Annotated in this window: 56 protein-coding genes (2 of these 56 cut by a window edge); 19 read left to right on the top strand and 37 right to left on the bottom strand. The window is 59.7% G+C overall.

Going from position 1 to position 55769, the window contains the following annotated elements; genetic code table 11:
* The 7 genes from J0G10_RS14225 to J0G10_RS14195 form a co-directional block, all read left to right on the top strand.
* On the top strand, positions 1-1842 hold the 3' portion of the coding sequence (locus tag J0G10_RS14225) for a TonB-dependent receptor plug domain-containing protein (RefSeq protein WP_220558735.1). The gene continues 96 nt to the left of window position 1, outside the view; the window shows 1842 of its 1938 coding nt (coding positions 97-1938); its start codon lies off the left edge, out of view; its stop codon occupies positions 1840-1842.
* Entirely contained in the window at positions 1842-2201 is a 360-nt protein-coding gene (locus J0G10_RS14220; RefSeq protein WP_095049896.1) for a (2Fe-2S) ferredoxin domain-containing protein, read from the top strand. The genes J0G10_RS14225 and J0G10_RS14220 overlap by 1 nt, the downstream gene beginning before the upstream one ends.
* Positions 2198-3118 carry an ABC transporter substrate-binding protein gene (locus J0G10_RS14215; RefSeq protein ID WP_220558734.1) on the top strand — a complete coding sequence of 307 codons (921 nt, stop codon included), beginning with the start codon at positions 2198-2200 and terminating at the stop codon, positions 3116-3118. The genes J0G10_RS14220 and J0G10_RS14215 overlap by 4 nt, the downstream gene beginning before the upstream one ends.
* Positions 3119-3168: 50 nt before the next feature.
* Positions 3169-3372, top strand: a complete 204-nt coding sequence (locus tag J0G10_RS14210) for a PLD nuclease N-terminal domain-containing protein (RefSeq protein WP_095049894.1) — start codon at positions 3169-3171, stop codon at positions 3370-3372.
* A gap of 170 nt (positions 3373-3542) precedes the next feature.
* Positions 3543-3863: an isochorismate lyase gene (locus J0G10_RS14205; protein WP_220558859.1), complete on the top strand. Its 321-nt coding sequence runs from the start codon at positions 3543-3545 to the stop codon at positions 3861-3863.
* Between the two features lie 130 nt (positions 3864-3993).
* Positions 3994-4476: a GNAT family N-acetyltransferase gene (locus J0G10_RS14200; protein ID WP_220558733.1), complete on the top strand. Its 483-nt coding sequence runs from the start codon at positions 3994-3996 to the stop codon at positions 4474-4476.
* Between the two features lie 167 nt (positions 4477-4643).
* Positions 4644-6185, top strand: a complete 1542-nt coding sequence (locus tag J0G10_RS14195) for a class I SAM-dependent methyltransferase (RefSeq protein WP_095126431.1) — start codon at positions 4644-4646, stop codon at positions 6183-6185.
* Between the two features lie 34 nt (positions 6186-6219).
* Here J0G10_RS14195 and J0G10_RS14190 read toward each other — a convergent pair whose 3' ends face one another.
* Positions 6220-6699 carry an anti-virulence regulator CigR family protein gene (locus tag J0G10_RS14190; protein WP_220558858.1) on the bottom strand — a complete coding sequence of 160 codons (480 nt, stop codon included), beginning with the start codon at positions 6697-6699 and terminating at the stop codon, positions 6220-6222.
* 125 nt (positions 6700-6824) lie between these two features.
* Here J0G10_RS14190 and J0G10_RS14185 point away from each other — a divergent pair, with 125 nt between their 5' ends.
* The 3 genes from J0G10_RS14185 to J0G10_RS14175 all read left to right on the top strand — a co-directional run bounded on the left by J0G10_RS14185 (position 6825) and on the right by J0G10_RS14175 (position 8498).
* Entirely contained in the window at positions 6825-7286 is a 462-nt protein-coding gene (locus tag J0G10_RS14185; protein ID WP_034155445.1) for a VOC family protein, read from the top strand.
* Positions 7287-7352: 66 nt separating this feature from the next.
* Entirely contained in the window at positions 7353-8261 is a 909-nt protein-coding gene (locus J0G10_RS14180) for an alpha/beta fold hydrolase (RefSeq protein WP_220558732.1), read from the top strand.
* A 78-nt stretch (positions 8262-8339) separates the two neighbouring features.
* On the top strand, positions 8340-8498 hold the full coding sequence (locus J0G10_RS14175; protein ID WP_095049889.1) for a DUF2986 domain-containing protein: 159 nt from the start codon (positions 8340-8342) through the stop codon (positions 8496-8498).
* A gap of 713 nt (positions 8499-9211) precedes the next feature.
* On the opposite strand, the gene J0G10_RS14170 is transcribed toward J0G10_RS14175, so the two are convergent.
* From J0G10_RS14170 to J0G10_RS14140, 7 genes are all read right to left on the bottom strand, one after another.
* Positions 9212-9928: a class I SAM-dependent methyltransferase gene (locus J0G10_RS14170; protein ID WP_220558731.1), complete on the bottom strand. Its 717-nt coding sequence runs from the start codon at positions 9926-9928 to the stop codon at positions 9212-9214.
* Positions 9929-10045: 117 nt separating this feature from the next.
* Complete coding sequence (locus J0G10_RS14165; RefSeq protein ID WP_095049887.1) at positions 10046-10480, bottom strand: SRPBCC family protein; 435 nt, start codon at positions 10478-10480, stop codon at positions 10046-10048.
* A 65-nt stretch (positions 10481-10545) separates the two neighbouring features.
* On the bottom strand, positions 10546-10932 hold the full coding sequence (locus J0G10_RS14160) for a nuclear transport factor 2 family protein (protein WP_095049886.1): 387 nt from the start codon (positions 10930-10932) through the stop codon (positions 10546-10548).
* Between the two features lie 81 nt (positions 10933-11013).
* Positions 11014-11757 (bottom strand): SDR family oxidoreductase, encoded by a 744-nt coding sequence (locus J0G10_RS14155; RefSeq protein WP_220558730.1) that lies wholly within the window; start codon positions 11755-11757, stop codon positions 11014-11016.
* A 57-nt stretch (positions 11758-11814) separates the two neighbouring features.
* Positions 11815-12918, bottom strand: coding sequence for an alkene reductase (locus J0G10_RS14150; RefSeq protein ID WP_220558729.1), 1104 nt, complete (start codon positions 12916-12918; stop codon positions 11815-11817).
* Between the two features lie 122 nt (positions 12919-13040).
* Entirely contained in the window at positions 13041-14297 is a 1257-nt protein-coding gene (locus tag J0G10_RS14145) for a cation:dicarboxylate symporter family transporter (protein WP_095049883.1), read from the bottom strand.
* Positions 14298-14409: 112 nt separating this feature from the next.
* A complete protein-coding gene (locus J0G10_RS14140; RefSeq protein WP_026000724.1) occupies positions 14410-14835 on the bottom strand; it encodes a VOC family protein in 426 nt (141 codons plus the stop codon).
* Between the two features lie 157 nt (positions 14836-14992).
* Between J0G10_RS14140 and J0G10_RS14135 the strand changes: the two genes are divergently transcribed.
* The 4 genes from J0G10_RS14135 to J0G10_RS14120 all read left to right on the top strand — a co-directional run bounded on the left by J0G10_RS14135 (position 14993) and on the right by J0G10_RS14120 (position 19450).
* Positions 14993-15871: a LysR family transcriptional regulator gene (locus J0G10_RS14135; protein ID WP_220558728.1), complete on the top strand. Its 879-nt coding sequence runs from the start codon at positions 14993-14995 to the stop codon at positions 15869-15871.
* A 136-nt stretch (positions 15872-16007) separates the two neighbouring features.
* The gene (locus J0G10_RS14130; protein ID WP_095049881.1) at positions 16008-16238 is read left to right on the top strand and encodes a hypothetical protein; all 231 of its coding nucleotides are present in this window, start codon (positions 16008-16010) and stop codon (positions 16236-16238) included.
* Positions 16239-16406: 168 nt separating this feature from the next.
* Positions 16407-18791: a DUF3772 domain-containing protein gene (locus tag J0G10_RS14125; RefSeq protein WP_095049880.1), complete on the top strand. Its 2385-nt coding sequence runs from the start codon at positions 16407-16409 to the stop codon at positions 18789-18791.
* Positions 18792-18988: 197 nt separating this feature from the next.
* Entirely contained in the window at positions 18989-19450 is a 462-nt protein-coding gene (locus J0G10_RS14120; protein WP_095049879.1) for a DUF3574 domain-containing protein, read from the top strand.
* An 88-nt stretch (positions 19451-19538) separates the two neighbouring features.
* Here the strand turns inward: J0G10_RS14120 and J0G10_RS14115 are convergent, their stop codons facing one another.
* From J0G10_RS14115 to J0G10_RS14020, 20 genes are all read right to left on the bottom strand, one after another.
* Positions 19539-21053: an APC family permease gene (locus J0G10_RS14115; RefSeq protein ID WP_245398047.1), complete on the bottom strand. Its 1515-nt coding sequence runs from the start codon at positions 21051-21053 to the stop codon at positions 19539-19541.
* Complete coding sequence (locus J0G10_RS14110; RefSeq protein WP_095126439.1) at positions 21043-23430, bottom strand: TonB-dependent receptor plug domain-containing protein; 2388 nt, start codon at positions 23428-23430, stop codon at positions 21043-21045. Before J0G10_RS14110 ends, J0G10_RS14115 begins: the two co-directional genes overlap by 11 nt.
* Before the next feature lie 431 nt (positions 23431-23861).
* On the bottom strand, positions 23862-24527 hold the full coding sequence (locus J0G10_RS14105; RefSeq protein ID WP_095126440.1) for a sulfite oxidase-like oxidoreductase: 666 nt from the start codon (positions 24525-24527) through the stop codon (positions 23862-23864).
* A 148-nt stretch (positions 24528-24675) separates the two neighbouring features.
* Positions 24676-25731 (bottom strand): substrate-binding domain-containing protein, encoded by a 1056-nt coding sequence (locus J0G10_RS14100; protein WP_095049875.1) that lies wholly within the window; start codon positions 25729-25731, stop codon positions 24676-24678.
* Positions 25732-25754: 23 nt separating this feature from the next.
* The gene (locus tag J0G10_RS14095; RefSeq protein WP_095049874.1) at positions 25755-26780 is read right to left on the bottom strand and encodes an ABC transporter permease; all 1026 of its coding nucleotides are present in this window, start codon (positions 26778-26780) and stop codon (positions 25755-25757) included.
* Complete coding sequence (locus J0G10_RS14090) at positions 26773-28329, bottom strand: sugar ABC transporter ATP-binding protein (protein WP_220558727.1); 1557 nt, start codon at positions 28327-28329, stop codon at positions 26773-26775. Before J0G10_RS14090 ends, J0G10_RS14095 begins: the two co-directional genes overlap by 8 nt.
* An 8-nt stretch (positions 28330-28337) precedes the next feature.
* Complete coding sequence (locus J0G10_RS14085; protein ID WP_007950374.1) at positions 28338-29009, bottom strand: methionine ABC transporter permease; 672 nt, start codon at positions 29007-29009, stop codon at positions 28338-28340.
* Positions 29006-29806, bottom strand: a complete 801-nt coding sequence (locus J0G10_RS14080) for a methionine ABC transporter ATP-binding protein (protein ID WP_095049872.1) — start codon at positions 29804-29806, stop codon at positions 29006-29008. Before J0G10_RS14080 ends, J0G10_RS14085 begins: the two co-directional genes overlap by 4 nt.
* A complete protein-coding gene (locus tag J0G10_RS14075; RefSeq protein ID WP_095049871.1) occupies positions 29803-30612 on the bottom strand; it encodes a MetQ/NlpA family ABC transporter substrate-binding protein in 810 nt (269 codons plus the stop codon). The genes J0G10_RS14080 and J0G10_RS14075 overlap by 4 nt, the downstream gene beginning before the upstream one ends.
* A gap of 27 nt (positions 30613-30639) precedes the next feature.
* Positions 30640-31686: an isopenicillin N synthase family dioxygenase gene (locus J0G10_RS14070; protein ID WP_220558726.1), complete on the bottom strand. Its 1047-nt coding sequence runs from the start codon at positions 31684-31686 to the stop codon at positions 30640-30642.
* Between the two features lie 504 nt (positions 31687-32190).
* On the bottom strand, positions 32191-33108 hold the full coding sequence (gene catA / locus J0G10_RS14065; RefSeq protein WP_095049869.1) for a catechol 1,2-dioxygenase: 918 nt from the start codon (positions 33106-33108) through the stop codon (positions 32191-32193).
* Positions 33109-33289: 181 nt separating this feature from the next.
* Complete coding sequence (gene catC, locus J0G10_RS14060; protein ID WP_095049868.1) at positions 33290-33580, bottom strand: muconolactone Delta-isomerase; 291 nt, start codon at positions 33578-33580, stop codon at positions 33290-33292.
* Between the two features lie 15 nt (positions 33581-33595).
* Positions 33596-34717 (bottom strand): muconate cycloisomerase family protein, encoded by a 1122-nt coding sequence (locus J0G10_RS14055; RefSeq protein WP_220558725.1) that lies wholly within the window; start codon positions 34715-34717, stop codon positions 33596-33598.
* 22 nt (positions 34718-34739) lie between these two features.
* Positions 34740-35501, bottom strand: coding sequence for a 1,6-dihydroxycyclohexa-2,4-diene-1-carboxylate dehydrogenase (locus J0G10_RS14050; protein ID WP_220558724.1), 762 nt, complete (start codon positions 35499-35501; stop codon positions 34740-34742).
* A 21-nt stretch (positions 35502-35522) separates the two neighbouring features.
* Positions 35523-36536, bottom strand: coding sequence for a benzoate 1,2-dioxygenase electron transfer component BenC (gene benC / locus J0G10_RS14045; RefSeq protein ID WP_220558723.1), 1014 nt, complete (start codon positions 36534-36536; stop codon positions 35523-35525).
* Positions 36537-36556: 20 nt separating this feature from the next.
* Positions 36557-37045: a benzoate 1,2-dioxygenase small subunit gene (benB, locus tag J0G10_RS14040; RefSeq protein WP_095049864.1), complete on the bottom strand. Its 489-nt coding sequence runs from the start codon at positions 37043-37045 to the stop codon at positions 36557-36559.
* A complete protein-coding gene (benA, locus tag J0G10_RS14035) occupies positions 37045-38400 on the bottom strand; it encodes a benzoate 1,2-dioxygenase large subunit (RefSeq protein WP_220558722.1) in 1356 nt (451 codons plus the stop codon). The genes benB and benA overlap by 1 nt, the downstream gene beginning before the upstream one ends.
* Before the next feature lie 142 nt (positions 38401-38542).
* The gene (locus J0G10_RS14030) at positions 38543-39499 is read right to left on the bottom strand and encodes an AraC family transcriptional regulator (protein ID WP_095049863.1); all 957 of its coding nucleotides are present in this window, start codon (positions 39497-39499) and stop codon (positions 38543-38545) included.
* Between the two features lie 881 nt (positions 39500-40380).
* Positions 40381-41304 (bottom strand): bifunctional helix-turn-helix transcriptional regulator/GNAT family N-acetyltransferase, encoded by a 924-nt coding sequence (locus J0G10_RS14025; RefSeq protein ID WP_220558721.1) that lies wholly within the window; start codon positions 41302-41304, stop codon positions 40381-40383.
* A gap of 67 nt (positions 41305-41371) precedes the next feature.
* Positions 41372-41647 carry a hypothetical protein gene (locus tag J0G10_RS14020; protein WP_095049861.1) on the bottom strand — a complete coding sequence of 92 codons (276 nt, stop codon included), beginning with the start codon at positions 41645-41647 and terminating at the stop codon, positions 41372-41374.
* Between the two features lie 137 nt (positions 41648-41784).
* On the opposite strand from J0G10_RS14020, the gene J0G10_RS14015 reads away from it, so the two are divergent.
* Positions 41785-42621, top strand: a complete 837-nt coding sequence (locus J0G10_RS14015; protein ID WP_220558720.1) for an AraC family transcriptional regulator — start codon at positions 41785-41787, stop codon at positions 42619-42621.
* 55 nt (positions 42622-42676) lie between these two features.
* Complete coding sequence (locus J0G10_RS14010) at positions 42677-43273, top strand: LysE family translocator (RefSeq protein WP_220558719.1); 597 nt, start codon at positions 42677-42679, stop codon at positions 43271-43273.
* 48 nt (positions 43274-43321) lie between these two features.
* Here J0G10_RS14010 and J0G10_RS14005 read toward each other — a convergent pair whose 3' ends face one another.
* Positions 43322-44239 carry a LysR family transcriptional regulator gene (locus J0G10_RS14005; protein ID WP_095049858.1) on the bottom strand — a complete coding sequence of 306 codons (918 nt, stop codon included), beginning with the start codon at positions 44237-44239 and terminating at the stop codon, positions 43322-43324.
* A 103-nt stretch (positions 44240-44342) separates the two neighbouring features.
* Here J0G10_RS14005 and J0G10_RS14000 point away from each other — a divergent pair, with 103 nt between their 5' ends.
* The 3 genes from J0G10_RS14000 (at position 44343) to J0G10_RS13990 (ending at position 48838) form a co-directional block, all read left to right on the top strand.
* On the top strand, positions 44343-46085 hold the full coding sequence (locus J0G10_RS14000) for an amidohydrolase (RefSeq protein ID WP_220558718.1): 1743 nt from the start codon (positions 44343-44345) through the stop codon (positions 46083-46085).
* A 145-nt stretch (positions 46086-46230) separates the two neighbouring features.
* The gene (locus tag J0G10_RS13995; RefSeq protein ID WP_220558717.1) at positions 46231-46968 is read left to right on the top strand and encodes a TorF family putative porin; all 738 of its coding nucleotides are present in this window, start codon (positions 46231-46233) and stop codon (positions 46966-46968) included.
* A 211-nt stretch (positions 46969-47179) separates the two neighbouring features.
* Positions 47180-48838, top strand: a complete 1659-nt coding sequence (locus J0G10_RS13990) for a phosphoethanolamine transferase (protein ID WP_220558716.1) — start codon at positions 47180-47182, stop codon at positions 48836-48838.
* Positions 48839-48959: 121 nt separating this feature from the next.
* Here the strand turns inward: J0G10_RS13990 and J0G10_RS13985 are convergent, their stop codons facing one another.
* The 8 genes from J0G10_RS13985 to J0G10_RS13950 all read right to left on the bottom strand — a co-directional run.
* A complete protein-coding gene (locus J0G10_RS13985) occupies positions 48960-49238 on the bottom strand; it encodes a DUF971 domain-containing protein (RefSeq protein ID WP_095049854.1) in 279 nt (92 codons plus the stop codon).
* Positions 49235-50197 (bottom strand): HEAT repeat domain-containing protein, encoded by a 963-nt coding sequence (locus J0G10_RS13980; RefSeq protein ID WP_095049853.1) that lies wholly within the window; start codon positions 50195-50197, stop codon positions 49235-49237. The genes J0G10_RS13985 and J0G10_RS13980 overlap by 4 nt, the downstream gene beginning before the upstream one ends.
* Positions 50194-51042: an ABC transporter ATP-binding protein gene (locus J0G10_RS13975; RefSeq protein ID WP_220558715.1), complete on the bottom strand. Its 849-nt coding sequence runs from the start codon at positions 51040-51042 to the stop codon at positions 50194-50196. The genes J0G10_RS13980 and J0G10_RS13975 overlap by 4 nt, the downstream gene beginning before the upstream one ends.
* Positions 51042-51821, bottom strand: a complete 780-nt coding sequence (locus J0G10_RS13970; RefSeq protein WP_220558714.1) for an ABC transporter permease — start codon at positions 51819-51821, stop codon at positions 51042-51044. The genes J0G10_RS13975 and J0G10_RS13970 overlap by 1 nt, the downstream gene beginning before the upstream one ends.
* A gap of 265 nt (positions 51822-52086) precedes the next feature.
* Positions 52087-53511 carry an ABC transporter substrate-binding protein gene (locus tag J0G10_RS13965; protein ID WP_220558713.1) on the bottom strand — a complete coding sequence of 475 codons (1425 nt, stop codon included), beginning with the start codon at positions 53509-53511 and terminating at the stop codon, positions 52087-52089.
* A 211-nt stretch (positions 53512-53722) separates the two neighbouring features.
* Positions 53723-53968, bottom strand: coding sequence for a 4Fe-4S dicluster domain-containing protein (locus J0G10_RS13960; RefSeq protein WP_007959413.1), 246 nt, complete (start codon positions 53966-53968; stop codon positions 53723-53725).
* 26 nt (positions 53969-53994) lie between these two features.
* Positions 53995-55725: a fumarate reductase/succinate dehydrogenase flavoprotein subunit gene (locus J0G10_RS13955; protein WP_220558712.1), complete on the bottom strand. Its 1731-nt coding sequence runs from the start codon at positions 55723-55725 to the stop codon at positions 53995-53997.
* Positions 55722-55769: the 3' portion of a GntR family transcriptional regulator gene (locus J0G10_RS13950; RefSeq protein ID WP_016774450.1), read on the bottom strand. 705 nt of this gene lie beyond the right edge of the window; 48 of the gene's 753 nt are visible here — the last part of the coding sequence; its start codon lies beyond the right edge, outside the window — the gene reads right to left on this strand; its stop codon occupies positions 55722-55724. Before J0G10_RS13950 ends, J0G10_RS13955 begins: the two co-directional genes overlap by 4 nt.

Genomic DNA, 55769 nt, shown 5'->3' with positions numbered 1-55769 from the left:
CAACAAATCGTTTCCGCACCGTCGGTGGAGTCCACCACCGTCGCCGACATGGCCAGATTCGGCAGCAAGGTCGAAATCGTCAGCCGCGAACAGATCGAACGCGCCGGCCCCAGCGCCGATGTCAGCCGCGTGATGCAGATGTTCATTCCAGGCTTGTATGTTGCGCCGAAAAACGGCCCTTTCGACTACGGCACCTATTCGCTGCTCGGCGGGCGCAACGACGACACGCTGATCCTGCTCGACGGCGTGCGCCTGAACAATCGCCTGTACGGCGGCCTCTATCTGGACACCCTGCCGGCCAACGCCATCGAACGCATCGAAGTGCTCAAGGGTGGGCAGAGCCTGTTGTTCGGCACCCAGGCCGTGTCCGGTGTGATCAACATCGTCACCCGCAGCCCGCAATCGCGCAAAGCCGCCGGCGAAGTGAATCTAGGCGTCGACAGCTTTGGCGGCACCACCGAAGACGCCCGCGTCGAGAATATCTTCACTAACGGCTTCGGCGACCTCGGTTTGTTGGCGTACGTCAGTCACAACGTCTCCGACGGTTACCAGCCCTATCGCAACCGCGACATGAAAAACGATTCCGGCAAGGATCGCGCCTACGAAGTCACCACGTTCGGCGGCAAGGCGATTCAGTCGTTCGACGACGATTCGCGGCTGGAGCTGTTTTACCAATACGCCGACGCCAACCTCGATTTCGCCCGCCCGGTCGACAACCACAAGACCACTAACGACCGCGTGCAGCAGATCGCCACGGCGACCTTCGAGCAGGCCGTCAATGAGCGCCTGAGCTACTTCGTCAAAGGCCATATCAACGACTGGGACACGCGTTATACCCGCGTCAACAACCGGGAGGGCGGCGGCACCAAAGTCATTAACCACAACGACTATTGGGGCTTCACCGACTGGGGTGTGCAGGCCGAAGGCAAGGCTGAATTGCCCGGCGATCATGTACTGGTGTTTGGCACCGACAATCAATGGTTCAAGGGCCAGGATGATGTGTTGATCATCGATAACGACAAGGCCGAAGCCCACGCTTTCTACACGCAACTGCGTCCGCAGATCGACGCCCTGCCCGACTGGCACCCGAGCATAGGCGTTCGCCACGAAGCCATGAGCGGCGGCGACAGTGCCACGGTCGGCATGCTCACTTCGCTGTATGACCTCAACGACAACTGGTCGGTGCGCGGTCAGTACGGCAGCGCCTACAAACTGCCGAACGCCGAGCAGCTGTTCGTCAATGAACCGGGCGACGAGATCGGCAATCGCAACCTGAAGCCGGAAAAAAGCCGCAATGCGGAGCTGGGTGTCGACTACAAAGGCTTTCTGCTCGACCGCGAATTCAGCGCCAGCGTGACCCTGTTCAAACGCAAGATCGACGACTTGATCACCCTCGACGACATTCAATGGGTCAACGGTGAAGGCCAGGTGCGTATGCGTGGTTTCGAGGCCGACGCCAAACTCGCGCTCAACGATCAGTGGAGCCTGCAAGCGGACATGACCCGCGACCTCACCGAATCGCGCAGCGGTGTGACCCTCAACGATATCCCGAGCTTCTTCGCCCGCTCGCGCGTGGGCTATGAATCGGAAAGCCGCCTGTGGGGTGCCGGCGGTGCGATCCGCTACATTCGTGACATCAAAAGCTCGAAGCAGGTCGAGTACGGCAATTATTCAGTGGTCGACGCCGACGCCTATCGCTACCTCGACAACGCCCACCAACACCGCGTAAGCCTGCTGGTGGAGAACCTGTTCGACCGTGATTACGTCACCAGCCGTTCGAGCAACATCGATAACCTCGGCCGGCCGTTCACCTCCGAAGTGCGCTACACGTACCGCTTCTGATGAGTGACATCAAAACCGTCGACGGCGTCGACACGCACCCGGACTGGTCGCAGGTGCCCGAGCATGCGCGCCATGTATTCGTCTGCACCGGCCCGCGTTGCACCCAGCGCGGCGCGTTGCAGTTATGGAAAACCTTGCGCCGGCACTTACTGGCGCACGATCGCATCGAGACGCCGGGCGGCGTCTTGCTGACCCGTACGCACTGTCAGTTCCCGTGCAATCTGGGGCCGATTGTGACGGTGTACCCGGAACGCTGCTGGTATGGCGTGCGCAGCCATGAAGATGTGCAGCGACTGGTCGAGGGGCATCTGGTGGGCGGTGAAGTGGTTGCGGATTTGCTGATCAAGGCGCAGACATGAGATCGATTCTGTACGTACTTGGCGCCCTGCTCTGCTCAATGCCTGTACTCGCCGACAGTTACCGCAATTGCGGCGAAGAATGGAGCACCGATCAATCTTCGCGCATCGTCGCGCTCAATCAGCATGCGGCCGATCTCGTCCTCGCACTGGGTGCCGGGCCAGCGCTGGTCGGCGTGGCGTATCTGGATGACACCGGTGCCGGTCAGCGCCAAGCCGAGTATTTCGGCGTACCGGTAATCGCGCGGCAGTACCCGGCCAGCGAAGTGCTTTACGCTGCGAAGCCGGATCTGGTGATCGGCGGTTTTGCCACGGCGTTCGGCGACGGGGTGACCTCGCGCTCGGGGCTTGCGCGCAATGGCGTGGGTACGTATCTGCTGGAATCCGCCTGCAATGGGCACTCGCTGGATTATTTCGCGCATGTGCGCAATGACTTGCTGACCTTGGGCAAGCTGCTGCACCAGCAGCAAAAAGCCCAAGCATTGATCGACTCCATGGAAAAGGACATTGCCAGCGCCCGAGCCTTGGCCGGTGCAGGTAAACCGTTGTCCGTGTTCTATCTCGACAGCGAAGTCAAAGGTCTCGACAGCGAAGGTCGGCGTGGCTTTGTCACTCCGCTGCTGGCGGCTGCCGGAGCACGCAATGTGTTCGCCGACATCAACCTCTATCGAGTCACCGTCAACAGCGAAACCCTGCTGGCCAGCGACCCGGACGTGATCCTGCTGGCCGACGCCGAATGGTCGCCCGCCCGCCGAAAACGCTACCTGTTGGCCCACGACCCGGTCCTCTCGCAACTGCGCGCGGTGCGCGAGAACCGCATCATCGAGATCCCTTTCACCCACCTGCTGCCAACCTACAACAGCGGCCGCGTCGCCTTGCAACTGGCCCGCCTGCTCAATGCACTGAAGAAAAATAAATGAACCCGTCGCACCGCACGCCACCTAACGAACAGACCATCAGGAGGTAGCCAATGCAAATCGAAACCGTGTGGATCGTACTGGCGGCAGTTCTTCTGCTAATCGAGCTCTGGGCCATCAATCGGGTGCGCAAGAGCGAGGGGAAAGCGAGCAACAAAGGTGTATGGATTGTGCTGATCGTGTTTGTGCCGCTGTTCGGCTTGATTGCCTGGGCGTTGGCGGGGCCCAAGCATGTCAGTCATAACTCAGCATCGTAGTCAGGCCGCTAGAACCTCATCTATGCTGCACACCGCAATACGGCCGGCCAGGCGACAACAGGGAGGTTGCATTGGCGAAGCGTATCTTAGTGATGGATGCCGGTATCGTCGGCACCTCTTTCGCGTGTCACCTGCCCGGCAAAGATTCCCCCGAAGAGAGAACGACGTACATGGAAGTGATCAACACATTACAACCCGCCGATTGTGCGGACATGCAAGACATCCGGAGTGAAATCGATCGTCTCGATCAGGCGGTTATCAAACTGCTGGGCAAACGTTTCCAGTACGTCATTGCCGCGTCGAAGTTCAAAACCTCATCGACGTCGGTTCGAGCACCTGAGCGTTACCAGGCCATGTTGGCCACCCGCCGCGAATGGGCCTGCGCCGAAGGTTTGAACGCAGACGCGATCGAGAAAATGTACAGCGACCTGATCAATCACTTCATCGCAGAAGAGATGAAGCACTGGGCGGCGCAGCAACCGGAACGTTGACGCCTTTGCCGGAGTTTTTCACTGGCTCACGAACATGCGGCGCGTGCTGTCGACCACCGCCCGCGTGTGTCCGATGATTTCTTTTTCAACCACAACGCCAGATCCCTCACGAAATCAAGGAGCGCTATTCATGGAAGAAGTCATTACCTACCGCACCGCCACCGCTGCAGATGCTCTGGCGATGTGCGAACTGGGCCAATTGCTCAACTCGGTACACCACGCCGCTCGCCCTGACATCTACGCCGCCGCCACCGAAGATTTTGCCCGCGATTTGCCGCACTGGGCGGGGGTATTCGAAAAGCCTGGCCAGATCGTCTTCATCGCCAGCGCAGGTGAACGGCCCGTGGCGTTCATCACGGCCATCCTGTCCGCCAGTTCCGGCCCGCTGATGCAGCCGCAGAATGTGGTGCGCATCGGCTCGGTGTGTGTCGCCGAGCCGTTCTGGGGTAAAGGCATTGGCCGCGCACTGATTCAACAGGTGAAAGACTGGGCTATCGAGCAAGATGCTCAGGACTTGCGCCTGACGGTCTGGCCGTTCAACGAGCGCGCGGTGCGCATGTATGCCGAGTTCGGCTTCGAGACCCGCGCCCTGGAGATGGGCGTTCGATTGTGAGGAGCGGCCAACTCCGATCATGAATAAACCCGGCAAAATATCAGCACGAACCCTATCGGATGGTTCGATCCTGCCGACAACATGCTGATGACCTGCGCAAGACTGAACGACGCACGTCCATCCTTTTACAAGAGCCACTTTCCATTACGATTCAAGAGGCTGCACCCATGAGCAATGCCTGGAACGAAGGTTATTTCACCGACGAAGGCTACACCTACAGCTATAGCCGGGAAATCAATCCGGTATTCCAGCGTTACTGCCTGTTGTTGCGCGGCTTTGCCGGTCTGGACAATCCCGACGGTTATCACTGTGAACTCGGCTTTGGCCAGGGTGTGTCGATCAATATCCACGCCACGGCCAACCCTGGTGGCTTCGTCGGGACGGACTTCCACCCCGGTCAGGCGGCCCATGCCATTGAGCTGGCGGAACTCAGCAACAACGGCGCAAAACTCTACGACGACAGCTTCGAGCAACTGCTGGCGCGCCATGATTTGCCGCAGTTCGACAGCATCAGCCTGCATGGCATCTGGACCTGGGTCAGCCGTGACAACCAGAAACTGATCGTCGAATTCGCCCGACGCCACCTCAAACCGGGTGGTCATCTCTACGTCAGCTACAACGCATTCCCGGGCTGGTCGCCTGCTGCGCCGTTGCGCCAATTGTTCAGCCTGCACGACCGCTTCGCCAATCACTCGACGCGGGCGGATCAGCGCATCGACGCCGCGTTGCAGTTTTCCGAAGCGCTGCTGGCGGCCAACCCCAAGTACGCCATTGCCGCGCCGAGTCTGGGTGCCCGGCTGCAGACCATCAAAGGTCAGGACCGCCAATACGTCGCCCACGAATATTTCAATCGCGACTGGAACTGCATGTATTTCGCCGACATGGTGGATGCACTGGCCCCGGCCAAGCTCGATTACGTCACGACGGCGGTGCCGATGGATTCGGTCGACGCACTCAACCTGAGCGCCGAAGGCCTGGCCTTTCTCGACGGTATCGAACACCCGGTGATGCGCGAGCAGGCGCGTGACTATTTCGTCAACCAGGCTTTCCGTCGCGACCTGTACGTGCGCGGTGCCAACCGACTCAGCGCGACCGAGCGCCGTTCGCGCATGCTCAATACGCGATTTGTGCTGATGCAGCCGACAGAAAACGTAGCCTCCAGCGTCACCGGCCCCGCTGGCGCAGCGACGCTGCAAGCGGAAATTTACCGCCCGCTCCTCAATGCCCTCGCGGATCAGATGTATGAAGCCAAAACGATGCAGCAGTTGCTCGATGCGGTGTCACCAATGGCCTATGACGATCTGGAACAGGCCATCGCCATCCTGGTCAGCATGGGCGCGGTAGCCCCGTGCCAGAGCGAAGCTGCCGAGGCTCTGGTGTATGAACGCTGCGCCGCGTTCAACCTGCAACTGTGCAAACGCGCGCTGTTCAATGCCGACATTCAAGTGCTGAGCAGCCCGGTCACCGGGGGTGGCGTCACCGTCAGTCGTTTCCAGCAACTGTTCCTGATTGCGATCCGTCAGGGCAAGCAGCACCCGGCGGAGTGGGCGCAACTGGCGTGGAGCGTCATCGCCGAACAAAACGAAGTGTTGGTCAAGGACGGCAAAGCGCTGACCACCGCTGAAGCCAACATCGCCGCGCTGACCGAGCAGGCCCAGGCCTTTGCCGAGCAATCGCTGATCGTGCTGAGCGCTTTGAAAATCGTCTGATCGGGGTAGGTGGTGCGCAGCGGGGCAGGAAATCTTAATCAAACGCCCCGTTGAGCACCTCATAAATCAGGCCGGTGGCCAGGGCGACCAGGATCAGATCCGTGCCCACCTGCTGCCATTCGTAGCCATCGTAATGCGGCAGGTGACCGACCAGGCGTCCATCGAGTTTTTTCGCGATCCCGGGCGGCAGCGGTTTGCCACGCGCAAGATTCTTTTGAATGCCCGGTGGCAGCGCAGGTCCTGGGCTCCAATAGTCGCGGTAGCCACCAACAATCCCGAGCACATTGCCGCGATCGATACTAGGGGCATGACTCCAGTCACCGCCAGAGTTGTTGCCCTTGTTGCCATTGCCTTTCTGGTTACCGTGGCCCTGCACATTCTGCGAATTACCCTTGCCATTGCCATTGCCCTGGCCCTGGCCCTTTCCATTACCGGGATCAGCCAATGCCATCGCCGAGCTGACAACCAGCGCAAGAGAGGAAATCGTTGCAATCAACGTGCGTGACTTGTTCATGCGGCGCGCCTTCATGGTGGGTTGCTCCTGTGTCATCTTGACGTTACACATCAGCTTAGTTTATTCCGGCTGACCGATCGTCGATTACGCCCAGCCCATCGACACTGCCTGACAGGAGCTATTTCATGGATTTGAAGTTCAGCCACATCGACGTACTGGTCAAAGACCTTGAAGAAGCCTGTGCCTATTACGCGCAGATCCTTCAGGCGCGGATCTCCACAACGCAGACCTGGAATCGCGGGGGCCTGCACGTACGCTATGCCGTGGCGTTGATCGGTCAGGAACGCTTCATGCTGGTCCAGCCGCTGGCGGGAAATCTCAAGGAACTGTTGGATACAGTGGGCGAAGGCATGATTTACCGTCATTGCTACACGACACCTGATATCGAGTTGGCCTACGACGAACTGCTCGCCAGCGGAGTTCAGCCGGAAGACGAGAACGGCCAGCCGCTGACTCGCGAGAACCTGCAATCGCCGTCCGGAACCCGCATCATCTGGTTGCCCAAGCGCTTCGGGCATTTCTCGATCGAGATTCTCGAAGAGAAGGCGCTGGGGGCATTTATCGAGGCAGCATTTGCTTGCGGATGAAACTCCGCCGCCCCTGATCGATACGTCTACGCTCTCTCCATCGCCACCACGCTTGGAGACTTCGCCATGACCCGCCCACTGCTGACTGGCCTCGCCCTGCTCGTCCTGAGTTTCCAGGTCCACGCCGACGTCACTCCCTTCCCCGCCACCTTCCACACTCAGGACATCAAAGTCGAAGGCGCGACAATGCATGTGCGAGTTGGTGGCAAGGGTCCGGCCGTGGTGCTGTTGCATGGTTTCGGTGATACCGGCGATATGTGGGCGCCGCTGGCGGCGGATCTGGCCCGCGACCACACCGTGGTGGTGCCGGATCTGCGCGGCATGGGGTTATCGTCGATTCCGCAGGACGGCTACGACAAGAAGACCCAGGCCGGCGACATTCGTCAGGTGTTGAGCGCGCTGAAGATCGAGCACTCGGTGGTCATCGGGCATGACATCGGCACCATGGTCGCGTTCGCCTATGCCGCGCGCTATCCCGAGCTGACCGAGCGCCTGGTGGTGATGGATGCGCCCGTGCCCGGCATCACACCGTGGAACGACATCGTTCGTTCGCCGATGCTCTGGCACTTCGACTTCGGCGGCGCGGACATGGAGCGTCTGGTTGCCGGGCGCGAACGCATCTACCTCGACCGCTTCTGGAACGAGTTCGCCGGCACCCCGGCCAAAATCGATGAAGGCACCCGCCAGCATTACGCCAAGCTATACGCCCGCCCCGGCGCCATGCACGCCGCTTTTGCCCAGTTCCGCAGCATTCGTCAGGACGCCCTCGACAACGCCCCCGTTCTGCAGAAACACCTGGCCATGCCGGTGCTCGCCGTGGGCGGTGAAAAGTCCTTTGGCAACAACGAAGCGATCGTCATGCGCAATGCCGCGGACAACGTGACCGAAGTGGTGATACCGGCGGCGGGACACTGGTTGATGGAAGAGGCGCCGGCACCGACCATCAAGGCAGTGCGCGACTTTATCGCAATGTGAAGAATGGGCATTGCCTTGGCCCGACGCTTACGTCAGGATTCGCCCCTTTTGCGCGCAAGAGCAGGCCGGACAGAAAACATGAATCGTCAAAAGAAACTGCAGCAGTTGTTCAAGGAAAAGGCCAAGAAGGCCAGCGCCAAACTGGCGCCGAAAAAGCCCAAGTACATCAGCAAGGCTGAGCGGGCGAAACTGGAGGCTGAGGCAGCAGTGGAATCAATCGATTCCAGCGAGAGCTGATCCCTGCTCTACAAGAACGGCGCAATATTCGCCAGCGCCCGGTCAATGTAGAGGTCTTTCTCCGCCACCGGCGCCACGCGTTTCGCTGACCGGGCCGGGTGGTCGTTTTTTTCCTGTCCGTTTTGCGCGTTTACCGACCAAATTTACGACACATTTATTTTTATGCTTGCGCCTATTTCGGAGCCAGACTCACGATGACAAATAGCTCGCCAAACTATGAAAAAAATCATATTAAACTGATGAGATTTCATATCACCCTGGCATTATTCTATTTCCTCATCTGCTCACTTTCTGCATGGCTATGCATGATTGATAAAAGCACCTCAATAGGCATACCTGTGTTTTGCGCAGCAGCCGTTTTCGTCCATTTACTGCTTGCCTATGGAAGCAGAAACCGACTTGAGTCTTCGAGAAAAGCATCAGAGTTCATAGGTGCGTTATTGATGTTTGGTTTTCCAATAGGTACGTTGTTGGGGTACTTCTTCTTGCAATGCACAATATGGCAGGATCCGGAACAAAAACATTAATAGGCTTGTGAGAACGGACATGTGAGCGGTTCTCCTTTTCTGCGCCGATACTTGTACGACGCCGAGTTGAGCCTCTCCAGTGCACCGGCCCTGTGCAAGTGCTATGGGCTGACCAAGGAACAATGGATCGAACGCCGACGGTGACGTTAATGGCATGTCTGAGCGCACCTTGCGAACCAGTCCGCATCAAGAAGGCGTTTTACACGCCAGCCAAGCCCCCCAGAACAAACTGCTGAAAAATCGCGTCGCCTCGCCAAACCCGGCCTCATGCAACAACGCCTGAACCGCCGCTTCGGAATGCGGCGGGTCGGCGCCTTGCAGAATCTTGCCCAGCTTGGCCTTCACCTCCTCCGCACTGGCGCCCTGCTGCCGCCAACGCTGTCCCCACGCCTGGAGCAATAACGGTTGGCTGGCATAGGCGTAATGGTTGCCGGCGACAATCAGCGGTGCGCCCGGTTTGAGTCGTGCCTGAATCGCTTGCAGGATCTGGCGCTTGAGCTCATCACCGTTCAGATGATGGAGCACGCCGATCAACGTCGCTGCGTCGAATGAGACAGCGGCCGGTAGGTCTTCGACGTGGCCGAGATGCACCTGGGTTCGGTGCAGCAAGTCGTTGGCCTGCAGTTGCGCTGTCGCGGTTTCCAGCATCGGTACGGAAGGGTCGACTGCGGTGAAATGCCATTGCGGCTCCAGCGCCGCCATCGCAATGATTTCCTGCGCCGTGCCGCCAGCGCCGACCACCAGTATGTTGGCCGGACGCGAACCCAGGCTCGCCGCCAACATGCAGGCCGCCAGATCATGACAGGCGTCGTAGCCGGCCAGCGCGATGCGGCTTTGGCGGGCGTATTCGCTGGCGCGGGAGGTGTCGAATTTTTCTGCGGGGCTGGTCGAGGTTTGGCTCACGGCAATGCTCCTGGTTTTTCGAGCACGCTACGCCGAAGAGCGCGAGAGGGAAAATTCATTCGCTTCATGCCCCGCATTCCTTGCGGGAATGCGGGGCATGTGAACCTGGGTTTTGTATTACCGAGCAAGCAGCGCCTGCAGCCCACCATGGCCGTCGACGATCAGGCTGCGAATCAGTGCCTGATAGTGCTCGGCACTGTTCGGTTCTCGAAGATCGAAACTGGCCAGCCAACTGACCAGTGTTCTGTCCTGGCCTGACAAAGCAACCAGTTCCACGCTGGCCACGTAGTTGTCCAGCGGTAAGGGCGACTCTTCAAAACGGTAGGACAGCCTCAACGTCGAGTCATCAACCGACAACAAGCGCTCTCTGACAACGGCGCCATCGCTCAACGTGAGCGTGCGAATGCAGCCCACAATCTCGGGTCCTGCGCCTTCGATATGGCTGTCCACAATCGAAGGGTGCCAGTTCTTGATCTCGCCAAACTGCTTCACCACGTTCCAGACCTGTTGTGCAGCGCCTTCCACGACAGCGGAAAACTCAACCTTCGACATCTCGTATCCCCTTGTAATTGATCATCCGCCGATCCCGGCAGCGGACTACCGGGATCGACCGATATTCAGGCCTCGAACTGGTGATAAACCTTGGCGATGACCTTCCAGACGCCGCCAATTTTGATCAGGGTCAGGTAGTCGTTGTAGTCAGCACCGATCGCATCGGTTTCCATGTCCACGCGCACCACCGCGGTGGTCGGTGTGATCGCCAGCACGTCTAGACGCGTACTGATTTGCGGGGCAGCGCCGTTTTTCTCGACGAAATCAAACAGGTTCTTGATCGGGCCGCCGAGCAATTCGCCGTTGGTGAAACCGTACATCACCGCCTCTTTATGAAAGGCTTGAGCGACGCCTTGAGCATCACCGACCCGAAGACCTTCGACGTATTGATTGGCGGTGGCGATGACAGCGGTGTATTCGGCGGTCGGTACAGCCTTGATGTTCTTCGACATGGTTGTTTCCTTTCGTTGGGGGGGAGTTACAAAGGCCACCGGAAGCCAAGGCTGGCACCCGGCGGCTGGAGCAGCCAACACTCACCAGTCCTGGCGCGTCGGCGAAATGATGAGGTCGTTGACGGTGACGTTTCCCGGCTGGTTGAGCGCATAGATCACCGCCCGGGCAACATCGTCAGGCGCGATGGCGATGCGGTTGAGTTCCTGGGCGGCCTTGCGCCCTTGCGGATCACTGACCTTGTCCGCCCAACCGGTATTGATAACGCCGGGGCTGACCGTGTTGACGCGGATGCCATGCTGTACGCCCAATTCCTTGCGCATGGACTCGGTCATGGCCTGCACAAAAAATTTGGTGGCGCTGTAAACACCCGCCGCCGGCCCGACCTGATGGCCGGCCACCGAGTCCATGTTGAGGATCTGCCCGGACCGCTGCTCCAGCATCACAGGCAGCACTGCCGCGGTAGCGTTGAGATAACCCTTGATGTTCACGTCGATCATCTTTTCCCAATCCTCCACGACCAGATCGACCCAATTGGAGAACAGCATCAGCCCGGCGTTATTGACCAGAATGTCGACACCGCCATAGGTGTCCTGCGCGAACCTGGCGAGTGCTCTGGTTTGCTCAAGCCGGGTCACATCAGCAGTAAAAGCGACCACGTCATGGCCGGCCTCACGCAACTCGGCGACGAAAGCCTGTAAGCCCTTTTCGTCCAGCGCAGCGACAACCACACGAACCCCTTGTGCCGCCAGCGCACGCGTCGTGGCCGCGCCGATACCGGAAGATGCACCGGTGACGATGGCGACTTTGTTGTGTAGATAATTCATGTTTCGTTCCTCTTTGCAGTGAATGCGATTGCGCCCGGTCGGTGTCAGGGTTGCCATTCAGGCGTTAGCGGTTGGCCAATCGATGTAGCCTTTCGCGCCACCGCCGTAGTAACTCTCACGCGGGGCAATGGTCAGTTCGAGACCATGGCGTAAGCGCTCGACCAGGTCGGGGTTGGCAATAAACAAACGCCCAAACGCCACCGCATCGATACGGCCCTGCGCCCGACGCTCAAGCGCCATCGCCAGGTCATAGTTGTTGTTGCCAATGAACGCGCCGTCGAACTGCGCACTCAGCGCGTCGAGATCCACGCCCGCAGGAACGCTGCGAGAAGTGGCGGTGGCGCCTTCGACGAAATGCAGGTAGGCCAGATTGAATCGATTGAGTTGCTGGATCAGGTAGCCGTAAGTCGCCATGACGTTGCTGTCGGGCGGCGTATTGCCGGCATCGGGCGTCACCGGAGACAGGCGGATACCGACACGGTCGCTGCCCCAGATGGACGCCACCGCTTCCGTCACTTGCAGCGTCAGCCGGGCACGGTTCTCGATGGAGCCGCCATAGAGGTCCGTGCGCTGATTGGTCGAATCACGCAGAAACTGGTCGAGCAGATAACTGTTGGCCGAATGCACTTCGACGCCATCGAACCCGGCTTGCCTGGCATTCTCGGCGGCGAGTTTGTACTGCTCGATGATTCCGGGAATTTCCGCGGTCTCAAGCGCGCGAGGCATCGATACCTCGACAAAACCTTTCTCGGTATACGTGCTGCCCTCAGCCTTGATGGCCGAGGGTGCGACCGGCGCTTCGCCATTGGGCTGCAACTCGACACTGGAAAAACGCCCGACGTGCCACAGCTGGCAGACGATTTTTCCGCCGGCCGCGTGCACCGCATCGGTGACTTGTTTCCACCCGGCGACCTGCGCTTGCGACCAGATGCCCGGCGTCATCGCATAGCCACGTCCCTGAGCGGAAATGTTCGTCGCCTCGGCGATGATCAAACCTGCACTCGCACGCTGAGCGTAGTAAGTCGCATGCATTTCATTCGGTACGCCGTCGTCGGCCATCCGGCTGCGCGTCACGGGGGCCATGACAATTCGATTGGCCAATTGCAGCGCGCCCATCTGCATGGGCGAAAAAAGGTCGGTATCAACAGCGTTATCAATCATAAGCACTCCTATTCAATAGACCGGTCGTCTAGTAAAGCAACCCAAAAAAAACGCCCCTGCGCCAGCGGGCGTGCACTCGTTATCGGTGCGGTTTCAAACGTGAGGGGCCGACGCTTGAAGGCTCACACTTCGGCAGCGGGATGAACACCTGACGGTTCAAGCGCGGCTCTTTCCCACTTGGCAATCACCAGCGGTGCGATGGCATTGCCCAATACGTTCAGCGTGGTCGTACCGCTGTCGATGATCCTGAAAATACCCGCGATCAATGCCACGCCCTCCAGGGGCAGACCGGCCGAAGCCAACGTAGCGGAGAGGATGATGATGGCAAACCCGGGCACCCCCGCCGCGCCTTTCGACGTCAGTACCATCGTCACCACCAGCAGGATCTGCTGCGACAGTGACAGGTCGATGCCATAGAGCTGCGCCACAAAGATCGTCGCGACACCGAGGAAAATCGAAGCGCCGTCCAGATTGAATGCATAACCCACCGGCACCACGAAACTGACGATCCGCCGCGGTACACCGTAGCGCTCCAAACGGCTCATCAACTGCGGCATGACGGCGGCGGATGCGGCACTTGAGAACGCCAGAATCAATTCACTGCGGAAGTAGCGAATCAATTTGAAAATGTTCTCCCCAATCAAGTAGCAAATGCCACCGAGTATCACCAATGCAAAGACCACCAGCGCCAGGTAAACCACGCCGATCAACTTGAGCAATGGCAACAGCGAGGCAAAACCAAAGGTCGCGACCGTGGCGCCAATCATGCCGAAGACACCAACCGGCGCGTAGGCCATGACAATAGAGACCACTTTGAACATCGCATCGGAAATGCTCTGAACCACCGCGATGGCTGGCGCACTTTTTTCTCTTGGCAGCGCATTCAAAGCGAGGCCGAACAGCACGGCGAAGAACAGTACCGAGAGCAATTTCGCTTCCGACATCGCCACCAGAACATTGTCCGGCACGATGTTCTGCACGATCACCAGCGCGCCTTTCGAGGGCTCCATGTTGATCGATGCCGTGCCATGCGACAGGCCGGAAATATCGGTGCCGCTACCCGGTTCAAAGAGGTTTGCGAAACACAAGCCGATGACAATGGCCAGCGCGGTAATAGCAAAGAAATAACCCAGCGACTTGATGCCCATGCGGCCAAACGACTTGTTATCGCCACCGCCAGCGATGCCCAGAATCATGCAACAGAAGACAATCGGTACAACCACCATCTTCATCATCTTGATAAAGATGTCACCGAGGGGCTTGAGGATCTCCGTGCTGACCCACGTTTGATATTGCGGATGGGTATTGAAATACCAACCGACGAGCACGCCAAGCAACAGCCCGGCAACGATTTGCCACACCAGGGGAATACGTTTCATGTCTAGCCTTTTTGTTGGAAGGAAAGGTCTGCGTCAGCGGCAGTTGCTAGAGTCATGAGCTTCCAGCTCACTAGGGACCAAATGGCACAACCGGGTTGTGCCATGACGGTTGTCACTTGGCGAAGAGCTGGCTCATATCCTTGAACGCCTTGAACTCCAAGGCGTTACCGCAAGGATCAAAGAGGAACATGGTGGCCTGCTCACCCACCTGCCCTTGAAAGCGGATGTAAGGTTCGATCACAAACTCGGTGCCAAAGGACTTCAGACGTTCGGCCAATGCTTCCCACTGTTGCCATCCCAAAATGATGCCGAAGTGCGGAACAGGGACGTCGTGACCGTCGACCGGGTTGCTGTGAACGCTTTCCTGGGACGCGGTTTTCGGGTGTTCATGAATCACCAGTTGGTGGCCATAAAAGTCGAAATCGACCCACTGAGTACTGGAGCGCCCTTCTTCAAGACCAAAGACTTCACCGTAAAAGGTGCGCGCTGCAGCCAGATCGTAAACGGGGATAGCGAGGTGAAAAGGCGAGAGGCTCATCAGAAACTCCAATCATGTTTTTGTTGGTTGGTGAACATTCCTGCCGTCATCGGCGCCTTGGGTTCAGCCGCTGCCGGGGGATGGGAAACATCCTAGGGCGGAAAACCAAACATAAAAATCAATATATATTTCTTAGAAACACAATTAATATTTGTGAATGATCAAAGAACTGAAGACACTCATCGCCGTAGCACGCGAAGGTACTTTCGCTGCAGCCGGCAACAGGATCGGACTCACGCAGGCTGCCGTCAGCGCCCAGATCCAGCGCCTGGAAGCCGAACTCGGCTTCGAGCTTTTCGACCGAAAGGGGCGCTCGGCACACCTCAACAGAATGGGCCACCAGATACTGCTGCAAGCGCAAGAACTGCTCAGGCTCTACGACAGCCTCGGCTCGACAACGGTGGGGCTGCCGCCCAGCGTGCTGGTCAACATCGGCGCCATTGCGTCGGTGCAGCGCTCTTATCTACCCGATGCACTCGCGAAGTTTCACCAGCACTGCCCGCAGTGCAGATCCCGGATCGTTCCGGGGTTGTCGATGGAACTGGTCAATCTGGTGGATGCTGGCGAGATCGACATGGCCGTGATCATCCGCCCACCCTTCTCACTGCAAAGTGATCTGCGCTGGACCACGCTGGCGCTGGAGCCTTACCGGTTGATCGTGCCACGCGATGTGCCGGGCGATGACTGGAGCCAATTACTTTGTAGCCAGCCGTTTATACGATATGACCGCTCCTCTTTCGGCGGCAGGCAGGTCGACCGCTTTTTACGGCAGATGCATTTCACCCTGCACGAGGTCTGCGAGCTGGATGAACTGGAGGCAATTATCAAACTGGTCGAAAACGGTGTCGGCGTGGCGCTGGTGCCGCAGACGGCGCCCGGCTTTGCCTGGCCTGCCGGCGTCCGGGTGCTCGACCTCGGTCAGCACACGTTCCACCGTGATATCGGGCTGGTGCACCGATCGCGCCAGACCTTCACCGAACCTGTACGGATGCTGGCCGAGCTGATCAGTGCGCAGGTCAAGATCGGCTATGACTGAGTGCAGGGTTGCGCCTTCACAAAGCACAGCCATTAACCGCATCAATAACAACCATTGATTCAATGAAGTTCTCTTATCAAATGCGCGGCGTAACATCGGCTCCAGACCCCACCACTACATCACGGAGCACACACTCATGAAACGCCAAGCCCTTCTCAGCATCGCTTTCTCACTGTTCGCCCTGAATGCTGTTGCCGCTCCCGCGACTCAAACCGATCCGCTGTTCAGCGACGCAGTAGCCGCCGCCACCCAGACTGATCCGCTGTTCAGCGATGCCGTTGCCGCCGCCACCGAAACCGACCCGCTGTTCAGCGATGCCGTTGCCGAAGGGGGTTCCGACCGTTTGCTCGAACGCCGCGCCGTCTGAGTGCAGCGCTTTACCGCCGTCACCGAATAAAGGCCCGACCTCACCCGTCGGGCTTTTTGCGTCTGCAAGTTCTGCTCACCGGCCCTGCTCTGCGGGAAACTTTTGCGCGCCAATCGCCTCGATCACCTAACCTCATAGACTGTGTGATCCATTCGAGCCGCCTCACCCATGCGCAACACATTGAAGTCGTTGTTTTTTTTCGCATTCATGCTGGCGGTTGGCGGCAGTCCGACGCTATGGGCCGCCGACTTGCCGGCGCCGGCAACCACCGCCGCCGCGCCGCTGCCGGTGATTTCGCAAAGCGAACTGCAGGCGCTGCAACAACGCCTCGACGGCCTCAAGCAACAGATTTCCGCAGCGAACAATTACAACCAGCTCGAAGGCCCGCAGGATCGGGTGCAGGCGTTCATTCTGGATGTCGATCGGTTGTCGGCGGCGTTGTTGCCGCAGCAGGCGCAACTGGCAGTGCAGTTGGGGGTGCTGGGGGCCGCGCCGGATGCCGATCTAGCGGAAGAGCAGGCAGACATCGTCGCGCAACGGGCGTCGTTGGCCGAGCAGAAGAGCAAGGTCGACGGCACATTGAAGAGCCTGGCGGCGCTGAAGCAGAGCGCGGCGGATCTGATTACGCAGATCGCCGGGATACGCCGCACACTGCTGGAAAGTGAGCTGACGCTGGGCACTGACAGCGTGCTGAGTCCCAGTTTCTGGTCGCCGCTGGTGAGTCCGAGTGACGATGATCGCCAGCGTCTGCGCTTTTTCGTTGCGCAGGTGCGCGACACATGGGCCACCGTGTGGGCGCCGGGCGAACGCATCTACACCAGTATGTTGATGGCGCTGGCACTGATCATCTGGACCTTCGGCCGCCGGCTGGCCGAACGCGGTCTGACCTGGGTGTGCATTTACCGCATGCCCGAGGGACGTCTGCGCCGCAGTGCGCTGGCGTTCGCCTCGGCGCTGGCGACCATCGCCACCACCGCCATTGCCCTGCAATTACTGTTCTACGCCTGCACCCGTCATCAACCTTTGCCGCCAGTGCTGGAAACCTTCTCCGAAGAGTTCGAAAAAGTCGTGTATGCGTGCGTGCTGCTAACCGGGTTGAGCCGCGCGTTGCTGTCGACCGAACATCCCTCGTGGCGCCTGCCGGCGATTGCCGATTCGGTGGCGCTGGCGCTCAGGCCCTACCCGCGCATCCTGTCCTGCACGTTATTGGTGCTGGTAACGCTGGTGCAGGTGAGCAATGCCACCGGCATGAGCAGCCAGATCGTGATTGCCGGGCGCGGGGTCATTTCGATCGTGGTGCTGGCGATCGTGACGGTCCTGTTGTTGCGCGTCGGCAAGGTGCGCAAGGCGCTGGTCGCGGCCAATGATGCGGCAGCGGCGAACAGTACGTTTGCCGGGGTGATTTACACCCTTGCCAGCGTCTCGATGTTTGTCTCGGCGATTGCCCTGCTCGCCGGCTATGTGTCGCTGGCGCGGTTCATCAGTTATGAGCTGGTGTGGGCGTACATTGTCTTGTCGGGTTTCTACCTGCTGATCCAGTTGATCAAGGACGTCTGCGAGCACGTTTTTTCGCCACGGCACGCCAGCGGTAAAGCGCTCAAACAGTTACTGGGCATCGGTGATCGCCGCCTCGATCAGATCTCGATCCTGCTGTCCGGCTTCAGTCGGGCCGCGCTGATGCTGCTGGCGGTGATCGCCCTGTTTGTCGGTGGCATCGGCACTACGCTCGGGCAACTGGCGAGCAATATCATGGCGATCCTTGGCGGCGCCGGGTTGCGCAAGCTGAACATCGTCCCCGGCCACCTGCTCAATGCCGTGCTGGCGCTGATGATCGGCATCTGGCTGATCCGCGCCCTGAGTCGCTGGCTCGACAACGAGTTCCTGCCCAGGACCGACATGGACCCGGGCATGTGTGCCTCGTTGAGCACGCTGTTTTCCAACATCGGTTACGCCTTCGTGATTCTGCTGACGCTGTCGTCGCTGGGCGTGCAGTGGACTAATCTGGCGTGGATCGTCAGTGCGTTGTCGGTGGGCATCGGCTTCGGTTTGCAAGAGATCGTGAAGAACTTTGTCTCGGGGCTGATTCTGCTCACCGAACGACCGGTGAAGGTCGGCGACTTGATCAGCATCAGTGGTGTGGAAGGCGACATCCGCCGCATCAACGTGCGCGCCACGGAAATCCAGCTCAGCGACCGCTCGATCGTCATCGTGCCCAACTCGCAACTGATCTCGCAGAACCTGCGCAATGTCACCCTGGGCGGCAGCGCGCAAGGCGTGGCGTCACTGGAACTGGTGTTCCCGCTGGATATCGATCCTGAAGAGGTGAAAGACCTGTTGCTCAACACGTATCGGGAGAACGAAACCATCCTCGATAAACCGGCACCGTTCGTGCGCTTCAGCAAATTGTCGCCTGACGGAATTACTTTGACGGTGACCGGGTACGTGGCTAGCCCGAGGATTGTCGGGGTGACCAAAAGTGATTTGCTGTTCGAGATTCTCAAGCGGCTGGGTGCGGCAGAGATTGCGTTGGCGAAACCGCCGGCGAGTGCGTAATGAATCGGTAAGGCTCTGGCATGGAATATTTTCGCTGTCTGAAAAATCGCTTTCGCGAGCAGGCTCGCTCCCACAATTTTTGCGCGGTGAAGGGTTATTCCGGAAGCGCCTAAATGCCTGCTTTTTAGGTCTTTATGGGCGGTCAGACGGCAACCTTATACTCGAGCGGTTTACTCATCGTTCAATAAGGATGTTCCATGCCTCGACGTTTTCTACTGGCGGCGCTGTTCGTCGCCGTCGCCGGTTGTGCCAGCCCTCCTCCTGCGTCCGTTCACACCCATGATCCCGCCAGTTCGACCTTGCAAGGTGATATTTCGCGGCCGGCGCAGGCGCAGTGGATTCGCACCGAGTTGTACTTCTCCGTTGGTTCGATCGATGGCAAGGACGGTGCAGTCAGCCCGGCGCGCTGGCGCGAGTTTCTTGATCAGGAGGTGACGTCGCGATTTCCTGATGGTTTCAGTGTGTTCGATGCTTATGGGCAGTGGCGGGATAAGGGCGCGAAAGAGCCTGAACGCTTGAGCACCAAGGTGATTGTGATCTTGCATGAGAACAGCCCGAAGAATGCGGGCAACATTGAAGCGATTCGCCTGGCTTACAAGCGTATTACGGGGGACTTGTCGGTGCTGCGGTTGTCGCAGCCGGCGGAGGTGTCCTTCTAGAATCAGAAGCCCCTCACCCTAACCCTCTCCCAGAGGGAGAGGGAACCGATCCGGGGATATTGGAGATTTACGCCGACCTGAGCATGGCTCACTGAATCCGTAATCGAATCAGCCTGAACTTGCACCACTGAATCCGTAATCGACCCCAGCCTGTTTTTGCTTCACTGAGCCCATAATCGATTCGGTCTTTCAGGTCGATGTATCCCCCAAGACACCCCGCCCAGCCCTCTCCCTCCGGGAGAGGGCTGGGCGGGCGGCGTTTCCGATGGGGGTTCGCTTTTAAACGGCTCAACCCGGCCAATAGCACGGCACCAACCAGCAACACCGCAATCCCCAAAAACGCCCCAAACCCCACCACCGTCACGCTGGAATACAGCATGTACAGGCACAACCCGAAGAACAGCAGCGGCAACAGCGGATACAACGGCACCTTCACCGGCCTCGGCACCTCGGGAAAGCGCCGTCGCAGGATGATCAGCGCTACGCTGCTCAAACTCAGAAACAGCCAATAAACCGGGGTCAGGTACTCGACCATAGTGTTGAAGCCGCTCTGAGTAAAACTGCCAAACAGCACCAGCAACAATGCCACCGCTCCTTCCGCCAGTAACGCTTTGCGCGGTACACCATGGCGGTCATCCCAGGCGCCGAAGCTGCGCAGTTGTGGCACATCGCGCGCAGCAGCGTAAGTGGTGCGAGCGCCGACCAGCAGGGTCGAGTTGATGGTCGCGATCGCGGCGATACCGACCATCAGCAAAATCAGCATGACACCCGGTGCACCGAAAGCACGGTTCAACAACTCAACCGCCGGTGCATTGCTGGCGGCCAGTCCAGCGAATCCCAAGCCCTGAACGAACGCCCAATTGAGCGCCAGATAGATCGCCATCAACACGCTCAGCGCACCGAGCATGGCAATGAAAATCCCTCGTCGACCATCGCGAACCTCTGCCGATAATGTTGCCGCATCGCTCCAGCCGCCGAACGCCAGAAAGACGAAAATCATCGCCGCCGAAAACCCGGCCATACCGGTGTTTTGCGCGACGGGCGCAAGACTCGGCGCAGGCGCTTCGATACCTTGCCAGGCCAGAAAAACACCGGCACTGGCGATGCTCAAAAAGCCCAGCGCCAACAGCCCCACCAACAAGGTCTGGGTAATAAAACCAATGTGCTTGCCAGTGAGATTAAGCAGCACCAACGCGGCAATCACCGCCCCGGCAAACAGCCCCGAACCGTACTGCCCCAGCGGCACCACCGCGTTGACGTAATCGGCAAACATGAACGCCGACAACGCTATCCACCCGGTGTGCATCACCGAAAACCGCGACCAGGCGAACAGGAATCCCATGCGCTCGCCATACGCCGTGCGCAGAAAGTGATAATCGCCGCCCGGGTGCGGAAACGCCGTGGCCATCTCGGCAAAACACAGTGCGCCAATCATCGACGCGACACCGCCCAGCCCCCACACCAGATAGAAATGCTCTGGCCCGACGTTGAGGGCGACGGTCGGCGCGGTTTTCAGGATGTCGGTGGTGATCACCATGCCCAGCGTGATCAGCAACGCCTGAAACACCGGTAGATGCCGCCCCGGTCCCGCGTTAGAAACCATAGGTAGCGCGGGCGTAGTAGTAGGCGCCGTTGGTGCCGATTGGCGAGAGCACGTCGTATGGCAGGTTACCGCCGTAGTTGATCGCCGAACCGGAACGTTCCGGGTAGTTGTCGGTGAGGTTGTTGCCGCCCACGGCAATGTTGAATTTCGGCGTGAATTTGTAGGCCACCTCGGCGTCCAGCTGCCACACAGCACCGTAGGTTTGCTCCGGTTGCGAATCGCCGAAATCGAAGACACGGGTGGTCTCGCCCTGGCGCGTCAATCTTCCAAGCAGGCCCCAGTGTTCGCTGGCCCAGTTGGCGGAAAAGATGAAACGATCCTTTGGCGCCGCGTCGGTCAGGGTGTTGGTTTCCTCGACACCAACGAGGGCGTCATTGCCAATACCCAGCGCCGTCAGTTGCGACGGCGTGGCTTTGGTGCTGGTGACTTTGGTGTGGTTGTAGGTGTACGCGGTGGTCAGGCCCAGTTGCCCTTCGTAGAACGGCTGGTGGTAGTTGAGCACCAGTTCGGCGCCGTGGGTGCTGGTGTCGGCGGCGTTGGTGAAGAAGTTGACGTCGTGCACGCCAGCAACGCCGAAGTTGTCGTTGATGTAGTTTTCGAGGGCATCGCTGCCAATGCGTTGTGACAGGGTGATGCGGTCTTTGACGTCGATGCGGAACACGTCCAGGGATGCATCGAAGCGTTCGTTCAACTGGAAAGTCAGGCCGAGGCTGAAGTTCTTCGAGGTTTCCGGATCAAGCTTCTCGGCGCCGAGTGCGCGGGCGATCGGGTCGTTGACCGAGAGCACGCGGATGTCGGTCAGCGTGCCGCCATCGCCAAAGTTGCTGGTGGTGTTCTGGAAGCCACTCTGGGCCAGTGACGGTGCACGGAAGTTGTTCGATACCGCACCGCGCAAGGCCCATTGCTCGGTGAGTTTGTAGCGACCACTGAGCTTGCCCGTCAGTTTGCTGCCGGCATCGTCGTAATGCTCCCAGCGGGTAGCGGCGTCGACGAAGAAGCGGTCGGTGAGATCGCCGGACAACTCGGCGTAAGTACCGAACACGTTGCGATCCAGATCCGACTCTTCGCTCGGGCGCAGGCCATTGGCGCCGTCTGCTCCGGAGCCGATGTAGGAGGCCTCGTCACCGGCATAGGTCAGGTAGTTTTCATAGCGGTATTCGCCGCCAACTGCCAATACAAAGGAGCGCTCGCCGAGGCGCAGTTCACGGCTGAAGTCGAGGTTGCTGGTGGTCTGGCGCAGCTCGTAATCGCCGGTGTCGAACTTCGTCGGTGAGTCTTCGCCGAGGCTGACGTTAAGCGTGCGCCGGGTCGAGCCATCGAAGCGGTTGCGACCGTGGGTGACGCTGCTGTCGAAGTCCCACTCGTCACCGATCAGGCCTTTGAAACCGGCGGTGGCGGAGATGTCTTTGTTGTCGCCGAGCGATTGCGGCAAGTAGCCGTTGGGGTAGAACTGCGGCTGTTCGGACGGGTAGCGATAGAACTCGGCGCCGGTGGTGTGGCGCTGATTGTAGGTGCCGAAGCTGTAGGCCTTGCCGCCGGCCAGCGGCAATTCGCTGTTGAACCAAAGGTTGACGTCCCGCGCTACGCCGTCGCCCATCACATAGTTGCGCTGGCCGGGGGTATCGGCAAAGCCGTCAAAACCGGCGCGGTTGGTCGGGTTGCGATCCTTGTATTCGGTGCCGCCACGAATAAACCCGCCCTCCTCGCCCAAACGCGTGCCGATCTTCGCCGTGGTCACGCTGTTCTGGCCGTCGGTGGTGGTCTTGTCGATGGCGTCTTGATGGGTGTGATAAGCGCCATAACTGGTCGACACTTCGCCGCCCTCGGGCGCGTCGTCGAGAATGATGTTGATCACCCCGGCAATCGCGTCGGAGCCGTACTGCGCCCCGGCGCCGTCACGCAGCACTTCGATGCGTTTGATCGCGCTGAGCGGTATCGAGTTGAAGTCGACCGGCGCGGTACCACGACCGATTTTAGAGGAGTCATTAACCACCGCTGACGTGTGGCGGCGCTTGCCGTTGACCAGCACCAGCACCTGATCCGGACTCATGCCGCGCAGTTGCGCCGCGCGCACATGGTCGGCGCCGCCGGAGTTGGATTGGCGCGGCAGGCTGAAGGACGGCAACAGCGTCTGCAACGCCGCGCCCAGTTCACCATCAGCGGCGCCGGCGGATTTGAGGTCTTCGGCGGTGAGCACATCGACTGGCACCGGCGAATCGAGCACGGTGCGTGAAGTGCCACGGGTGCCGGTGACCAACACGGTGCCAAGTCGGGATTCGCTGTCGGCACTTGCCGAAGTTTCTTCGGCGTTGACCGGAAGTTGCCAGATAGCGGACACGACAGCAGCCGCCAGTAATGAACGGGAACGGTAATGCATATAACAGCTCCTTGAATCGCAGTTAATACCCGGCCGTTGCCGACAATAAAGTTCGGCAAGCAATGCGCGGCAATGTCTGCTGTAGTTTTGGATTTCTGGAAGGCAGTGAAGGCTTTTTTACGGTGAGTTGCAGTTTCCCCAGCGTGAGTCGTTTCCCCTTGAAACTCGATGCTAGACGAGCTGCTTCGGGCCGTAAAAGAACCAATAACGCTTAGGTTAGATCGCTCTAAAGGATTGTTCTTAGTTCAACAAAAGTGTTGCTGAGCCAACACTTTAACCAACTAAAACTAAATCTTTTAGATTGAAATGCAGGATCCCTGTAGGAGTGAGCCTGCTCGCGATAGCGGTGTGTCAGCTGACAACTTTTTTACTAATACTCCGCTATCGCGAGCGGGCTCACTCCTACAGTTTTGATCTGCGTCGGGCATTACTCAATCGAACGCTTTTTCCAGCCAGGCATCCTCGGCAATATCCAGTTCATCACCACTGAATCGCTGTTCGGCAAACGGATCGGCGTGCAGATGAAAGCCGTTCTGCTCCCAGAACCCGGGTTGTTCCTGCTCAACGAATTCAAGCCCACGCAGCCACTTCGCGCTCTTCCAGAAATACCGCCCCGCCACCACCAGCCGTAGCGGCCAGCCATGTTGCGCGGTCAGCGGCTGGCCGGCGTAATGGGTGGCCAGCAGACTGCCCGGGTGCAACAGATCATCAAGTCGCAAGTTGGTCTGGTAATCGTGGTCGGCGTGGGCCATGACGAACGCCGAAGTCGGCTGGAGATCGAACGCCTGCAACAGATCCTGCAGATGCACCCCGCTCCATTTGGTGTCGAACTTCGACCAGCGTGTCACGCAATGTATGTCGCAGCGCAGTTTTCGTTGCGGCAATGCCTGCAGATCGGCGTAACGTAATTCGATTGGCTGGGCGAGCGTGCCGGACAGGCGTAGCGACCAGTTGGCGAGGTCGTATTTCGGTATTTCGCCTTCGTGCAGGATCGGAAATCGCTCCGTCAGTACCTGGCCTGGGGGTAGTCGTTTACCAAGAGCCGGATCGGCTTTCGGCGAACGGCTTTTGCGTAAGCGTGAGGCTTTGTTGTGCATAGTCACTCCATTTTCAAGGGTGCCCCCAATCTCCTGTAGGAGTGAGCCTGCTCGCGATAGCGGTGAATCAGCCGGCAACAATGTTGGATTCAAATCCGCTATCGCGAGCAGGCTCGCTCCTACAGGGGATCGTTGTCGGTAGGAGGATCTAGTTGGCCACCGGAATCCACGACGCCCGTGCGACATTCGCGGTATCACCAAAACTCGGTAGCTTCTGCGCCAGATCTCGAACGTTCTTCACATCCAGATCCAGCAACTGCTGACGGGTAATCAGCGTCGGCGGCACCAGCACCTGATGCCCCGGATTTTCCCCGGCAATCAACATCGCCAGACTGCGCACACTGATTGCCCCGGCCACTTGCGGATTGACCGCCGCCGTCGCCGCCCAGGCGCTGTCCGACTCTTTCATGATCTGAATATCGGCGGTGGAAATATCGGCGCTGTAGATCTTCACCTTACTCGCCAGCCCCGCTTCGTCGACGGCGATTTTTGCGCCTTTGGCGAACTCATCGAACGGTGCAAAGATCACGCTGATGCCTGGATTGGCTCGAAGCACGGCGCTGGCCTGATCCGCCACGGAGTTGGCAATCGGCGGATTCAGTGTGCCAAAGCGTGCCTTCTCGACGATTCCCGGATTGGCTTTCTTGACCTGACTCCAGATCTCATCGCGGCGCTCCATTGGCGTAAAACCACTGATGTACACATAGCCGGCATCGAACTTCGTGCCGTTGTCCTTGACGGCTTGATCGAGGGCCAGACGCGCCAGCGCATGGTGATCCTGCTCGACCTGGGTCACTTGCGGGGTGTTCAGATCGACATCGAAGGCGACGACCTTGATGCCTTTGGCGATCGCCCGATCGATCGGTGCTTTCAGGGTTTCGGCCAAACCGAGTTGGACGATGATGCCGTCGACGCCGAGATCGACCGCCTGATCGATCATCTCGCCCTGACTCGCCGCTTGCTGCCGGGCATCGAATATCCGCAGGTTGGCCCCCAGCGCTTCGGTCTGTTTTTCGACGCCGCGCAAATACGCCTCGGGGAAGTCCCCGGAGAACAAATACCCCACCAGCGCGATCTGCACCTGACCTTTGTCGAACGGTGCGGGTGCGCCGGGCAAGGCTTTGGCCTGAGCGCTCAGTGCCATCGCCGAAAGCAACGCGCCGGCGAGGCAATGACGGGCGAACTGTGTGATTGAACCGTGCATGCAACTTCCTTGAATAAAGCGGCTCAACGCGCCCGATGCGCGAGGCCGAAGGTGAACATCAGGGCCAGCACCAGCACCAGTCCCTTGACGAAATCCTGTGTGTAATACGGCGCGTTGAGCATGGTCAGGCCATTGAGCAGCGCCGCCACCAGCAGCGCACCGACCAGGGTGCCAAAGGCGTTGGGCTTCTTCGCGCCGAGTACGGCAAAACCGATCAGCGCTGCGCCGAGGGCATCCAGCACCAGACCGTTGCCCGAACTGACGTCGCCGCGACCCAGGCGCGCTGCCAGCAACAATCCGCCGAGCGATGCGAGCAACGCCGAGAGCACGTAAGCCAATAACTTGAAGCGCTGCACCGGTGCACCGGCCAGTCGTGCGGCTTGCTCGTTGCCGCCGATGGCATAGAACAAACGACCAATGCGCGTACGTTCGAGAAACAGCCACACCGCCACCGCAACCACCGCCGTGATCAACACCGGAATCGGCACCACCTCCCACAATCGCCCACGCCCCAGCGCAAGAAATGCGGCACTGAACGTACCTTCAGTTTCCTCACCGCTGGGCAAGGTCATGCCCACCGCAATCGAGCGTCCGCCCGTGGGAATAAGTTGCACGCCGATTACCAGAAACATGCTGCCCAGCGTCGCGAGAATGTCCGGCACCCGCAGTTTGACGATCAGCCAACCGTTGAGCAGGCCGACCAGCGCACCACCCGCCAGACTGATCAACACCGCCGGCAACGCGCCCCAGCCGAGCACGACCATCACGTAACTGGCGATCATCAGGCTCATCGCCGCCACCGCGCCAATCGACAGATCGAGACCGCCGACCGCCATGGTCAGCGTCACGCCCAGCGCCAGCAGCGCAACAATCGACACCGATTGCAGGATGCTGAACAGGTTGCCGACGCGCAGAAATGCCGGCTCGGCCACACTGAAAAACACCACGATCAGCGCCAGCAACCACAACAGGCCGTAGCGGATCAACCCGTGCAGCAGACGTTCGGCACGTGCCGGCTCGGTCGATAACAGCGAACTTGAATCAGGCACTCGCTCTGCTCCTTGGCGTGGCTTGAGGGGAATGTTCGGTCACGTCGCTGCCGGCCAGTGCGGCGACCAGATCAGCACGATTGAGGCCGGCACGCGGGTACTCGGCGACCACGGCGTGATCGCGCACCAGCAGAATGCGGTCGGCAATTTCCAGGGCTTCATCGACGTCGGCGCAAATCACTAAAGTCGCGCGCCCCTCGGCGCTGTCGCGCAGCAGTTGGCCGATGTCGCGGCGGGCGCGCACGTCGACGCCTTGAAAGGGTTCATCAAGGATCAATACCCGCCCTTCGCCGAGCAGCCAGCGGCCGAGCACGACTTTCTGTTGATTGCCGCCCGACAACGCGGTCATCGGCACATCGATGCCGGCAGTCTTGATCCCCAGCGCCGCCACTTGTGCCTCGACCGCTGCCGCTTCGGCGCGGTTGCGGATGAAACCGCCGCGGGTAAAGCGCTCGAGAAACGGCAAAGTCAGGGTGCGACGCAAAGTGAAATCGGGTACCAGCGATCGACTGGCGCGATCTTCGGCCGCGAAGAAAACCCCGCTTTGGATGGCCTGGCGCGGTGAGTCCGCACGCCAGTCAGCACCATCCAGTTGCACGCGGCCCGAGGTCGCTTTACGCAGGCCGAACAGCACCTCGGCGATTTCACTTTTACCGGCACCCAACAGCCCGGTCAGCACCACCACTTCATTCTCGTGCAGGCTCAGATCGAACGCGGCGGAGCGCGGCAGAATTTGCATGGCGTTGAGTTTCAACACTTCGCGCCCGGCCACGCGTGGCAGGTAAACATGCTCGGCCAGCGCCTGCCCGAGCATGGCGCTCACCGCGTCGGGTAATTGCCGTGCCGTGAACTCGCCCGCGAACTGGCCATCGCGCAGAACGACGGCGCGATCCGCCACGCGCTGCAGGTCGGAGAGTCGATGGGAGATGTACAGAATCGCCACGCCGCGAGTGCGCAAGGTGTCGATCAAACCAAACAAGCGCTGCGCTTCGGCATCGGAAAGTGCTGCTGTCGGCTCATCCAGAATCAGCAGGCGCGGCTGCAACGCCAAGGCTCGAGCGAGCACCACCAATTGCCGTTCGGCCTGACCGAGATGCTCGATCGGTTGCTCCAGCGGCAAAGTCAAACCCAGCCCGGCGGCAATGCTTGCGGCGCGCTCCAGCAGGTGTTTGCGATTGAGCCAGAAGTCCGCGTCCGGCTTGCACAGTTCATCGAGCAGGAGGTTTTCCGCGACACTCAAACCCGGTGCGATGCCCTCGTTGATCTGTTGATGCACCGCGACAATACCGAAGCGCCGCGCCGACAGCGGCGAACTGAAATGCCGTGGCGCGCCCTCCAGCCAGATCTCGCCAGCGTCGGCAGTCTGGCTGCCCGCGAGGATCTTCACCAGAGTCGACTTGCCCGCGCCATTGGCACCGAGCAGCGCCACCACTTCGGCGGGATAGATGTCCAGGCTGACGGCATCCAGCGCCCGGCTCGCACCAAACATTTTGCTCAACTCACGCACACGAATCAGTGGCTCGCGAACTACAGCGACCGGCACACTCATACAAATCCTTAGCGGCGATGCGCCAGCGAACGAACCAATCGATCACCCAGGCTTTGCACGCCCTGAACGAGGATCACCAACACCACCACCGTGGCAACCATCACTTCATTGTTGAACCGCTGATAGCCGTAACGGATCGCCAGATCACCGAGCCCGCCACCGCCGATCACCCCGGCCATCGAGGAAAAACCGATGAGCATCACCAGCGTCAAGGTGATCCCGGCCAGCAACGCCGGCAGCGCTTCGGGCAACAACACTTTGAAGATCACATGACCGATGTCGCCGCCCATGGCGAGGATCGCTTCGATGCGACCCTTGTCGACTTCGTCCAGAGCGTTTTCGACGATGCGCGCGAAGAACGGAAACGCACCGATGGTGATCGGCACCACGGCGGCGGTGCTGCCCAGCGTTGTGCCGACCACCAGCCGCGTCAGCGGGATCAGGGCAATCAGCATCACCACGAATGGCAGTGAACGGCCGAGGTTGACCACGCCACCCAGCACGGCATTCAGGCGTGGCATCGGCAACAGTCCGTCGCGACGACTGATAAACAGCAACACGCCTAACGGCAAGCCGATCAGCAGCGTGAACAGCCCCGCGAGCAGGACCATGTACAGGGTTTCACCGGTGGCGTTGAACACCAGTTGCAGGATTTCATCCCAATTGACCGTACGGTTCATGAGTGCGCAGCCCGTACGCCGTATTGTTTGAGAAAACTCAGGCCTGGCTCAGCGTGGCCCAGCGGCAAGCCGCAGGTCGGCCGCAGCGAAGCGCCCAGCTGGGATTGCGGATCGGCCAGCAGCCGTGGCACCGGCCCGGCTTCGACCAGACGTCCGTTGGCCATGAAAGCGGCGTGGTCGCAGATCGACTTGACCACCTCCAGTTCATGGGTGATCAGCACGATGGTCACGCCCAGTTGCCGATTGATGTCGCGAAGCAATTGCAGGATCGATTCGGTGGTTTCCGGATCGAGTGCACTGGTGGCTTCATCCGAAAGCAGGTACGCCGGCTCTGCGGCCAGGGCGCGGGCAATCCCGACGCGCTGTTTCTGGCCGCCGGACAATTGCGAGGGAAAGGCCTGCGCCTTGTCACTCAAACCGACCAGTTCCAACAGCTCGCGAACCCGCACGTGGCGCCACGGTTTGCCGACATTGGCAATCTCCAGCGGCACCGCGATGTTGTCGAATACCGTGCGCGAATGCAGCAGGTTGAAGCCCTGGAAGATCATGCCGATGCGCTGGCGTTGTTTGCGCAAGTCACTGTCGGACTGCTTCAGCAGATCCACACCGTCAATCAGGATCCGTCCGCTGTCTGGCCGTTCGAGCAGGTTGAGGCAACGCAGCAGCGTCGACTTGCCCGCCCCGCTACGCCCGAGAATCCCGTAGACCGCACCGTCGGGAATGCTCAGCGAGACCTGATCGAGTGCCGGTTGCGCGGCCGAAGGATAAGTCTTGCTCAACTGCTCGACGGCGATCATGGCTTGCTGCCCGCCACCGGAATCACTGAACCGGCGAAGTTATCGGTGATGTATTTGGCGACCTCGGGCGACGTCAGGTCCTTGGCCAGTTGCGCGATACGCGGGTCGTGCTCCAGCTTCGGCGTGGTCACCAGAATGTTGGCGTAGGGGTTGTGCTCGGCTTTCTCCAGACCCAAGGCATCCTTGGCCGGCACCAAACCTGCGTCGAGCGCGTAGTTGCCGTTGATCACGGCCAGATCGACGTCGTCCAACGAGCGCGGAATCTGCGGTGATTCGATTTCCAGGATCTTCAGCTGTTTCGGGTTCTCGGCGATGTCCTTGGGCGTTGCCTGGTCCGCCGCCGGGTCGTTGAAGCCGGATTTGAGTTTGATCAGGCCGTTGTCCTGCAACAGGTACAGCGCGCGGCTCAGATTGGTGACGTTGTTGGGCACGGCGACGGTGCCTTTTACCGGCACGTCGGCGAAACTTTTGTGCCGGTGCGAGTAAATGCCCAAGGGTTCGATATGCACCGTGGCCGCCACCGCCAGTTTCTCGCCGAGGGCCTTTTCCTGGGATTTCAGGTACGGCAGGTGCTGGAAGTAATTGGCGTCGACGTCACCGTGCACCAACAGCTCGTTGGAGTTCACGCCGTTGGGGATCTCGATGACTTTGAGGTTCAGCTGCGGATCGATCTTCTGGATGTACGCCAGAATCTGCGCGTGGGGCACCGGGTCGGCAGCCACGCGCAGCGGCTCAAGCGCCTGCGCACCGAACGACGTCACCAGCGCGCCGAGCACGGCCAGGGTCAAACCTGCTTTCTTGATCATGTGCGGAGTCCTTGAGCGGTGGTTGAGTCAGGCGGATTTACGAACGGGCGGTGGTGGCAGCAACGCATCGGCGTAGAAGCGCTGCGCGACATCGGGATGCGAGCGCAAACGACCCTTGAGGTAGTTCCAGCCGACATCGCGAAACAGCGGATTGAGCGGATCACTCGCCGGCCCGCGCGCCTCGCGCAACAGTGCGGTGGGCAGCGGATACAGCGGCACCACGGCATCCAGTTGCGCACCGAGGAAGAACGCGACAGACAGACGCTCACTGCCCTCCGGCGGCGACACGACTCGGTGCACCGTGGCCCGCAGATAACCGTTGCTGGCCAGTTCGAGCAGTTCGCCGATGTTCACCACCAGGGTGTTCTCACGCGGCAACGCGTCGATCCAGCGCCCCTCTTCGATCTCGACCTGCAGCCCGGCCTGCTGGTCTTGCAGCAGGAAGCTGAGGAAACCGGAATCCTTGTGCGCGCCGACACCCTGGTGGCTCGACTCGCTGGACTGGCCGGGATAGCGCATCAACTTGATGTGTTCGTTGGGTTTGTCGCCGTAGAGTTGATCGAACGCATCGGCGCGCAGCGACAACGCCTGAGCGAACGCACGCAGCAGGCGCAACGACATCCGCGTCATCGCCTCCTGCCATTCCAGCAGCAACGGTTTCAGTTCCGGCAGTGCCGTCGGCCATTCGTTGGGGCCTTGCAGCCTCGCCCAGAACGGGCTGCCCGCCGTCAATGGCAACGCCTCGCGCTCGGCACCCAGATCAAACTGCTCGCGCAGATCGGGCTGGCCACGGGTGATCTCCGAGGCGGCACGGTTGTAACCGCGAAAGTGCGGTGAATTGATCATGCCAACGGCGGTTTTTTCGCTGTCGGGCAAGGCGAAGAACTGCCGGGCGTGGGCTTGTACTTGCTTGAGCAAGTCACTGTCGATGCCGTGGCCCGTCAGGTAGAAGAAGCCGACGTCGCGGGCGGCGTGGCGCAGGTTTTCGAGAAATTCGTAGCGCTGTTGCGCCGTGCCTTCGAACAGCGACAGGTCCAGCGTCGGTAATGCGGTGATATCGAGGGTATGCGGCATGATTCACTCCCGTGTGAATCAAACCTGAAAAACCTGTGATCGATTCAGCGTGTGCCGTCATGGCAATCGGGGGTCTATCGGTTTGATGCGTTTTGATTCGTCGTTGAGACAAAACTAAACGATCTTAAAAATACGTAGCCAATATCTTTTTCGCATTACCTTAGGCCTCTTTTCCCCTCACCCCAGACCTCTCCCAGAGGGAGAGGGAGCCGACCGGGTTGTCTTGCGGTATACGGCGACCTGAACAACCGGGTTGGATTCGGCGAAGATCGTTCAGGCCGGCGTAGCGTTGAAGATCACCTTGACCAGTTCCCCTCACCCCAGCCCTCTCCCGAGGGAGAGGGAGCCGACCGAGGTGTCTATCGCGATACATCGACCTGAACGACCGAGTCGGTTATGGATTCGACACAAACTGTTCAGGTCGGCGTGATGCTTAACAACAACGCGGTCAGTCCCCTCTCCCTCTGGGAGAGGGCTAGGGTGAGGGGCACTGACGACTCGGTATCAAGCGTCTTGCAGCGCACGCGGCCGTTGGCTGCGTTGTTCGGCACTGGCGTCCGGCGCCTGCTGCAACTGGAAGTCGAACTTCAGCTCGGCATAACGCCCCGACGCTGCATCCTCACCAAACACCACCTCCCCGACCAAGCCTTCACGGGTCGCGTAGGCGAAGTCATCCCACAGGTATTGATCACCCGAAAGATTGATCTGCGTGGTCAGATGCCGATGCCCCGGCGCGCTGATAAAGAAATGCACATGGGCCGGGCGCTGGCCATGGCGGCCGAGCTGGTTCAGGCATTCCTGGGTCGGCCCTTGCGGGTCGCAGCCATAACCGGACGGCACGATGCTGCGAGCGCGGTAACGGCCTTCGGCGTCGGTAATGATGCGTCGACGCAAGTTGTACTCGGACTGGCTCGGGTCGAAAAACGAGTAAGTGCCCTTGGTGTTGGCGTGCCACAGATCAACGGTGGCACCGGCCAGCGGCTGGCCATGCAGATCGAACACCTGGCCTTCGAGGTGCATGACGGTGGCGGCACCCTCCTCGCTGCCGTCATCCATGCGGCACTCGCCTTCACACAGCGGCGCGCCGGCAACGTACAGCGGGCCTTCGATGGTGCGTGGTGTGCCGCCGGTCAAGCCGATCTGTGCATCCTTGGCGTCCTGCAACAGGTCGAGGAAGTGCTCGATGCCAAGGCCGGCGACCAGTAATCCCGCCTCCGAACGAGCGCCCAGACGGTTGAGATAGTCGACCGCTTTCCAGAACTCGTCCTCGCTGATGTCGAGGTCTTCGATGATTTTCGCGCTGTCCTGCAAGATGCGCAGGACGATGGTTTTCAGCCGGGAGTTACCCTCGTCGTTGGCGAAACCGGCGGCTTCTTTGAAGAAGGCTTGCAACTCGGCGGTGTGGGCAATTTTCACGGTCATGGTGGTTACCTCATCTTGTTGTTGTGTGGTTCTCGCGAATCTTCAGGACAGACAACCTTCCCTGTGGGAGCTGGCTTGCCAGCGATTGCGGTGTGTCATCCAGCATTGATGGCGGCTGGTGTATTGCTATCGCTGGCAAGCCAGCTCCCACAGTGTTCAGGGATGGATTCGAAACCATGGATCAGCGATCGTCTGTATGGATCGACGACGGATGCCGACAGAGGCCGTCAACCTCGATGTCCATGTAGGGAAACAACGGCAAGCGCATCAGCGTGTCGTGCAGGGCCTCGACGCTCGGCACATCAAACACGCTGTAATTGGCGTAATGCCCGGCGATGCGCCACAGGTGCCGCCAGACGCCTTCGCGTTGCAGCCGTTGCGCCAGCTCCTTTTCGTCAGCCTTGAGCCGGGTGGCCAGCGACGGGTCCATATCGATGGGCAATTTCACGGTCATTTTTACGTGGAACAGCATGGTCACTCTCCTGATTCAGTGGCGACGAAAACGCGCCAGACGCTCTTCGTCCAGCGTCAGGCCCAGGCCTGGAGTTCGCGGAATGTGCAAGTGGAAATCGCGGTACTGCGGCGTTTCGGTGACGATGTCTTCGGTCAGCAACAACGGGCCGAACAGTTCGGTGTCCCAGGTCAGTTGCTTGAGCGTGAGGAAGGCGTGCGCCGAGGCCAGCGTGCCGATGGAGCCTTCGAGCATGGTGCCGCCATACAGCGCAATGCCGGCGGCTTCGGCGATCTGCGCGGTTCTGAGCACGGCACGCGGACCACCGTTCTTGGCGATTTTCAGGGCGAACACACTGGCGGCGCCGTCGGCGGCGAGGCTGAAAGCATCCTCGACGCTTTCGATCGATTCGTCGGCCATGATCGGCGCCGGGCTGCGCTGATTCAGGCGAATCTGCCCGAAGCGGTTGACCCGCGAAATCGGCTGTTCAATCAGGTCGATACCGTTGTCACCGAGCACCTGACAGCCGCGAATCGCTTGGGATTCATCCCAATACTGGTTGACGTCGACCCGCACACTGGCGCGCTCGCCCAAGGCTTTTTTGATCGCCACGACGTGCTTGAGATCCTGCTCCAGCGGGTTGGCGCCGATTTTCAATTTGAAGATGCGATGGCGACGTGCTTCGAGCATCTGCTCGGCTTCGGCAATGTCGCGGGCGGTGTCGCCGCTGGCCAAGGTCCAGGCCACTTCAAGGCTGTCTCGCACGCGGCCGCCGAGCAACTCGCTGACCGGCAGACCGAGGCGCTTGCCTTGCGCATCGAGCAGTGCACTTTCGATGCCGGACTTGGCGAAAGTATTGCCCTTGGCGATCTTGTCGAGCCGCTGCATCGCCGCGTTGATGTTGTTGGCGTCCATACCCACCAGCGCCGGCGCCAGATGCGCATCGATATTGGCTTTGATGCTTTCCGGGCTTTCATAACCGTAAGCGAGACCGCCGATGGTGGTGGCTTCGCCGATGCCTTCAATACCATCGCTGCAGCGCAGTCGCAGAATCACCAGAGTCTGCTTCTGCATCGTGTGCATCGCCAGTTTGTGCGGGCGAATGGTCGGCAGGTCGACGATGATCGTCGTCAGGTTTTCAATCAGAATTCGCTGCATTTCAATGTCCCTTGAAAAGTAGTCAACCGAGGTCGCCGCCACCGACCGGCAACGTCACGCCGGTGATGTACGAGGCGTCATCGGAAGCCAGAAAGAGGATCGCGCCGACCTGTTCGTCGAGGCTGCCGTAGCGTTTCATCAGGCTGCTGTTGAGGGTTTGCGCGACGATTTCCTGATACCAGGCCTGCTCTTGCGCTGACGGTTCGGCGGCATTGCGCGGGATGCGCCGGGGCGGCGCTTCGGTGCCGCCAGGAGCCGTGGAGTTAACGCGAATGCCGCGCTCTGCGTTTTCGAAGGCCAGACATGCTGTGAGTGCGTTGATGCCGCCCTTGGCGGCGCCGTACGGCACCCGATTGACGCTGCGGGTGGCAATCGACGAGACGTTGACGATGGCGCCGCGCCCTTGCTTGAGCATGTACGGCAGCGCTGCGTGGCAGCACCACAGCGTCGGGAACAGCGAACGGCGCACTTCCGCTTCAATCTGTTCGACTTCGTAATGCTCGAACGGCTTGGCCCAGATCGTGCCGCCGACGTTGTTGATCAAAATGTCGAGACGGCCGAAGGTGTTGATGGCTTCAGCCATGACCCGCGCGCAATCGGCGTATTGCTCAAGGTCGGCGGTCAGCGCGAGAACGCCCTCGGCTTGCAGTTCGTGAACCAGTTCAGAGCGATCGACGGCGACGATTTGTGCGCCTTCGTTCAGCAGGCGTTCGCAGACGCGGCGGCCGATACCCTGCGCCGCGCCGGTGACCAGCGCGATCTTGTTGGAGAATCTGTTGTTCATGACAACCTCGAAAGAAGGGTTTCAGGCAGCCGCAGCAGCGAACTTTTCGTAGTAGAAGTTCGCCGGGGTGATGCCCTGCTCGCGGATGTATTGGCTGACCGCTTCGACCATCGGCGGCGGGCCGCAGAGGTACACGTCGACATCGCCTTCATTGAGGTGGCGCGGTTCAATGTGCTGGGTGACGTAGCCCTTGAGTGGATGCGCACTCAGCGGGTTGGCCACGCAGGCGCCGAAACTGAAGTCGGGAATGCGGGCGGCGAAGGCTTCGAGACGATCGATTTCGACCAGATCGAAATCGTTGGTCACGCCGTAGATCAAATGCACGGGATGATCGCAGCCCTGCTCGGCGATCTTTTCCAGCATCGCGGTGAACGGTGCCAGGCCGGTGCCGCCCGCCAACAACAGCAGCGGCCGCTTGATCTCGCGCAGGTAGAAACTGCCCAACGGCCCGGCCAGGTTCATGCTGTCGCCGGCCTTGGCCAACCCCGTGAGAAAGCTGCTCATCAAGCCACCAGGCACGTTACGAATCAGAAAGCTGACCTCGCCGTTTTTCTGCAATGAGCTGAAGGAATAAGCGCGGGTCTGCTCGCTGCCGGGCACTTGCAGATTGACGTACTGGCCCGGCAGAAACGCCAGTTTGCTCAGCGCCTCGCCCTTGACCGACAAGGCAATGGTGCTCTCGGACAACTGCCGGACAGCGCTTATCGATGCCTGGAAGTTCGCTTGTTCGGTCTTGCACACCTGCGAGCCTGCCGGTACTCGCACCACACAATCGCTTTCAGCGCGCATCTGGCAGGTCAGCACATAACCTTGTGCGAGTTCGTCGGCGCTCAAGGCGTCTTCGATGAAGTTGTCGCCCATGTCGTAACGCCCGGCCTCGGCGAAACATTTGCAGGTGCCGCAGGCGCCATCGCGGCAGTCCAGCGGGATGTTGATGCCTTGGCGATAGGCCGCATCGGCGACGGTTTCATGGCCACCCGCCTCGATGAAACGAGTGACGCCGTCTTCGAAATTAAGCGCAATCTGGAAATTCATGGTGCACCTCGCCGTGTCGACTAGATGTGGTAGATGTCGATGACCTGACGGACGTAATCGTTTTTCAGCACGACTTTCTTGGCCTTGATCAGCGGCTGTTCGTCACGCAGATCGAGGGTGTAGAAACTGCTGCCGAAGTAGCTGTCGGTAACCTGATAGCGGAAGCTCAAGGTGTGCCAGTTGAAACGCACCTGGCATTGCCCTTCGCTGCGCTCGACGATTTCGATGTTGCTCAGGTTGTGTGAGGTGCGGGTGTCGGGAATGGTCGCGCTGGAGCGTTCGGTCTTGATCCGGAAGATGCGGTCTTCGAGACCGCCACGGTTGCCGTACCAGATCAGCGAGATTTCGCTTTGCGGGTCTTCGGTGAGGGTGTCGTTGTCGTCCCAGGCCGGCATCCAGAAAGTCGCGTCGGCGGCGTACAACTCGAGCCATTGATCCCACTGACCGTCATCGAGATAACGCGCCTCGCGGTAGAGAAAATCGCGCACGCTGTCGTAGAGGTTGCTCATCACACGGCCTCCACGGGGATCAGTTGTGGTTCGCTGGCAGCGGCTCTGAGCATGGTTTCCTGCCAGTACTTGTGTTGCAGCACGAACAGGCCTTCGTCTTCGGTGCGCATGCCGGAGAGCAGTGGTTTAAGGTCGATTTCTTCGGCGGCTGCGTCGGCACCTTCGACCCAGTGCGTGGCACCACGGGACATATCATTCCAGCCGCGCCCGGCGCCGTAGCCGGTCTGGCACGAGCGGAATTCTTCGAGGTCATCCGGCGTGGCCATGCCGCTGACGTTGAAGAAGTCTTCGTACTGACGAATGCGCTTGGCGCGCGCCTCGGCGCTCTCGCCTTTGGGAGCGATGCAGTAAATGGTGATTTCAGTCTTATCGACCGAGATTGGCCGGGCAATGCGGATCTGCGAACTGAACTGATCCATCAAGTACACGTTGGGGTACAGGCACAGGTTGCGCGAGTTCTCGATCATCCAGTCGGCACGGGCCTGGCCGAAATCTCGGGCCAGTTCGTCGCGACGCTCATAGGCGGGACGATCTTCAGGGTTGGCCCAGCGGGTCCAGAGCAACAAGTGGCCGTGATCGAAGGAATAGAAACCGCCGCCCTTTTTCGCCCAACTGCCGGCGCTCATGGTCTTGATCGCCTCACCTGCTTCGCGCTGTTGACGCTGGTTCTGGGTGGCGGCGTAGTTCCAGTGCACCGAGCTGACGTGGTAGCCATCGGCACCGTTTTCGGCGGTGAGTTTCCAGTTACCTTCGTAGATATACGAGCTCGAGCCGCGCAACACTTCCAGGCCTTCTGGCGACTGATCGACGATCATGTCGATGATCTTGGCGGACTCGCCCAAGTGCTCAGCAAGGGATTTCACATCGGCATTCAGACTGCCGAACAGAAAGCCGCGATAGGACTCGAAACGCGCGACTTTGGTCAGGTCATGGGAGCCTTCGCAATTGAAGCCTGCGGGATAACCGGCTTCGCTCGGGTCTTTGACCTTGAGCAGTTTGCCACTGTTGTTGAACGTCCAGCCGTGGAACGGGCAGGTGTAGCTGGAGCGGTTGCCGGACTTGTGCCTGCACAACATGGCGCCGCGATGGCTGCAGGCATTGAGGAACGCATTGAGCACACCGTCCTTGTTGCGCGCGATGAAGATCGGCTGACGCCCCATGGTCGTGGTCAGGAAATCGTTGTTGTTGGGGAGCTGGCTTTCGTGGGCGAGGTAAATCCAGTTGCCTTCGAAGATGTGCGCCATCTCCAGTTCGAACAGCCGCGGATCGGTGAACATCTCCCGCTTGCAGCGGTAGGCGCCCTTCTCCTTGTCTTCTTCAAGCATGGCATTGAGGTAGTCGATTCCCAGGGACATGGCCGGGGCCTCCATTGTTATTGTTCAGGCCAGGTCAGATTAGGGAGGCGTAGCACGGGGCAATAGCCGAATCCTGCAGATCGCTATCCGTTTTGTGCAGGACGGCGCTGCAGGTGATTCAGGGAAGTTTCAGCGGGGAGTTTTAGTGGCGGCGTTTGAAGGTTTTCGACGGCAGTTCACCGAACTGCTGGCGATAGCTTTCGGAGAAACGGCCCAGGTGCAGGAAGCCGTAGTCGAGCGCCAGCTCGGTGAGGTTGCGCACCGGGCAGCTTGGGTCACTGAGGCAGGCGTGGATGCGCGCAAGCTTGCGTTGGCGGATGTATTGCATCGGCGTAACGCCCAGTTGGCGTTCAAACAAGGTGTACAGCGAGCGCGGGCTCATGCTCGCCTGAGCGGCCAAATGTTCAGCCGGCAAATCCAGTTTCAGGTTACGTTCGATGTAATCGACGATGCGTTCGAAGCTGATGTTCGGTGCACTCAGGCATTCACGGCTGACGTTGGTGTTCATCAGCGAAATCAGTTTGCTGCCGATGATCTGCGCGTAATGCTCCTGCACCCGAAGCAACGGATCGCTGGCCTCGGCTTCTTGACAGATCATCGCGAGCAGGTTGGTGAAGCCTTCCAGTTCATCAAGCTGATAGTGATTGCGCAGGAAACGGATACCGCTGGAGGGGTGCTGCCAACGCTGCTCGTTGCACACCGATTCGAGCACGCTGACCGGCACCTTGAGGATGAATTTCTCGCAGTCTTCCGAGTACGTCAGATCAACCGGATCATCCGGGTTGATCAACAACAACTCGCCCGGCACCAGATGCTGTTCGCGCTTGTGCCCGCGCCACAGGCAATTGCCTTGCAAGAGCACTTGCAGGTGGTAAACGGTCTCCAGCGCAACGGAGGTCACGCGCACGCTGCCGCCATAGCTGATGCGGGCCAGATCGAGATCGGCGAGTTTGCGATGGTTGAGGCTGGCTTGCGGGTGGGTGGTTCTGGACAGACCGATGAAGTGCTGGCCGACGTGCTGATTGACGTAGTCGGAGACGGCATAAGGGTCAGCGTGACGGAACACGCTGCTGCGATCGCTCAGCAGATGGCTGTCCATGGGGCATTGCTCATTGTTGTCGTTATTTTGGGATCACGGGGTTTCAGGCATCACCACTCACAGTACGCCGGAGTGTCACGGTGGGCAATTGGACGAAGGTTTGGGTATTCGATAATCGAACACTTCTTGCGGATTACGGCGTGGTTTGTCCAACGCCTACACTTGCCGAAGAAATGCCCTACACGCCAAAAAAACCCGATACAGAAAAATCCTACTTATGACAGTTTTAGAAAACAAAAAAAGCCCGTTTCAGTCGAAACTGAAACGGGCTTTTCCCACCTCAACGGCCTTTACTTCAGGTCGTCAAAGTGGTCTCGCAGGAACTCGTAAAAGCGAAAGGCTTTAAACAATCTCCATACAAGGCTCAGCGTACGCAGCAAAAGCTTCATACGTTTTGGCCTCCAGGGCTGGGGGCCAAACCTCCAGCAAGCTTACCGGATCATGCTTGCTTTCAGCCTGAACGTCAGTTCGACTAGTGAGGCGGCCGGTTGAAAGCCCTCTGAGCCATCATCCCGGCACGGGTGCAAAACCGTGTCAAAGGGAATGAAACTGTTAAGTTTTCCAGCCAGACCTCACTACCGAACCAACATACGAGCGCCTGCATCATAACCTCAATAAAAGGATTTCATGCAGAGAGTTTTATTGCCTTTGTAAACCGTTATTTCTGTCTGCTTATTAAAATAAACATACCTGGAAAAAGTCGTTCAAAAAAAGCTATTACCGTTGCAAGGTGGCGCAAAGGCTCATACTATCCTCACACGTCAGTTCGGCTAGTGAAGCAACAAACCTCGGTCGCAAACCAGGGTTTACAAAAAGAACCGCCCCGCAAAGGCGGTTTTTTTTCGTCTGTCTTTTTACTGCACCCGACGACGAAAAACAGCTCACAACACCCGCGCCCACGTCTGACTCAGCAGATCCTTGCCAAAGCTGTGAACCGCTTCTTCCTCCACCAACTCAAACCCGGCCTGCTGATAAATCTTGCGTGCAGCCGTCAGGTTGCTGGTCGTCCACAAGGTCATTTTCCGGTAACCCATCTGCCGGGCAAAGCGCAGGCACTCCTCGACCAGACGACTGCCAATGCCCAGACCCCGCGCGCTGGCGTCGACGTAGAGCATGCGCAGTTTGGCGGTAGTCGCGTCCTGGCGGACGATGAACACCGAACCGATGACCTTGCCGTCCTTTTCGGCAATCCAGCAGCGCTCACAGGTGGGGTCGTAATCGCGCAGGTACTTGGCGACCACCTCGGCCACTAGCGCCTCGAACTCCGAATTCCAGCCGTATTCGCGGGTATACAGTGCGGTTTGCTGTTGCATCACTGTACCCATGTCGCCGGGCTGCGGATCGCGTAATACGTAGGTTGAGTCTTTGTTGCCTTGCAGCAGTGTCTGGATCAGCGTCATGGCGCCGATCAGTTGTTTCTGCTGCGGTTCAGGCAATCGCTCGAGCATGGCGACGATCTGTTCGCGGGAAGCCTTTTCCAGCGGGACCAGAATTTCGCGCCCGAGGTCGGTGAGGTGCAATTGCGCAGCGCGGCCGTCCGTAGGCGACGGCACTTTCTGGATCAAGCCGTGCTTTTCGAAACCGCTGATGATGCGGCTCATGTAGCCGGCATCGAGGCCGAGCATCTGGCGCAGTTCAGCACTGGTCAGGTCACCGCGCGACGCCAGCTCATACAAAATGCGTAACTCGGTCAGCGAATAGTCGCTTTGCAGCAGATGCTCCTGCAATACACCGATCTGATGGGTGTAGAAGCGGTTGAAACCGCGCACAACGTCGGCTTGCTCGAGGAGATGGCTGCTGGACATGGCAAACGCTCAGTTAATTGCTTAAAGCAACTATATATTTGCCAAAAGCAACCATGTCAACAGAAAGCTATCGGCACTTGGCCAACACCACCTGACAGGTGTCCGGCGTGCCCCCAGAGCGCCCGGCATAGCGGATGCAGTTGCTCATCGACTTCTGCCGGGCCATGTTCAAACTGGAGCCCCAGGCCAGACCGCCCTCACCGACCGAGGGCAAGGCTTTGGCGTAGCAGGCGTCCCCGACGCCGGAAGGCGGATAGTGTTTGCGGCCTGAGCAGCCTGCCGCCAACGCCAGGCTGAGGGCGATCAAGGTGAGTAAAACCCCGCGCGAGCATCGGTTAATCATCGCATTCCACCTGCCGCCAAAGGGCTCGTGACCTGCAGAGTCTAGCCCCCTCATCTGCACAAATCTTCTAAACGTCGATAAGCATTGCGCGGTATTTTATGGGGCCGCACCGTTCAATGGCGAACACTGGAGCTTTCGTGGATAAACGCAACTGGATCGAGCTGTCCCAGGATGTCGACACCGGGATTGAATCGATTCGCGCTCATTTTCAGGGGCATGCCTACGATCCACACTGGCATGACAGCTTCCTCGTCGGTGTTACCGAGCAAGGCGTGCAGCAATTCAATTGCCGCCGAGTACGCCATCGCAGTACCCCGGGCAATGTGTTCCTGCTGGAGCCGGGGGAAATCCACGATGGCCAGGCGCCGACCGAGGAAGGTTTTACCTATTCGATGCTCTACCTCGATCCGCACTGGCTGGAGCGTGAAATGCACGCGCTGTTCGAAGACGCACCGTCCGACAGTCAGCCCGGTTTTGCCGACACGCTGAGTCAGGACCCGCGTCTGGCCACAGCGATCAATCACGCTTTCCATGCGTTGCATGACGGCGATCTGCGCATCGTCCGGCAGACCGCCATTGACGGTCTGCTGAGCTCGCTCACGCGTCATCTCGACTGGCGCAAGCGCCAGGTTTTCGATCCGCGCCTGCCGTTGGTGGCGCAACTGGCGCGAGATTATCTGCACGCGCACACCTATGAAGATATCGGTCTCGATGATCTCGCGCGGGTCTGCGGGGTGGACCGTTTCCGTCTCAGCCGGGCGTTCAAGTCTGCCTTCGGTCTGGCGCCGCACGCCTACCTGATCCAGTTGCGCCTGGCCAAGGCGCGGCAGTTGCTGGCGCGCGGTGAAACGCCGGCACAAGTCGCCAGCGTGCTCGGTTTTGCCGATCAGAGCCACCTCGGTCGCTGGTTCCGGCGTGCCTATCAACTGACGCCGGCGGATTACCGCAAACGCTGCTCAAACCTTCCAGACTGACGCACGCCGTCTGGCGATCATGGATACCTGTGTTGATTTTCAGGGAATCCCGATCATGGCGTCATTACTGCCCTTTCTGCTGTTTGCTTTCGTTGCCTCGATCACGCCGGGGCCGACCAATATTCTGGTGTTGAGCCACAGTTCGCGCCAAGGCCTGCTCGCCACATTGCCAATCATTTTTGGCGCCTGCGCGGCGGCGGCCCTGATCGTGCTGATGGTCGGCCTCGGTGCCGGCGAAACGTTGCTGCGCTACCCGCGTGTGCAGCAAGCCATGGCCTGGGGCGGCGTGCTCTGGTTGAGCTGGCTGGCGTGGCAGATCTTTCGCAGCACGCCGCCATCACTGAACCCGGCGGATGCCCAGGAAGAAAGTTTCAGCGTGCTGGGCGCTGCCATGCTGCAACTGGTCAATCCCAAGGTGTGGATGATGGCGGTGGCAGTGGTCAGCGTGTTTGTTGGCGGGGGTGACAAGACTCTGCGGCTGCTGGTGTTGTCACTGGCGTTTTTGCTGGTGTCGCTGCCGTGCATGACGTTCTGGGCATTGCTGGGTGTGGGCAGCGCACGGTTGATGGGTTCGCCACGGGCGTTCAAACGCATGAATGCGGCACTGGCGTTGTTGCTGCTGCTCTCGGCATGGCTGACCGTCCTGGCATAACGCCCCTGCAGGAGCTGCCGAAGGCTGCTTCTACGGAGGAATGGGCTGTCAGCTCAGGCCACGTTCGATGAGGAATGCCGAGATGTAATCGATGAACGCCACCACCTTCGCCGTGGCCCGCCGATGGCTCGGGTACACCGCGAGAATGTGCGGGCCGAAGGTATCCGGGTCGATGTCGTAATCGGCCATGACCCGCACCAGTCGCCCGTCGGCAATGTACGGTGCGGCGCTCCACAGCGGCGTATGCAGCAAACCGCGCCCGGCCAAAGCACTGGCCAGCAGCAAGTCGTAATTGTCGCTGCGCAACCGCGGTGCCGCCGGTTGCGCCAGACTCAAGCGCTGCCCATCGCGCTCGGCCCACCAGAATTCGCGGCTGAGCAATGGGTGCTGATAGAGCAGCCACTCATGCTGCTCAAGGGTTTGCGGAGTCACCGGCAAATCCTTGCGCGCCAGGTACTCCGGACTGCCGCACAGGGCCAGTCGATTGCTACCCACCACCCGCGCAATCAGCCCCGGCAAGTCATCGTGGCCTTCACGCAGCGCCAGGTCATAACCACTTTCCAGCAGGTTGACGAAGGCATCGCACAGATCCACTTGCAGGCTGATCTGCGGGTATTGCTGCAGAAAGCCGTCACACACCTGATCGAGAAACGCCCGCCCATACGCCAGTGGTGCGGTGATTTTCAGGTTGCCGCGCAAGCCGTGCTGTAACTGCTCGATTTCCTCGCTGGCCTCGTCCAGCCGCTGCAACACCAGCCGTGCGGTTTCCAGGTACACCCGGCCGATTTCGGTAAGCAGAATCCGCCGTGTGCTGCGCTCAAACAGGCGTGCACCCAGCTCCGATTCCAGGTGATTGACCGCTTTGGTCAGCGCCGACGGGGTCTTGCCCAACTGCTCGGCGGCGCGGCTGAAACTGCCGAGCTGCGCAGTGACCACGAACATTTTCAATGCACCCAGTTTGTCCATGCTTTTTCCATTCAGGCAAAAACGTTTTTCGTGAGGGAGACGTTCTGTCGACCGCTGTCAGCCACTAATCTCGCCATCAGACGCAATAACAAGGAAATCTTCAATGAAAAGATTCATCCCGAGTCTGTTGGTAGTCGCTGTAAGTTTTGCCTCGATGGAAGCCATGGCCGCTCCTGATCTGATCCTGCTCAACGGCAAGATTTTCACTGCCGACCCCGCACAACCCAAGGCGCAAGCCCTCGCCGTAGAGAACGGCAAAGTGCTGAAGGTCGGCACCGACGCGCAGATCAAAGCCCTGATCGAATCCGGCACCCAAGTCATCGATCTCAAAGGCAAAGCGCTGATGCCCGGCCTGATCGACAGCCATTCCCACGCGATTTTCGGCGGACTGGAAATGGTCTCGGCGAACATGGAAGACGAAGTCGTCAGCCTCGACGAACTGCAAAAACGCCTGCGCGACTGGCGTGCAGACGGCAAGGCCAAACACGGCGACGTGCTGAGCATTGCCGGCATGAGTTCGGTTTATTGGGCGCAGGCCGAGGCCTTGGGCAAAACCTTCAACCGCGGCGAATGGGCCAGCGTACCGGTGGTGTTTATCGGCAGCGACCACCACACGGCGTGGGCCAACAACGTCATGCTCAAGCGCGCTGGCATCGACGCAGCCATGCTGAAAACCCTGCCCGACGCGGAAAAAGACACCATTGGCAAACTGGCCAACGGTGAACCGAACGGCTTTGTGGTCGACGCCGGTTGGGACCGGGTCGCCTCGAAAATGCCGGTGCCAAGCCCTACCGACATGTTGAGCGCTGCCAAATCAGCGGTGCGCTACAACAACAGCCTGGGTATCACCGCGTGGATGGACCCTGCCGCCAACGCCGCACCAGGTGAAGCGGTGTTCGCCCTCAAACCGACCGAGAAAACCGTCGGCGTGCTGCCGGCCTATAAAGCCCTGTCGGAAAGCGGCGACATGAGCGTGCACGTCGCGGCGCTGTTGGTGGCCAACCCGAAAAGCCTACCCTCCGACCTCGATACGCTGGACAAGGTGCGCCAGCAATTCCAGGGCATTCCCAACCTGACCCTGCCCGGGATCAAGATCTTCGCCGACGGCGTGATTGAATTCCCGGCACAGAGCGCGGCGATGATCGACCCGTACAGCAACTCGCACAAACAGGGCGAACTGCTGATCGATCCACAACACTTCGGCGAACTGGTCAGCGCCATCGACCAGCGCGGCTGGCTGGTGCACATCCACGCGATCGGCGACCGTGCGGTGCGGGAATCGCTGAACGGCATTGCTCAGGCGCGCAAGGATCGCCAGAGCGGCGTGACCCACTCGATCACTCACCTGCAAATGGTCAACCCGCAAGAGTTCGCCCGCTTCAAACCGCTCAACGTCATCGCCTCGATGCAACTGCTGTGGGCCAGCGCCGACGACTACACCACCGACATGATCAAGCCCTACGTCAGCGCCCTCGCCTTCCGCTATCAGTACCCGGCGCATTCGCTGCTGAAACAGGGCGCGACGATCGCCGGCGCGAGTGACTGGCCGGTGTCGACACCGAATCCGTTCAACGCCATGGCCCAGGCGATTACCCGTGTCGGACCGTTGGGTGTGCTCAATGCCGATGAGCGTCTGGACCGTGAAACCATGTTCTACGCCTACACCGTCAACGCCGCGCGGACCATTGGCCTGGAGAAGCAGATCGGCTCGCTGACGCCGGGCAAGCAGGCTGACTTTATCGTGCTCGACCGCGATGTGTTCAGCGTCGACAACAAGGCCCTGCATGACACCCAGGTTTTGCAGACCTGGTTCGGCGGCCGTCAGGTCTACACCGCCACCCAATAACAACATTGATCCCCCTGTAGGAGCTGCCGAAGGCTGCGATCTTTTGACTTTGATTTTAAAAACCAAGATCAAAAGATCGCAGCCTTCGGCAGCTCCTACAGGTTTACCTCCTGCCCCCATAACAATCACAACATCGGGACTTCACATGAAAGCCTTGCCCCTGTTCGCCCTGAGTTTTTTCAGTCTGCTGCCGTTGAGTAGCTTTGCGATCCCTTTAAACGATGACTTTGCGCTGTTGGTGGATCTCACTTTAGCCAGTGATTACCGCACCCGGGGCATCTCGCAAACCCAGAACGACCCTGCCATGCAGGCCGGCCTGACTCTCGCGCACAGCAGCGGTCTGTACCTCGGCGCGTGGAGTTCCAACGTCGATTTCGGCGGCGGCCTGAAAACCCGTCAGGAAGTCGATTACTACGGCGGCTGGCTGTGGCAGGCGACCGAGGAAGTCAGCCTCGATCTGGGCTACATCAAGTACGCCTACCCCAAGGAAAGCCAGTTCAACCAGAGCGAGGTCTACGGGATTCTCGGGGTTTATGGGGTGAAGCTGGCGGCGTATTACTCCAGTGATGCGCCGGGAATTGATAGCAAACAGAGTTCGCTGTACAGCTACATCGGTTATGAAACTGAACTGCCGTACGACTCGGGGTTGAAGCTGCGTTACGGCAATATGGATTTCAAGGATCCGCATTTGTACTCGGCGTCCGGGCAGGCCGAGGACAGTTATCGCGAGTGGGAAGTCAAACTCACCCATAACCTCGCCGGCGTGGTACTGGGCCTGAGCTACATCGACACCGATCTCTCACAAACCCAATGTCTGAGCAACTGGGGTTTCAAAGACGTCTGCACCGCCACCGTCGTTGCCAGCGTCAGCAAATCTTTCTGACCCAGCGAAATCCCACTGTAGGAGCTGCCGAAGGCTGCGATCTTTTGATCTTGATGTTAAGAACAACATCAAAAGATCGCAGCCTTCGGCAGCTCGTACAGGAAATGGGGGTCGAACTTGTTACAGGATGTTTACAAATTTTTTACTAATGCTCTTCTACAGTTACACGCGTAACCGCGTGATGTTCTATTCAAGTAGAGGAATGTTTGACATGGCTTTGGGCAACGGACTGCGCTTACCGTCCATCACGCCTACCCGGCTGGTGCTGCTGTTCTCCCTGGCGCTGGTGGCGTTGTACAACCTGGCGACCTGGGAGGCGCTGGGCACTCTGATCACCCTGCAAGGCGCGCACAAACTGGCGTTTTTCGCCTCGTTCGCGCTGTTTTTGTGGGCCGCGATCACCCTGCTGCTGACACTGGTGTCGTTTCGCTGGACACTGAAACCGGTGCTCACCGTGGTCGCCCTGCTCTCGGCCTGCGCCGCGTATTTCATGAATGAATACGGCATCGCCATCGACACGGTGATGATGCAGAACGTCTTCGAAACCAACCCCGCCGAAGCCACCGCGTTGTTCAGCGGCAAGCTGCTGGCTTACGTGCTGTTGCTCGGTGTATTGCCGGCGGCGTTGATCTGGCGCTGGCCGGTCAGTTATCGGCCGTTCTTTCGCGGTCTGCTCAACAAGATGCTGGTGATCATCGCCTGTGTGCTGGTGATCGCCGCCTCGGTGGGCGCGTTCTATTCGACCTACGCGCCAATCTTCCGCGAAGAAGACAAACTCACCCACTTCATCAACCCGACCAACTACATCTACGCGATCAGCAAGTACACCAAGCAACGCCTGGGCATCAAAAAGCATTTCGTGGTGCAGGCCATCGGCGAAGACGCGGTGATGAGCGCCAAGGCGGCCAGCCGCGAGAAGAAATCGCTGATGGTCTTCGTGGTCGGTGAAACTGCTCGCGCCGATCACTTCTCGCTGAATGGCTACGAGCGCGATACCAATCCCGAACTGAGCAAACTCGACATCCTCAACTTCACTCAGGTGCATTCCTGCGGCACGTCGACGGCGGTCTCGGTGCCGTGCATGTTCTCGATGTTCCCGCGTGAGGATTACAGCGACAAGAAAGGCAAAACCTACGAAGGCCTGCTTGACACTCTCCAGCGTGCCGGCGTGCAAGTGCTGTGGCTCGACAACAACAGCGACTGCAAAGGCACCTGCCTGCGCGTACCGCATCGCGACATTTCGAAGAATCAGCCGGGGCCATTCTGCGACGGCAACAACTGCCTCGACGAGGCGCTGTTGCAAGACCTGCAAAGCTACATCGACAGCCTCAAGGGCCACGCGATCATCGTCCTGCACGCCGACGGCAGCCACGGCCCCGAGTACTACGAGCGGTATCCGAAAGACATGGAGCGCTTCAAACCGATCTGCCACACCAACCAGTTGGGCAGTTGCAGCCGCGATGAACTGGTGAACGTGTACGACAACACGATTCTGTACACCGACCATTTCCTTGCCAAGGTCATCGAACTGCTCAAGCGCAATCAGGACTCACTGGACACGTCGATGGTTTACGTCTCCGATCACGGCGAATCGCTGGGCGAGAACGGGCTGTACCTGCACGCGGCGCCGTATGCGCTGGCGCCGCAAGCGCAGACCCATGTGCCGATGGTGATGTGGTTTGGCAATGGCACGCTCGCCAGTGAAGGGATCGATCGCGGTTGTTTGCAAGGCAAGACCGGGCAGGCGGACCTGAGCCATGACAACCTGTTCCACTCGGTGCTGGGGTTGTTTGATGTGAGGACGTCGGTGTATCAGCCAGGGCTGGATATTTTTCATGGCTGCCGGCCGGCGATGACGGCCACGAATTAACCAAACACTGAAGATCCCTGTGGGAGCTGGCTTGCCAGCGATAAGGCCGGCACATCCGGCATCTGTGTTGACTGACAAGCCGCCATCGCTGGCAAGCCAGCTCCCACAGGGAATGGTGCTCTCAGGAGGTGAGGTTTGCCAGATAGGCCCACGGGTAGATGCCGCGTTGATGGCCATCGCTGAAGATCATTTGCACGCCGTAGCCCTGCGGGTTGAGTTCGATCAGGCGCACGCGATCATCCACCAGTGGTGTCATGCCTTTGAGGCGAAACGCGCGGCATTGCGAGCACGGGCACTGGCGGCGCAGTTCGGCGTGATAGAGCTGTTGTTCGCGGGCGTCCGGCCAGCTCAAGCGCAAGGTGCCTTCGCTTTGCGAATTAGCCATCGACAGCGGGTTCATTGCAACTGACTCAAGGCGATGCGCACGGCTTTGCGCACCTCCGGGTCGCCGTCGTCCTGCGCAGCCTGCAACGCGGCCACGGCGCCGCGATCATGCAGTTCGCCCAAGGCCAGCGCGGCTTCCTTGCGCAGGTTGCTGATGCGATGGCCGAGGGTGTCGATCAGGGCGTCCAGCGCCGGGGCGAAACGCAAACGGCCGAGGCTGCGGGTAGCGCGCAGGCGCACTTGCCAATAATCATCGCTCAAGGCTTCGACGAGCGCGGAACCAGCGTCAATGTGGCCGACCTTGCCCAAGGTCGTCGCGGCTTCTTCGCGTACTTGCCAGGCGTCATCCCGCAAGGCCTGGCGCAGGGCTGGCAACACTTCGGCGCTGGAGGCCAAGCCCAAAGCGCCAGTCGCAGCACGGCGTACTTCGGTGTCGGGGTCAGCGCTGGCCAATCGTGCCAGGGCGGGCAATGCGTCGAGCTGCTTGAGCCAGCCGAGCACGCCCACGGCTTCACGACGAACGCTGGCGTCGGCATCGTTCAGCGCCGAAACCGCTGCCGGCGCGGCTGCGGCGAAACGCAACTCACGCAAGGCACGGAATGCGGCGATACGCACACTGACGTCGGCGTGATCGGTCCACGGCAAAATCACCTGCCCCGCCGCTTCCGTTTTGAGCAAGCTCAGGCTCTGCGCGGCGGCCGATTGCACGGCGGGCGACGTGTCGGTCAAGGCTTCACACAAGGCCTGCACGACGCCCTCATCTTCCCAGGCTTCCAGCAAACGTGCGGCTTCAGCGCGAACCTCTTCGGCGGGATCTTGCCTCAGGCGATCAACCAGCCAGAGCAAGCCATCCGGTTCTTCCAGATCCGCCAGATCAATCAGCGCAATGCGTCGCACACCGGCGTCTTCAGCGGTGAGGCGCGGTTGCAGATCGAGAATGTCCTGGTTATCGGTCACAGCAAATATAGAGGTCATAGGGCAAATCGCGGCAAAGGGTTTTCGGGAGGCAGACCGAGCGGGTTGAGGCGCGGCAGCGGTCGGTCGTTGTCGTGGCGCAGCAGATCGAGGCAGTGGCGTTTGAGTCGGGAGAATTCGGGGCTGGTGACCAGTTCGCTGGTGCGTGGCCGGGCGAAATCCAGGCGCAGGTCTTCGATGATTCGCCCCGGTCGCGCGCTCATCACTAGCAAGCGGTCGGCGAGGAACAGTGCCTCGTCGATGTCGTGAGTGACGAACACCACCGTGGTACGGATACGCGTCCAGATGTCCAGCAGTAGTTCCTGCATGTTCAGACGTGTCAGCGCATCCAGCGCGCCGAACGGCTCGTCCATCAACAGCAGACGCGGGCGGTTGACCAGCACGCGGGCGATCTCCACCCGTTGCTGCATGCCGCCGGAGAGTTGATCGGGCCAGCGTTCGACAAATCCGTCGAGGCCGACCAGTTTGAGGATTTCATCGGCGGCGCGGTGGCGCTCAGCCTTGCCGATACCACGCATTTTCAGGCCGAAAGCCACGTTGTCACGCACCGTACGCCACGGAAACAGCGTGTGGTGCTGGAACACCATGCCGCGCTGTGGAGACGGCCCGGACACCGCCGCGCCATCGACTTTCAGACTGCCGGCATGAGCGCTGAGGTGACCGGCCAAGGCGCCAAGCAAGGTCGATTTGCCGCAACCGGACGGACCAAGAATGCACACGAACTGACCCGGTTCAATCTGGCAATCAAGTTCGCGCACGGCTTCGAACGCTTCACGCCCTGCGCCGAGGACGATGGATAACTGGCGAATGTCGATCCGCCCTTCCGGGGTTTGCATCACGCTCATCAGGCTTTTCCTCGCGGTCGATGCCAAGGCGTGAACAACCCGCCCAGGCGTTTGATCAGCAGACTGCTGCCCATGCCCAGCACGCCGATCAGCAACATGCCGACGACGATGTCGGCGTAGTTCTGAATCGTGTAGGACTCCCAGGTGTAATAACCGATGCCGAACTGACCGGAGATCATTTCCGCAGTGACCAGACAGAACCATGAGGTACCCATGCCGATCGCCAGGCCGGTGATGATGCTGGGTGCGGCGCCGGGCAGGATCACTTCCAGCAGGATCGCCCGGCGCCCTGCCCCGAGGCTTTTCGCGGAGGCGATCAGACGCGGGTCGACGCCTTCGACGCCGTGCACGGTGTTGAGCAGAATCGGAAACAGCGCGCCGGTGAAGGTGATGAAGACCATCGACAGTTCGGAGGATGGGAACATCAGGATCGCCAGGGGGATCCACGCGACGGCGGGGATTGGGCGCAGGACTTCCAGCGGTGGCAGCAGCAGGTCTTCGGCCCACTTCGAACGGCCAATGGCCAGGCCGAGAGCAATGCCGATGACTAGCGCCGCGAGGTAGCCGGCGAACACACGGCTGAGGCTGGCGGTCAGGTGCTGCAGGAGCTTGCCGGAGTCGCCCAGGCCTAGCGCTGCTTCGATCACGGCCACGGGGGTGGGCACGTTGGCGAAGGTGACGAGGCCGAGGTTCCAGTGGTGGCTGGCGGCGAGTTGCCAGAACAGCAGGCAGAGCAGCAGTGACGCGGCTCTTGATGTCCAGCGGATGGGTGTTTTCATCGAGCGGGTTTCCGGTTCTGGATCTGTGTGATGACTGATATTTACCCCCTCACCCCAGCCCTCTCCCCCAGGGGCGCGAGGGGGAAAGGGAGCCGACCTACGTGCTTTTCAAAACCTGAGTTCGACTCGAAAGGGAGCCGACCTGGGTGCTTTTCAAAACCTGCGTTCGACTCGGTATTTCAGGTCGGCGTAGCGAGTCCAAACACCGCGGTCAGTCCCCTCTCCCTCTGGGAGAGGGCTAGGGTGAGGGGCTTTTGATCTTCTATCAGCGGACAGCAACCGCTTGAGTAGTGGCATCGGCGAAATCGAGAACCTTGCCACCCCGCGCCGACGCATATTGCTGAGCCTGCCCCTTAAGCAAAAACGCACTCAACCGGCCCTTCGCATCACTGGCAAACCACGCCTGCTCAGCCAACAACTTGATCCCGCTGTCACTGGCCTGTGCATACACCGCACGGATGTTTTTGCCTTCCTGCTTCAACGCCGCCAACGCAGTGAAAGCGGCCTCAGCGGAGGCATAGCGGCGCACTTTGTCCTCACCGCGCACCCAGATTTCCGCGACATGACTGAAGTCAGTAATCGCTTTCCCCGTTGTCGCATCCGTAGCCTTCAGTGGCGTCTGTGCGTAGTTGGCCAGCTGCGCCGTGTAGTCCAGACCCGACGCGTTGAACGCGGCGCGGATGTATTGATCGTCGATGAACGTATTCAGATCGAGGCCACGATCAGCCTTCTTCAACAGCTTCAACGTATCGATGGCCGTACCAACCGCCTGACGATATTCCGGCTTCCAGCTCAAGTCGCGGGTCTGCACGCCGAGTGGGCCGTGGAACAGGTAGTTCACTTCGGCATCGACGCCGGTGACTTTGGCGATCAACTCGCTGTATTTCTCCGGCTCAGCGGCCAATAGTTGATTGGCCTCGATGCTCGCCCGCAAATAGGCGACGACGACTTCCGGGTACTTCTTCGCGTACGCCTGATCCACCAGCGCACCATGGAACGTCGGCGCATTGGCCTGGGCGCCGTCGTAGATCTTGCGGGCGAAGCCCCGGCTCGGAAACAGCTCGGCGAACGGCACGAAATCGGCGTGGGCGTCGATCTTGCCGGCCTGCAACGCCGAGCCGGCGACTTCTGGTGGCTGGGCAATGATGTTGACGTCCTTGAGCGGATCCCAGCCCTGCTCCGCCACCGCGCGCAACAACATGCCGTGGGCGGTGGAGGCGAACGGCACGGAAATGGTCTTGCCCTTGAGTTCGCTCAGCGATTGCACGCCGGACGCACTCGGCACGACGATGCCGTTGCCGCTGCCCTTGATGCTCCCCGACAGTACGCTGATGAACAGGCTGTGCTTGCCGGCAGTTTCGAACGCAACACCGTTGAACGCACCTGGGAAATCGGCCATGGCGCCGAAGTCGAGTTTGCCGGCGACCATCTCGTTGGTCAGCGGCGCGCCGCTGGTGAAGTTCTTCCACTGCACGTCGTACTTCGCGTCTTGGTAGGCGCCGTCGTGGGGCAGATATTTGTCGAGCAGACCGAGTTCACGAATCAACAGACCGCCAGCGGCGCAATTGATGGTGGTGTCCTGGGTGCCGATGGCGATACGGATGGTTTCGGCCGAGGCCGACAAAGTGAACGAAGCCAGTACCAGACCGGCGATTGCTGCACGCAACATGAGTGTTTCCCCTCGAATCATTTATTTGAGTTCGTCTCCGCCGCGATCAGGGCGCGGTGGGAAACGAGGGGTTTTCGGTGAATCCAGCGTCCGGGGTTCACCGGATGGCTTTGGGTTGTCACAGTTCCAAATGTAGGAGTGAGCCTGCTCGCGATAGCGGTTTTCCAGATGTTGATGTGCTGACTGACACACCGCTATCGCGAGCAGGCTCACTCCTACAGGGGATCGGGTTTCAACGCAGGAGATAGGGGATCTCGACCTTGACGGCACCCGTCGGGCAATCCTTCTCGCACGGCATGCAGTACCAACATTCGTCGAACGCCATGTAGGCCTTCTGCGTCGCCGGATTGATCGCCAGCAAGTCCATCGGGCAGACATCGACACACACGGTGCAGCCCTTTTCGGCAATGCATTTGTCCTCATCAACGGTGACGGGGGCGTTGGAGCGGAAGAAGATTTCTTGAGCTTGATAGGCCATGGTTCGGACTCTCTTTCAGTAGTGCATCAAGCGGCAAATGCGCCGACCCGTAAACGGTCGTAAGCCTGCATTTCCTCGGCATCAAGCGGAATGATGTAAGGCTCGACGGCTTTCTTGAAACTGATCATCTGGCCGTCATTGCCCTTCTTCAGGTGGCAATGGCAGAACCATTCGCTGTCGTTGCGCTGCGGATGATCAACGCGATAGTGGTACAGACCCCAGCGGCTTTCGGCGCGGAACAACGAGGCGCGAGCGGCCATTTCGGCGCAGTCGCGGATCACGCTGGTTTCCATCGCGCGCATCAGTTCGTGGGCGTTGTTGGCCTTCATCTGCTCGAGATCGCGCTCGATGTCGCTGAAGCGTTGCAGGCCGATCTGCATTTTCTTGGTCACTTTCGGCGGTTGCAGGTAGTCGTTAACGAAACGCCGCAGCTTGTACTCGACCTGCGCCGGCGGCAGTCCATATTCGCGATCCAGCGGGGCGTAGACCCGGGCCCTTTCCTTTTCGATCTGCGCGGCATCCAGCGCAGAAAACTCGCGGCCGGCGACAAAGTCTGCGGCGTTATGCCCGGCAAACCAGCCGTAGGTGAAGGCGCCGAGCATGTAATTGTGCGGCACAGCGGCCATGTCACCGGCCGAATACAAGCCTTTCACCGAGGTCTCGGCGCGTTCGTTCACCCACACCCCGGAGGCAGAGTGACCGCTGCAAAAACCGATTTCGGAGATGTGCATTTCGACCATTTGCGCGCGGTAATCGGTGCCGCGATTGGCGTGGAATTGACCACGACTCGGGCGCTCATTGCTGTGGAGGATTTCCTCGATGGTCTGGATGGTTTCTTCTGCCAGGTGATCGAGTTTGAGAAACACCGGGCCGTTGCCGCTCTCCAGTTCCTGGTGGAATTCCCACATCATCTGCCCGCTCCAGTAGTCGCACTCTATGAAGCGTTCACCCTTGTTGTTGGCGGTGTAGCCACCCAGCGGACCGGTCACGTAGGCGCAGGCCGGACCGTTGTAATCCTTGATCAGCGGGTTGATCTGAAAGCACTCGAGGTTGGCCAGTTCGGCGCCGGCGTGATAGGCCATCGCATAGCCGTCGCCGGCGTTGGTCGGGTTCTCGTAGGTGCCCATCAGGTAGCCCGACGAAGGCAGACCGAGTCGCCCGGCAGCGCCACAAGCGAGAATTACTGCCTTGGCCTTGATCACATGGAAATCGGCCGTGCGGCAATCGAAGCCCATCACACCGTTGACGGTGCCCTCCTCGTCAGTCAGCAACCGCGTGCAGACGAGACGATTGGTGATGCTCACCCGCGCACGTTTCAACTGCCGATAGAGGACTTTTTTGATGTCGTGCCCTTCCGGCATCGGCAGCACGTAGGCGCCCATGTGGTGGACTTTTTTCACCGCGTAATCGCCGGTCTCGTCCTTCTCGAACTTCACGCCCCAGCGGTCAAGCTGCTCGATGGTTTCGAAACTGTGGGTGGCGTAGGCGTAAACGGCGGCCTGATTGACGATGCCGTCATTGGCGATGGTGATTTCCTTGGTGTACTGCTCCGGTGTCGAGTGGCCGGGAATGATCGCGTTGTTCAGGCCGTCCATGCCCATGCTGATCGCGCCGCTGCGTTTGACGTTGGCCTTGTCGACCAGCAACACGCGCAAGTCGCGGTTCTTTTCCTTGGCCTTGATCGCGGCCATCGGGCCGGCAGTGCCACCGCCAATGACGACAATGTCGTATTCCTGTTCGAGCACGTTGCGGGTCATGCCTGCTCCCCTTTTTGCCGGTCGATCCGCAGGCGGTACTGGAA

Source organism: Pseudomonas germanica, assembly GCF_019614655.1.
GTDB classification, from domain to species: Bacteria; Pseudomonadota; Gammaproteobacteria; order Pseudomonadales; family Pseudomonadaceae; genus Aquipseudomonas; species Aquipseudomonas neuropathica.
Note: the sequence above shows the minus strand (reverse complement) of the source record. Positions and strands in the feature narration are given on the sequence as shown.

What these genes read in the sequence shown, in the direction of transcription:
- J0G10_RS14180 (WP_220558732.1), top strand. Translation starts at nt 7,353, where the DNA reads ATGACCCGCCCACTGCTGACTGGCCTCGCCCTGCTCGTCCTGAGTTTC.
- J0G10_RS14115 (WP_245398047.1), bottom strand. Translation starts at nt 21,053, where the DNA reads ATGGTTTCTAACGCGGGACCGGGGCGGCATCTACCGGTGTTTCAGGCG.
- J0G10_RS14030 (WP_095049863.1), bottom strand. Translation starts at nt 39,499, where the DNA reads ATGGACAGCCATCTGCTGAGCGATCGCAGCAGCGTGTTCCGTCACGCT.
- benC (WP_220558723.1), bottom strand. Translation starts at nt 36,536, where the DNA reads ATGAATTTCCAGATTGCGCTTAATTTCGAAGACGGCGTCACTCGTTTC.
- J0G10_RS13990 (WP_220558716.1), top strand. Translation starts at nt 47,180, where the DNA reads ATGGCTTTGGGCAACGGACTGCGCTTACCGTCCATCACGCCTACCCGG.
- J0G10_RS14025 (WP_220558721.1), bottom strand. Translation starts at nt 41,304, where the DNA reads ATGTCCAGCAGCCATCTCCTCGAGCAAGCCGACGTTGTGCGCGGTTTC.
- benB (WP_095049864.1), bottom strand. Translation starts at nt 37,045, where the DNA reads ATGAGCAACCTCTACGACAGCGTGCGCGATTTTCTCTACCGCGAGGCG.
- J0G10_RS14120 (WP_095049879.1), top strand. Translation starts at nt 18,989, where the DNA reads ATGCCTCGACGTTTTCTACTGGCGGCGCTGTTCGTCGCCGTCGCCGGT.
- J0G10_RS14055 (WP_220558725.1), bottom strand. Translation starts at nt 34,717, where the DNA reads ATGCAGCGAATTCTGATTGAAAACCTGACGACGATCATCGTCGACCTG.
- J0G10_RS14210 (WP_095049894.1), top strand. Translation starts at nt 3,169, where the DNA reads ATGCAAATCGAAACCGTGTGGATCGTACTGGCGGCAGTTCTTCTGCTA.
- J0G10_RS13995 (WP_220558717.1), top strand. Translation starts at nt 46,231, where the DNA reads ATGAAAGCCTTGCCCCTGTTCGCCCTGAGTTTTTTCAGTCTGCTGCCG.
- J0G10_RS14090 (WP_220558727.1), bottom strand. Translation starts at nt 28,329, where the DNA reads ATGAGTGTGCCGGTCGCTGTAGTTCGCGAGCCACTGATTCGTGTGCGT.
- J0G10_RS14175 (WP_095049889.1), top strand. Translation starts at nt 8,340, where the DNA reads ATGAATCGTCAAAAGAAACTGCAGCAGTTGTTCAAGGAAAAGGCCAAG.
- J0G10_RS14000 (WP_220558718.1), top strand. Translation starts at nt 44,343, where the DNA reads ATGAAAAGATTCATCCCGAGTCTGTTGGTAGTCGCTGTAAGTTTTGCC.
- J0G10_RS14160 (WP_095049886.1), bottom strand. Translation starts at nt 10,932, where the DNA reads ATGTCGAAGAACATCAAGGCTGTACCGACCGCCGAATACACCGCTGTC.
- J0G10_RS14085 (WP_007950374.1), bottom strand. Translation starts at nt 29,009, where the DNA reads ATGAACCGTACGGTCAATTGGGATGAAATCCTGCAACTGGTGTTCAAC.
- J0G10_RS14195 (WP_095126431.1), top strand. Translation starts at nt 4,644, where the DNA reads ATGAGCAATGCCTGGAACGAAGGTTATTTCACCGACGAAGGCTACACC.
- J0G10_RS14135 (WP_220558728.1), top strand. Translation starts at nt 14,993, where the DNA reads ATGATCAAAGAACTGAAGACACTCATCGCCGTAGCACGCGAAGGTACT.
- J0G10_RS14220 (WP_095049896.1), top strand. Translation starts at nt 1,842, where the DNA reads ATGAGTGACATCAAAACCGTCGACGGCGTCGACACGCACCCGGACTGG.
- catA (WP_095049869.1), bottom strand. Translation starts at nt 33,108, where the DNA reads ATGACCGTGAAAATTGCCCACACCGCCGAGTTGCAAGCCTTCTTCAAA.
- J0G10_RS14010 (WP_220558719.1), top strand. Translation starts at nt 42,677, where the DNA reads ATGGCGTCATTACTGCCCTTTCTGCTGTTTGCTTTCGTTGCCTCGATC.
- J0G10_RS14205 (WP_220558859.1), top strand. Translation starts at nt 3,543, where the DNA reads ATGGAAGTGATCAACACATTACAACCCGCCGATTGTGCGGACATGCAA.
- J0G10_RS14130 (WP_095049881.1), top strand. Translation starts at nt 16,008, where the DNA reads ATGAAACGCCAAGCCCTTCTCAGCATCGCTTTCTCACTGTTCGCCCTG.
- J0G10_RS13955 (WP_220558712.1), bottom strand. Translation starts at nt 55,725, where the DNA reads ATGACCCGCAACGTGCTCGAACAGGAATACGACATTGTCGTCATTGGC.
- benA (WP_220558722.1), bottom strand. Translation starts at nt 38,400, where the DNA reads ATGTCCCTGGGAATCGACTACCTCAATGCCATGCTTGAAGAAGACAAG.
- catC (WP_095049868.1), bottom strand. Translation starts at nt 33,580, where the DNA reads ATGCTGTTCCACGTAAAAATGACCGTGAAATTGCCCATCGATATGGAC.
- J0G10_RS14100 (WP_095049875.1), bottom strand. Translation starts at nt 25,731, where the DNA reads ATGCACGGTTCAATCACACAGTTCGCCCGTCATTGCCTCGCCGGCGCG.
- J0G10_RS13965 (WP_220558713.1), bottom strand. Translation starts at nt 53,511, where the DNA reads ATGATTCGAGGGGAAACACTCATGTTGCGTGCAGCAATCGCCGGTCTG.
- J0G10_RS14020 (WP_095049861.1), bottom strand. Translation starts at nt 41,647, where the DNA reads ATGATTAACCGATGCTCGCGCGGGGTTTTACTCACCTTGATCGCCCTC.
- J0G10_RS14050 (WP_220558724.1), bottom strand. Translation starts at nt 35,501, where the DNA reads ATGAACAACAGATTCTCCAACAAGATCGCGCTGGTCACCGGCGCGGCG.
- J0G10_RS14190 (WP_220558858.1), bottom strand. Translation starts at nt 6,699, where the DNA reads ATGAACAAGTCACGCACGTTGATTGCAACGATTTCCTCTCTTGCGCTG.
- J0G10_RS14150 (WP_220558729.1), bottom strand. Translation starts at nt 12,918, where the DNA reads ATGATTGATAACGCTGTTGATACCGACCTTTTTTCGCCCATGCAGATG.
- J0G10_RS14125 (WP_095049880.1), top strand. Translation starts at nt 16,407, where the DNA reads ATGCGCAACACATTGAAGTCGTTGTTTTTTTTCGCATTCATGCTGGCG.
- J0G10_RS14155 (WP_220558730.1), bottom strand. Translation starts at nt 11,757, where the DNA reads ATGAATTATCTACACAACAAAGTCGCCATCGTCACCGGTGCATCTTCC.
- J0G10_RS13970 (WP_220558714.1), bottom strand. Translation starts at nt 51,821, where the DNA reads ATGAAAACACCCATCCGCTGGACATCAAGAGCCGCGTCACTGCTGCTC.
- J0G10_RS14145 (WP_095049883.1), bottom strand. Translation starts at nt 14,297, where the DNA reads ATGAAACGTATTCCCCTGGTGTGGCAAATCGTTGCCGGGCTGTTGCTT.
- J0G10_RS13985 (WP_095049854.1), bottom strand. Translation starts at nt 49,238, where the DNA reads ATGAACCCGCTGTCGATGGCTAATTCGCAAAGCGAAGGCACCTTGCGC.
- J0G10_RS14185 (WP_034155445.1), top strand. Translation starts at nt 6,825, where the DNA reads ATGGATTTGAAGTTCAGCCACATCGACGTACTGGTCAAAGACCTTGAA.
- J0G10_RS14080 (WP_095049872.1), bottom strand. Translation starts at nt 29,806, where the DNA reads ATGATCGCCGTCGAGCAGTTGAGCAAGACTTATCCTTCGGCCGCGCAA.
- J0G10_RS14105 (WP_095126440.1), bottom strand. Translation starts at nt 24,527, where the DNA reads ATGCACAACAAAGCCTCACGCTTACGCAAAAGCCGTTCGCCGAAAGCC.
- J0G10_RS14005 (WP_095049858.1), bottom strand. Translation starts at nt 44,239, where the DNA reads ATGGACAAACTGGGTGCATTGAAAATGTTCGTGGTCACTGCGCAGCTC.
- J0G10_RS14165 (WP_095049887.1), bottom strand. Translation starts at nt 10,480, where the DNA reads ATGTCGAAGGTTGAGTTTTCCGCTGTCGTGGAAGGCGCTGCACAACAG.
- J0G10_RS14140 (WP_026000724.1), bottom strand. Translation starts at nt 14,835, where the DNA reads ATGAGCCTCTCGCCTTTTCACCTCGCTATCCCCGTTTACGATCTGGCT.
- J0G10_RS13975 (WP_220558715.1), bottom strand. Translation starts at nt 51,042, where the DNA reads ATGAGCGTGATGCAAACCCCGGAAGGGCGGATCGACATTCGCCAGTTA.
- J0G10_RS14200 (WP_220558733.1), top strand. Translation starts at nt 3,994, where the DNA reads ATGGAAGAAGTCATTACCTACCGCACCGCCACCGCTGCAGATGCTCTG.
- J0G10_RS14215 (WP_220558734.1), top strand. Translation starts at nt 2,198, where the DNA reads ATGAGATCGATTCTGTACGTACTTGGCGCCCTGCTCTGCTCAATGCCT.
- J0G10_RS14075 (WP_095049871.1), bottom strand. Translation starts at nt 30,612, where the DNA reads ATGATCAAGAAAGCAGGTTTGACCCTGGCCGTGCTCGGCGCGCTGGTG.
- J0G10_RS14070 (WP_220558726.1), bottom strand. Translation starts at nt 31,686, where the DNA reads ATGCCGCATACCCTCGATATCACCGCATTACCGACGCTGGACCTGTCG.
- J0G10_RS13980 (WP_095049853.1), bottom strand. Translation starts at nt 50,197, where the DNA reads ATGACCTCTATATTTGCTGTGACCGATAACCAGGACATTCTCGATCTG.
- J0G10_RS13960 (WP_007959413.1), bottom strand. Translation starts at nt 53,968, where the DNA reads ATGGCCTATCAAGCTCAAGAAATCTTCTTCCGCTCCAACGCCCCCGTC.
- J0G10_RS14110 (WP_095126439.1), bottom strand. Translation starts at nt 23,430, where the DNA reads ATGCATTACCGTTCCCGTTCATTACTGGCGGCTGCTGTCGTGTCCGCT.